We start from the raw sequence: 44,551 nt of genomic DNA on the forward strand, positions 1-44,551 counted from the left end.
CAACCCCGACCAACAACCCCAAGCCGAGACCCACCAACCACCAGCCCCGACCAAGCCGGACCACCAGGACCACCAGCACCAGGACGACAACCACCACCACGCAGGACCAAGACGACGACCACCCACAGCAGCACCACAACCAGACCCAGCACCACAACCACCCAGCACCACCCCACACACCCTCAGAACCCCACCCACAACCCCACCAACACCCACCCAGCCACCCCACCCACGCCCCAACCCCCACCACACCCACGCGGCCGCCACCAGGCGGACGCAGAGAAAAAGGCACAGCGCAGCGACCGGCCACACACCAACCAACGCCCCCAACCCCACCCCCACCCCACCAACCACCACCACAGGCAGCAGGGGGCACAGACAGGTAAGTCGGGGTGGTGAGAACGGCCCCGTACCCCTCCTGACCTTGGACTATCGCCCGTTCTCAGCCTTGGGGCCGGTTGCTGTATCGACCCACGGACCGAACCATGAACCGAAGCCCGAGCCGACCCGCGTGCCGAACCCCGTACCGAACCCGAGGTGAACCCAAACGGCATCGAGATGTGGTAGTGTTCTTTCTGTCGGAAGGGGTTGGCGCCCCACCCGGCCACTCGATCCATTCACTACCCGGAGGTGTCCCGTGGAGATCGCTCCCGAGCTTCTGATCGAGGCGTCCAACGCCGAGGCAGATTTCCAGTCCGCCCGCGCCGCGCTGGCCGACGCCCGCCGCAAGCGCGACCTCGTTCTGTACGCCATGTGGCGCGAGACCCACGACCCGCGCGGGATCGCATCCCTCCTCCCGACGTCGGTCCGCACCACCACCGTTACGGCGGCGGTCGCCAAGCTCGCCCCGCCCCAGGACTTCACCCAGCCGGAGCTGTTCGCCCTCCCGGCCACCCCCGCGCACGAGTTGGCTGCGTAGCACTACCAGGCCGGGCGGCGGTGGCCCGCCGCCCGGCTACTCGATCCCACCATTTCGAAATCCAGGAGAAGAGCAAATGATCGACGCCGCCGCCGAATTCCGATTCCTCTTTCCGGGCACCGCCCGTGCCGTTATCAAGGCCCTTGACACCGTGCAGCGCGGAGCGTCCGGACGGATTGGAATTCCTTTCGGCGAGGTGGTGTCCGAGCGCCCGGAGGATGTGCGGGCCGCCGTTGCCGAGTTCAACAGGGTTGCAGGTGATGTGCTCGGACGGGTGGCGACCGGGAGCTACGACGTCCGCAAGTTCCGGACGCGCGACGCGGTCAGGTGCCTTTCCAGCGCGATGGAGAGCGCAGCGATGGGGGACCTTGCCGAGGCCGTGAAGGCGACGCACAAGACGTTCAACGCGGTCAGCGCGGCCCGCCGACGGTAGCCGCCATGGCGGGGGCGGTCAGTGCGCCCGCCCCCGCCACAGGGCCCCGGCAAAGGCCGGCCTGTCAGTCCGCGCGCATCGAAAGAGCCTCGATGTGACTCGCACCACACTCCATCGCGGCATCGAGATGTGGTATAGTTCTTTCTGTCGGAAGGGGTTGGCGCCCCACCCGGCCACTCGATCCAGCAAGACCAACCGAGAGGAACCTCCCATGAAGGCCAGCGCCCGCACCGCCCGTCAGATCCTGCGCACCCGCTCGGCGGAGAGCCGCGCCACCGCCGCGAGCCGCCGACCGCTGGACGCGGCCAAGCTCGCCAAGTCCTGCCGTCGCCGCGCCCGCTCGCTCAACACCCACGCCCTGGCCGCCGGGGTCGACCGGAAGACCGCCGAGAGCGTCACCGAGACCCTGCGCAAGATCGCCAAGCGGAAGAACATCAAGCACACCGAGAAGGGCCGCACCCGCCAGACCATGGGGGGCCGGGGCCGCGTGGTCAAGACCGTCCGCCGCTACTCCCGCGCCAAGGTCGTCGAGCTGCTGACCGCCTACAACCCGCGCAGCGAGAAGAACCGCGAGGCCCGCCGCCTGATGCTCGCCGCCTGACCGGCACCCGGGTGGGGCGGAGACGCCGCCCCACCCGGGCCCCACGGTCCAACCGTCCAGCCCATGAGAGGAACAGCAGTGTTCAAGATCCGTACCGCCCTCCGGGCCGCCGCCCAACGTCTCCGCCGCCGTTACCAGGCCGCGACCGATGCACAGATCGTGTGGTGGGCGTACCGAGGAGTCGTCATCGGCCCCCGATGGACGGTCGTCCTCGACACGCCGGAGGACCCGCTGTACGGCCCGATCACGTCCTACCAGGTGGCGCGCACCGCCGGTCAGGCGGTGGACATGGCGATCAACGAGGTGACGCGCCAGCACCGCCACTACGTCACGCGGCTCCAGGGGCTCACGGACGAGGAGCTTTGCGACGCCGGTTTCGCCGACCACATCGTGACGTTCCGTGGCTGGCACCCGGTCGCCCCGGTCTACCGCCCGATGGATGCGTAGAGGCCCGCGCAGCGGGCCGCCCCCGGTGGCCGCGACTCACCCACCGGGGGCGCACCGGGCGGCCCGTCAGGGCCGCCGCCCAGGCCGCAGGCCCCGCCCCCAAATGAAGAGCGCTGCGCCCCGCGCGCAGCCCGCCAGAAGCACAAGGAGAGGCATCCATGCCAGGAGAGCAGGTCGAGTTCTTCCCGGTGGTCGTGACCGTCCCGGAGCGGGGGCGGCCGGTGGGCGAACCGGCGGCGGTGCGGGTCGCGCGAGCGAGCGAGGTTGCGGCCGGTGACCTTGTGATCGGCTACGCCCCGGCGACCAGGACGGCCGTCAGCCGGCCTTTGTGGCGGATGGGCTATCAGCAGCCGTTTAGGGCCGTCCCGCGCCCGTACAAGCCCGGCTGCGGGTGTTGCGAGGGATACCCGACCCCGCACGGTCCCCTTGCCGTTGTGCTCAGCGCGCCGGACGCGGAGGGGGTCGGCGACGAGTGCGAGTCGTACGCCGCAGCCGAGCCGGTGTTGATCATTCCGGGTGGCGGTCGGTAGGCAGCGCGACTTGGGGGTGGGGCTCACACCGCACCCCCAAGCGGCATCGCAATATGGTATAGTTCTTTCTGTCGGGAGGGGTTGGCGCCCCACCCGGCCACTCGATCCACCACCAGCCAGACGGAGAACCCGATGATCAAGCACATGAAGATCCGCTCCGCGTCCCGCACTGCCGGCCGCAAGGCGCCCCGAGGCCTCCAGCGCCCGGCCGGAACCGAAACCCTGGTCACCCGGTTCGACGGCGGGTGGGAGACCTTCGACCTTAAGCGGCACGGCCGGTCCACCAACGCGGAATGGGCCAAGGTGCCGAACCGGCGCGACGGCATCCGCCGGGCGCAGCACGCGGCGGGCGCGTTCGCCCCGGAGCGCGAGCTGGGTGAGCTCTGGACCACCGGATTCGTGGCCGAGGTCAAGGCCGGTCTCCGGTGGAGCCTGTACGCGGCCAAGAGCGGCACCTACGAGGTGGTCGGGGCGGGGCGGTGCGGTTGGGATGGCATGTTCTTCTGGCGGGCCGGGGTGCGCGGTCGGCGGGCGGCGGTGCGCTGCTTCCAGCACGTGATTAAGCGGGGCGAGATGGTGGGAGCGTTCGCGACCAGCGAGGAGGAGAGCTACTGAGGTGCCGCCGGTCCGCGCGGGAGCCCCGCGCGGACCGGCCCTGCCGACGGACCCACACCCCAGAGCGACCGAGAGGTACCAGCAGTGAAGACCAGCGCCGTCACCATCCGGAACGTCTGTGCCAGCAAGCGGGACCGCGCGGGCAACCTGACGATCACGTCACGGGGCGACGTCACCGTGACGCTCGACCCGATGACCGAGGCCGAGCTGAGCGACTGGCAGTGGCTGACCGAGACCCTGGGCGCGGAAGGTGTCGACCAGGAAGCGCAGCGCCTTACCGTCCGCGGCTGGAAGGTCAGCCACTCCGCGGCCGGAACCATCGGCCTGCTGTTCCAGAGGCACGGCACGCGGGTCCACATCGAGTGGTACGACCCCAAGGCCGGCGACTTCATGGCCGGTGGACAGCAGGCCCGGCTGCGCCACGCCGTCGCGCAGGTCGTCAACGCGCGACAGCAGCACGGGTTCCCACTGCCGGTCGACCCCGCCCCGGCAGTGGTCGACCAGGCCCCGGAGCCGACGCGGCGGGTCCGGTGCGCGGACGGGACGCTCGTGCGCTACAACGGTTCGGTCGAGAGGCTCAGGGGCGGGGTGTTCCGCGCGGAGGAGTGCGGTTGCCTGGAGTTCTGCGGGGGCTACGAGCTGTACCCCGACTTCCCCAGTTCGGAGATGCTGCGCCACGTCCGCCATGAGTCCGTCATGCCGCTCGTCGGCTGACCACGGCTGGGGCAGCTCCGGCGCCCCAAGCCGGCCGGGATGAGGGGCGCAGCACGGGAGCATGCGGCATCAAAATGTGGTATGCTTCTTTTGTCGGAAGGGGTTGGCGCCCCTCCCGGCCACTCGATCCGAACACCAGGGAGCAGGGACATGAGCACGCAGCAGGTGACCGACACGGACCCCCTCGTTCGTCTTCTCGCCCGCGCCGCCGCAGGCGACCGGGCCGCGCAGAAGTCGTTCCTCGCGGCCCGGGAGTCGCGCCAGCGGATGAACGAGCGCCTTGACCTCCGGGCGCGGGCCGCCGCGTGGCGGATGCTCGACCGGACGCGTGAGGACGCCCTCGACCTGGTCGGCTGACCGCCCGCCAGCTGCGCCGCCCGCGCGGCGCAGCTGGCGACGGCCGGGCGCGGACGTCGCGCCCGGCCGCCGCCCCGAACATCAGGCCGCAGCGCGGCCCGAGCAAGGAAGAGGTTCGTCATGGATGTCCGTTGCCGCCGTTGCTACATGCCCACCGGGGTGGGCGCGGATGGGGTCGCCGAGGTTCACGACTTCCCGTATGCGGTCGCGCACTACGGCCAGTGCCCTGGGAGTGGACTCCCTACCCTGCCCGGGGCCGGCTACCCGCCGCTTGTGTGGGGGGCGCAGGTGGGCCAGTCGTGGGTGGAGGTGGGGGCGCTGCCGTCGCCCATGCCGGAGGTGACGCGAGAGGGGTCGACGGTGACGCTCACGGGCGTTCGGTTCGTTCAGTCGGCCGACTGCGAGCGGTGCCGGTGCGTCGTGTACACCGTCCGGTCGGGCGGCTGGCTGCGCATCGGGTTCGATCGGCAGGGGGAGGTGTTCGAGCGGTCGCAGCCGGGGCCGCTGGCCGACTTCCGCGTGTTGTGCCCGGGTGGATGCGGGGGCGAGCTGTCGCGGTCGACGTGGGAGCGGTGTGCCCGGACGCCGGTTCCGGTCGTCGACGCCGAGTCGGTGAAGTGCCGGGAGTGGGAGCGGCTGCAGGCCGTGGCATTCGGTCCGGGCGCAGCGCCGGCGCGGCGGGCACTGGCGGGTGCGGGGTAGCCGACTGCGGCCGCCGCCGAGGCGGAGGAGGGGAATCCCGACGCCATGCGGCACTGAAATGTGGTATGCTTCTTTTGTCGAGAGGGGTTGGCGCCCCTCCCGGCCACTCGACTCAGACCGGAGGAACAAGCCATGGACCACCTGATCATCCCCGTCGTCGGCAGCCGCCAGGACGGCGACACCATCCACATCGACATGACCGACGTGAGCGAGATCTGCTTCTGCAAGCTGCTCGACCCCGAGGAGCGCCCGATCACCCCGTGCCCGCTCGACGAGGCGCAGCGCACCGAGGCCCTGGGGCGGGTGGCGGCCGGACTCCGCGCGCTCCAGGGCAAGCGGGCGGAGGAGCCGGAGGCCGAGCGCGAGACGCTGTGCGGGTGGGGCGCGGGTGACTACGTGTCGTGGGACGTGCCGCACGTCGGCGTGGCGACGGTGCGGATCACCGGCACAGGGAGCCGCTACAACCCGAGCCTGTCCTACGAGAGTTGGGACGGGGTGACGGAGTCGGTCGAGGGGTCCGCGTACATGTCGCTCGCGGACAAGGTCCGCCGCTGGCGGCGGGCGACCGCGCAGGAACGCGCCCGTTTCGACGACCTCGCCACCCCCGCGCCCGCCAACTGGTTCTGACGCACCGCCCGGGCGGGGAGAACTCGCCCCGCCCGGGCCACCCCGACCGCGACCGCACGACAGGAGTCCGACCATGAGCCGCCACCGCACTACCAGGCCCGCCGCATCCGATTCGCCCGACGCGCTGTTCGCAATGGAGGACACCCCCTGGCCCGCAGCGCACCGCGGGCAGGAGGGCCCCGCCGGGGCGCTGGCCGGCGCCGAGCTGTCCATGATCCTGGAGACGTACCGGAAGCCGGCGCATCACGCCGCCGCCAGCCGCCCGGACACCCCGGCGACGTGGACACAGGCGCAGCCCCACCAGTTCGGGAGCGAGACCGCGACGCAGCCGGTGCTGTTCATCCCGGGCGGGCCCGCCGCCCTGTTCGACTCCCCCGCACTGTCCTGACCGCAGGTCGGATCCGCCGGAAGACCCGGAGCGCCACAATCCAGGCCTGAATTGTGGTATACTTCTTTCTGTCGAGAGGGGTTGGCGCCCCACCCGACCACTCGATCCAGCCATCGAACCCGAGGGATGAGTCATGACGACGGCCCACACCACCACCGACAGCTCCGCCATCTTCGAGCGGGCGCGGGCGCGGCACGCAGATGCGATCGCCGCGGGCAGCCTGTTCACCCTGCTCGCCACCTACACCGTCGACGGGTCGACCCAGGTCCGGGCGCGCAAGGTGCGGGTCGGCGCTGACTACTCGACGCCCGAGGACACCCCCCGGATGCTCGCGATCGTCCACGGAGTCGCGGTCGAGTCGATCGCGCTGCGCGCTCTCATCTGATCGCTCCGTCCCGGTCCCGGGGGCCCACCCCGGGACCGGGGCGGCCGCACCGCCGGACGGGGGAAGGCCCCGCCCGGCCCCGACACCGAGGAGACCCACCATGCAGCTGTCCGCACCGTCCGCCACCGACCGCGCCGCCGCCGTCGAAGCCTTCCGGCCGTTCCCCGGGGCGCCCACGTGGGACGTGCGCGCCGTGGCCGGCGTCATGGCCAGGCTGTACCCGCCGCCGGCCCAGGAGGGCACCGACGGGTGGCGGGTGGCGCGCCACCGCGATGCCGTGGCGGTGGGACGGATCCTCCGGGGGCACGGCTCACGCCCCACCGAGCCGGGGCCGGACCAGCGGGAGTGGGACGCGTGGATCAGGACCGACCGCGAGCACCTCAGCGCGAGCGGCCTGGAGATCCTGCGGGCCGACGACGTCCGCACGGTCGTACGGGTACCCCTCCCCGCGGAGCCGCAGTGCACGGCGACCGTGCGCCGCATCGGTGCACCGTCGGCCCTGACGAGCCGCGTCGAGTTCCCGCAGTGGCCCGGGATCGGCGGGACCGTGCGCTACTTCCCGATTCCCGGCCGCCCGGAGCGCGGCCGGTTCGAAAAAACACACCCCAGGAATTCCGAACCCACCCCCGGAAAAACACCCCCACCACCCCGAACAACACCACCCGAAAACACCCCCGAAAAACCACCCCACACCCACCACCCACCACCCACCGGACCAACCACCACCCCCAAGCCGGCCGACCCGAGGTCGGCCACCACCACCCACCATGGACGACAACCCCGACCCCCGAACCCGGCCACCACCGCCGAGATCTACTCGCTCCACTGGATCGGCTGCCCGTGCGAAGCGTGCAAGCGCGGGGAGTCCCGTCCGCTCGACCAGGCGGGCGACAGGGAGTTCCTGCGGCTGATGACCGGCAAGCTCCAGGGCGGAACGCGCCAGCCCGTCCGGGTTCGGCTTGAGTTCGAGATCGGCCCGTACTCCAGGTCCCTGCGTGACAGCGAGCCCAGGAGCCTGACCGTCTGCGCGGTCGGGGAGGACTGGGAGGCGGTCGAACTGCCCTTCGGCAATCTCGACCCCGAGGACATCGCGCGAATCTTGGGACACCTTCCGCAGTCCTAACACTCCGCCGCCGTCGCGCCGGTGCCCTACCGCGCGCGACGGCGGCGCCAGCCGGAATCACACCCGGTGACGCTTTTCCGCCGGGAGGGGTTGGCGCCCCTCCCGGCCACTCGATCCCGCTCCCCACTGGGGAGCCCGGCCCCTGGAGGCTTTCATGACCCGCACCATCACCTGGCCGTCGCGTGCGCAGTGGCAGGCCAACGCCGGGCACGCCGAGCGGACCAGCTGCCACGCGTGGCAGCGCGTGTCCGGCGACCCGGCCGCCTGGATGAGCGCGGACGAGCTCGCCGAGGCCCGCGCGCTGGCCGCCAAGGTGGTCCGGGCGGGCCGGAAGGCCCTCAGTGACGCCGGGCGCGCCGACTACCGCCCCACGCTCAACGGCTACGGCCGCGAGGCCGCCGCCCCGGATGCCCAGGTGTCCGACCTCACGTGCGCGTGGACGTCGATCCTGCGCACCGTCGACGAGGCCGGGGTGAGCAGCCCGGACACCCAGCGCCTGGCCGTGTTGCGCGACCTCCTGACCCAGGCTCACCGGGCGGGGGCGGCGGCCGCCGAGGAGGCGGCCGTTCGGGCCGCCGTGGCCTACCGGGCGACCGATGAGGCCTGGGCGGAGGAGGTGCGCCGCCGGGCACGGGTGGAGCGCGGTCCGCAGCGCACCGTCATCACCGTCCACGAGGACGGGTCGACGACGTCCACCGGCCCCGAGCCGTACACCCCGCCCATGGCGCCGTTCGAGGCGCGCCGCGGCTGACCACCCAGGCCGGGAGGGCCCGCCGCCCTCCCGGCCCTACGAACCAATCCCCGGAAGGACTCCCCCATGCTGTCGTTCGACCAGGCCCGCACCATGGCGCGCGGCGCCGCGCCCGCCGGCTACCGCTTGCAGACCATCGCACCCATCCCCGGCGCCGGCCGGTACCGGACCCTGTACGTCGACGCCCGGTGGCGCAGCCGCCGCGGCGAGGTCGACGCCGGCGGGGCGAGCGTGCACCGCACCGTCTACGGACCCAAGTTCCGGCGCAGCGACGGCGAACGGCTGGCGCAGGTGGCCGCCCGCATCCGCGCCGACTACAAGCAGGCCAAGGACCGCGGGGTCATCCCCGCGACGCTGCGCGTCTCGGTCCGCACCGATCCGGGCTACGGGATCCTGGTGGACGTCGGCGGCCTGACGGACCGGTTCCTGTACGGCGAACGCGCGGCCGGCGCGCCGTACGGCCGCGAGGCGATGACGCTGCTCCAGGTCCTCGAGGAGATTCACGGCGCCTACCAGCGCGACGGGTCCGACAGCTTCCAGGACTGCTACCAGGTGCGCTACTCGGGGCGGGTGAAGCTGCTCAGCGAGGCGCAGCAGGCCGAGGCCAAGGAGGCTCGCGCGGCACGCCGACGGCCGGCCGCCCCGATCTCGTCCCGCCGGTAGGACGACACCCCCGATCCAAGAAGGAGGAACGGCACATGCCCGGTATGGATGGGTACCCGCTCGCGGACCAGGTCGAGCGACCCGACATCGAGGTCGCCCTGGTGACGCTGGCCGAACTGTGGGACCGGCACGGGGCTCAGCGGCTGGACCCTGACGGCATCCTGTCCGAACGGCAGGAGGAGGCGGTTGAGTTCGTGGTAGCCGCATGGCGGGAGACCCCGGACTACCAGCCCTAATGCCCGCATAGGGCGGCGGCAGTCCGCAGCGGGTCACCGCCGGGCTGCTGCCGGCCAGGCCCGGCACGACGCACCGCACCAGAGGCGGTGCCGGGCCGGGCCGGTCCCCACACCCATGCAGGGCGCAAATGTGGTATATTTCTTTCTGTCGAAAGGGGCTGGCGCCCCTCCCGGCCACTCGATCCCAAGACCCCTCAGGACGTGACTCCCGTGATCATCCACATCATCGAAGCCGATGCCATGCACCCCGCCCCCTCCCTCCGGGGCGTGACGCTGCGGACCGTACTGGCCCAGGCCTTCGCCTACGTGACCAGCCTGGCCAGCGACGCACCTGAGGGCGAGGAGGACCCGCTGGAGGGCGCGGACTTCAAGGCCGTACGCAAGCAGCTGCGCGGGCACAGCCCCCTGGTGCTGACGGACGAGCAGCTCAACATGGCGCGCGTGATCCTCGGAAGCGCGCGGAGCGCCATGTCCCCGCACGAGGCGAAGAGCGAGCGGTACGCCCTTGCCGCGCGCTACGGCGAGGCGCTGGCCGAGCAGCTCACCGACGAGGGGTCCCGCCACATCTGCCGCACCCGGGCCTGAACGGTCCTCTCGCCGCCGTGCCCGCCACCGGGCGGGCACGGCGCACCGCCCGGGACCGGCCCCGGCAACCACCCGCAAGCCACACCCAGGAGCCACGCCATGTCCAGCCACCCCGTCGAACCCGAGCCGGGCCTGTTCGAGGCGCCCCCCGTCAAGCTTCGCAAGAACCTTCTGACCGACAACAACAGCAACCTCAACCGCGATGGCCGGAAGACGTACACCTTCAGCACCACGGCGTTGAAGGGCACGCTTCCGAGCGGCCGAACGGTCGTCACATGCCCGGAGGCCGGGGTCTGCGCCAGGCTCTGCTACGCCCGCGACCCCCGCAGCTCATACCTCCGGTATCCCGGGGTCGCCAGGGCCCACCTGCTCAACTTGCAGATGGTGGAGGAGACCCCACGGGAGTGGGAGCAGTGGATGATCGCCGAGCTCAGGAAGCCGAAGTTCGTCGGCGCGGTCGTGCGCATCCACGATTCCGGCGACTTCCACACCGACTCCTACACCAAGGCATGGATGCGGATCTGCAAGTCCGCGCCGCGCACGACGTTCTACGCCTACACAAAGGCCGTCGACCGGATGCGGCGCATCGTCGACCCGGACAAGCCGGCCAACTTCGAGTACACGCTGAGCCTCGGAGGGAAGGAGGACCACCTGATCGACCTCACCCGGCAGCGCCATGCCGACGTCTTCCCGACCGTGGAGGCACTGGATGCGGCCGGGTACCGCGACCAGGCCGAGGATGACCGACTGGCCGTCGATCCCGACACGATCAGGGTCGGGATGGCCGCCAACCGGATCCCGAGGCTGCTCGAGCTCCAGGGCGACCGCTCGTTCGGCCAGCTTCAGCGCGACCGGCTGGCCCGCCGCGCCGCCCTCCGCGCGGCAGACAGCCCCGATGCCACCGAAGGGTGAACCACACACCCGGACGGCATTGTTATGTGGTATGCTTCTTTCTGTCGGCAGGGGTTGGCGCCCCTCCGGCCACTCGATCCCACCACCTCAGAAAGCGAGCCGACAATGAGCCCCACCGACGAAACCACGACCCCGCCGTACCTGACGCTCGGCGCCAACAACGCCGTGTGGCGGTGGCACATCGGACATCTCACCGTCGACGTCCACACGCATTCGCTCGGCGTGCTGGAGTGGACCGTCTGGATGAGCGACGGGGCCATCCACAGCGAGTTCGAGCACATCGAGCCCGGCATCGAGGCCGCGCAGGCCCACATCGACGCCTACCGGCGCACGGGCGTCGACATCCTTCGCGCCAACCGGGCGCTCGGCGCGAAGGGCTGGACGCGCGCCTTCCACACCGAGAACCCGAACTGCAACTGCGCGGACTGCCAGCCGTAAGCCCGCATCACCCGCACGAACCGCCGGGCGCCCAGCCGGACGGCCATCATGCCGCCGGGCGCCCGCCGGCCCCACCACCGGCCCGCCGCCGAGCAAGGCGCACGCGCGACGACCGATTCCACACGCTCACTCCCGGAGACACCGTGACCCCGCAGCAGACCGCCTCCCAGCCCAACCAGCCCCTCCCGGGCGCGCGCCTCACCGCCTTCGGGCCCATCGGATGGCGGAAGGGCACGCCCATGCCGGAGACGCACCGCCTACTGAGTGACTTGCCCATGGCCGCGAAGTACGCCGAGACGATCGCCACGGGCGACGGCGGATACAGCTCCCGGGGGCTCGGCTGGGGCGCAGCCGGCACCGGGGACGAGGTGCGCCGGTTTCTGGGCAGCTGCCTCACGCACCTGCCGTGCAGCGAGGCCAGCGTGCAGGAGGACGGCACGATCCACTACCGGCAGTCACGGCGCCATTCGGTGGTCACCTTCACGCCCGACACCGAGTCGGGGGTGATCATCACGGATCCGGCGAGCCAGGTGACCGCCGACGCCTACCGGGTCACCGGCCACGACCGGACCCCACAGGTGTGGTCGGCCGCCGGGGTCCGCCGCGCGGTGGCCGATGCGACGCGCCCCGGCCCGATCGACTGGCCCGACGGCTGGGCCCTGCTGATGCCCGATGCCACCATCCGGTTCGCGCCGCGCGGCTTCCCGTGGTCCGCCGCCCCGGTCTACGTCGGCGAGCCGGTGCCCGCCCCCGAGACGTGGGGGCCGTCGTGCGCGCAGTGCGGGCGGTTCGAGTCCGAGCACGATCCGAAGCGCGCGTGGGCGGGGTGCTGGACCTTCCAGCCGCCCGCCGACTGACCCGCCGGCCCGGCCGACGTCACCAAGCGTTGCCCCCTGGGGTGGCAATCCCACCCCAGAGGGCATTCCAATGTGGTATGCTTCTTTCTGTCGGAAGGGGTTGGCGCCCCATCCGCCCACTCGATCACCGAAAGCCCAGGAGGCCCCCGTGCCCACGACCACCTACACCGGTCCCACCGACCCGTACGGCAGCGCCACCAGCACCTTCCCCGGCCCCTATGTCCGCGCCGCCCGAATCCTCGCGGTCCGCACCGTCCAGGTCGGCCCGGCCGACGGCCCCCGGCGCAGTGCGACCCGGCTCGTGCTCGCCAACAACAGCCAGCGCGGCCCCCACGTCGTCGAGGCCACCGTGAACACCTCTGCCCAGGACTGGGCCGCCGACGGCGCGGCGCAGCGGCAGGCCAGCGGGGCCCGCGACGTCGTCGCCGCGCTGACCGCCGCCGGAATCCCGGCGCGGTTCGGCCGGTCCCGGCTCGGCGTGCCGGTCGCCGCCGTCCGCATTGCCACTCGAACGGGCACCAGGCTGCTGCGGATCGCCGCGCCCGAGAGCCTCACCTGGCAGCTGGAGGGCGCGAGCGGTGGCCGCTGGCCGGGAACGCGGCCCGCCGACGCCCCCGCGTACGTGAGCCGGTGGCTGCGCGTCGCCAAGGCGACCCCGGTCGGCTGACATCCCCTCGGGGGGCGCACCGCGCCCCCCGGCCTACGACGACACGTGAAGCAGCCGGCCGCCCCCGTCTGCAGGCCCCGTAGCGGCCCGGGGCTGCGCCGTGCCGCCCGGTTTCACGCACCGGGCTCAGCATCCGGACGCCCGACAGAAGTCCACCGACCAGTGAGGAGACTGAGATGAACACCGACCTTGGCCCACAGGCCCCGTCCACCCTCGGAATCGGAGACCGCTATCGCATCCGGCGGCCGGACGGCCCCTGGCATGAGGTAACCGTGCGCAGCGTGGGCAACAACGTCGACGGGTCTTTCACCGTCTACCACCAGGGCGCCGACGGCATCCGATGCGCGCGCTACACCTACGGGGCGGCCGCCGTCCGCGTCACGTACCGCGCTCCGCGCTGCCCGCACGCAATCGACTGGGAGAACTGCTGGCGCTGCGCCGATGCCGAGTGGCCCGACGAGATCCTCACCGCGTGCTTCGGCCAGGCCCCCGCCGTCGCGTGACCGCCCTGTGCGGCGCCACGGGCGCCGCGCCCTAGTTTCTTGGGACAAGACATGAGCATCCTTCAGGCCGAGGCCGGCCTGTTCGCGTTCGCGCTCGACCAGGGCCACCAGGGAGTGACCCGCCGCTCAAGCGTCGAGGCCCGCGCGGGGCACCCGTCGAACACCGCAGAGCGGCACGCGGACGGGTCGGTCACCGTGACGTTCCCCAACGGCAGCCGAGAGCACTACAGCCCGATCGGCCGGACCCAGGCCCGGGAGATCATGGCCGCCAACGAAGCCCGCACGCGGGCCGCCGAGGAACTGGGCGCCGAACTGCGGGTGGCACTGAACAACGCCGGGCCGCCGTTGGCCCGACGGTGGAGCGCGCAGGGTTCCGGCGTGGACGTCCACGTCGGCGGCATCTTCGTCAGCCTGTCCTGGTGGCAAGCCACCGAAGCGCTGCGCGCCCAGGCCGAGCGCTCCGGAGTCCATCCGTGGCACCACGTGCGCGACCAGGTCGCCCGCGCCGCTCACGCCGTCGCCCGGAAGCGGGGACTAACCGTGCGTGGCGAGGGAACGTCGTTGACGATCACCCTGCCATGACCCTCGATCACCGTGCCCGCCACCCGGTGGGCAACACCTCAGCCCCGACCGAGCACAGGAGCCTTCCGTGTCCCATCCCGCGTCGCGTGTCCGCAAGAACCTTCCCCAGGCCGATCCGGCGCCGGCCGGCCGCACCTCCCGGGTGCGGATCAACCTGCGCTCCGCCGCGCAGCCGGACGCCCCGGCGGCGATGCTCGCCACGGTCGGCGCCGAGCTTCGCCGCCTAGCCGACCGGGCGGAGGCCGGCGAACCGCCGAGCCCCGCCGTTCTGCGCGCTCTCGCCGCCGACATTGAGGAGGCCGGAAAGCGCGTCTGACCCGCCGTCGGACCACCCCGAACACCGATCCGGGAAGCCTTACGCCACCAATCGGCATCGCAATGTGGTATGCTTCTTTTGTCGGCAGGGGTTGGCGCCCCGCCCGACCACTTGATCCGAGCACACCGCGCAAGCCCTCAATAGGGCGCAGCGACAGAGGAGTTGACCCATGTCCGCTACGAGTTTCACCGCGACGGCGACCACGGAGGCGACCGGGGAGGTTTTCACCACCACGGTTGATCTGGTCCCCGCCACGGCCGTCACAGTGACCGCTGCCCCGGCCCGCCCGGTGGGCCGGGAGGCGACCGGGCCGGCGCGCTGCGTGGCCGTCACGGTGGCGGGTCGCACGACCGAGTTTGTGAGCCTGGTGGGCGGGAAGGTGGCCCGCCTGTGCACGGTCTGCCGCAATGCGAGCGGGTTCCGTCCGGAGTTCGCAGGGGTCCTGGGCGGCCAGTGCTTCCCCTGCCGCGGGGCCGGTCGCACCGGTCGCGCGCTGGGCCTGGACGAGGCGGCGAAGAAGGTGCTCCAGTGCGAGAATGCGCGGCGCCGGGCAGGGGCGCGCGCCCTGGTGAAGCGCCAGGCCGCCCGGGCCCAGGCGGACGCGGTACGGGCCGGATGGCTGGCCGACCGGCCCGACCTCGCGTCGTGGCTGGAGGGCGGCGACGAGGGGACGCTGGCCGCCGAGTTCGCCGCCATCGTGTCCGTACGCGGCGAGTTGACCACACGCCAGGAAGAGGAGGCACGGGCGGCGATGGCCGCCGACGCCGCCCGCGCGGCCAAGGCCGCGGCCTCCCGGCACCTGGGCGCCGAGGGGGCGAGCGCGCAGGTGACCGGGGTTGTCACCGTCGCCAAGCGGGTGGAGAGCGCGTGGGGGTCGACGCTGCTAGTGATCGTCGAAGGCGACGGGGCGGACAGTGGAGTGACGGTGAAGGCGTTCACCGCGGCGAAGTCGGCCAGGGAGCACGCGAAGCGGGGCGCCCGGGTGAGGATCGCCGGGACGGTGAAGCGCCACGGGGAGTACGAGGGCGTAGCCGAGACCGAGCTGACGCGGATCCAGGTCGAGCCCGCCGGTGATCCGGTCGAGCCCCGACCGCAGGCCTCCGCCGGCGCGCGCGGCGGGGGCCCCGACCCGGCTGCCGGAGTCCCGGCGGCGACCCGCAAGCGGAGCGCATCCCGTCGGCCCACCGCCGCACTGCGCCAGGCCGCCGAGGAAGGGGCGCGGATCGTGGAGTCGGTGACCGGGCACGCCGTGGCCTACCGGCCGCGGCACCCCACCGACGCGCGCCCGTGGGCATCGCTGATGCCCGACGGGGCCGTGTGGCTGCGCTACAGCGGCGGGGAGTGCCGCGCCGAGTCGGCGGCGGCGTAGCGCGGCCCTGCGGGTGGGGGCGAGCCAACCCACCACACGAGCTCGAAATGTGGTATGCTTCTATCTGTCAGGAGGGGTTGGCGCCCCGCCCGGCCACTCGATCCCGCCCCGCGACCAACCGCCCAGGAGGCTCCCGTGTCCATGTCCCTGTTCGCCCCGGTCCCGCCCGCCGACGGATGGCTTCGCGAGGGTGCCCGCCGCGCCCTCACCGAGGCGGAGCGCGGATTCTGGACCGCCCTTGAGCGGGCCGCTATCGCCCGCGCCCAGTGGTCCACCGCCCGTACCGTCGCCGCGATGGACCGGCCCGCGGGCATGTCGTTCATCGACGTCGACCGGGACCTGTCCGACGCCGAGCGCCACCGCATCGACCTCCGGCTCAGCCGCTTCCGGCAGGCCCTGCGACTCGCCGCCGAAGCGTGGTTCGCCTTCTACACGGAGGCCTACCCCGAACTTCCGACCACGTCGGTCGACCTGACCGACTATCACGACCGCCTGTTGATCGACCGTTCGACCGCGATCACGCAGGTCGTCACGGCCCGAATCTCCCGCGCCCGCCGTAACGCCCGCTGACCCAGGCCGGCAAGCCATCGTGCGGCGCGGCACCCGCCGCGCCGCACCCCACCCGACAGGAGAACGAACCCTCATGAACCGTGCCGACCGTATCGGCGCCGCCCGCCGTGGCGAACTCTCCAGCCGTCCCGCCCTCGCGTCCATCACCATCGGCTACCCCCTCACCGGGGAAGGCGCGACGCTGCGCCTGTTCACCGCCGGTGGCGCTGCCTGCTCCTCCTACGTCGCCCGCCTCACCGAGCGTGGCGCGGCCGGTCGACCGAACGACCCGGCCGGGATATTCCTCGGCGATCTCCCCGCCGGCGCGATGACCCCGGGCCTGCTGACCGCCGCCGGATGGCACCTCGACCGGTACGGCTTCGACTACGCCCCCGGCGCGCAATGGACCGCGGCCGGCATGTCCGACGCCGAGAAGGCGACACGCGCCGAGTGGTCGACGCTCATGCGCACCCCCGCTCCATACGTGTCCAAGGTGGCGATCGTCCCCACCCCGGCCTACCTCTCGTACGTCGATCGGATGTACGGGCCCGTTCCCGACCTGACCGGGCAGCTTCCCGACGGTGTGACCGCCGCCCCGACGTCCCGGGGATGGTGGGACGTCACCACCCCCGAAGGGTCCTACGTCCTCACGTGGTCGCCCGGGATGGGCGGCGACAAGTGGCGGATGTGGAAGGGAGCCCGCCGATCCGAGCTTGCCGCTACCGGCGACAGCCCCGCCGAGCTGTTCACCCGCTTGAACACCCCCCGGTAGCCCAGCCGTTGCGGGGGAGCAGCGGCACCGCTGATCCCCCGCCCCGCCGGACACCCAGCCCCGACCCGATCAGGAGAACCCGCCGTGATCAACGCCCAGGACACCGCCCGTCACCCCGCCGCCCGTTCCGCCGCCCGCGCGTCCGCGTACGCCAGGCAGGCGCACCGGGCCGCCGAGGAGGCACGTAACGCCTCTCGTGCCGCCCATCAGGCCGACCCGGACAGCGTGCACACCGAGATGTCCTCTGTTGCGGCCGACGCGGCCGGGCACGCTGCCGAACAGGCCCAGTCGTGCGCCGACCGGGCCAAGTCCGCCGCCGCCCACCGCGCCGCGCCGCCGCTCGTCCTCACCGCGTTCGTCATCGGCTACGCCGCCGACGCCACCAAGTGGGCCGCGGAGGCCGAGCGGCACGCGCACACCGCGCACGTCCACGCCTTCGCCGCCGCCAGCACGTAGCAGCCCCGCCGGGCGCGGAGCCGTGCCGCGCCCCGGCCGTCCGCGCTCCACACAGCACGCGAGAGAGCATGAAATGTGGTATACTTATTTCTGTCAGAGGGGTTGGCGCCCCTCCGGCCACTCGATCCCACCCATGCCCGCCCGGCACCAAACCGGGCGGGCTCCCTCCCCGAGGAGTCCCGCGTGCACACCGCGACCTACAGCGCCAACGACAGCCTTCGCGAGTCCCTGATCGGGGCGCTCAACGCGCGGGGCATCGATCACGACACCGACGGGCACGGCGTGCTCGAGTGGGTGTACATCGACCTTCCCGACGGCAGCCAGATCTGGATTGCGGACGTGAACTCCGAGTTGGACGGGACGCTGGCCGAGTACTCGGGGCTCGCTGCGGTGCACCGCAGTGGCGAGGAGTGGCAGCGCAACATCACGGTGTACGAGTCCCCCTCGATCGGCGACGTCCGGGACATGGCCGCGTGGAACCGCGAGCTCGCCGAACTGCTGGCCGCCGTCGAGAGCAGCATCCGGACCGTCACCGAGGTCTGGCGGGCCGCCGACCGCGTGGCCGCCACCCTAGGCCCCGGCTGGCAGGTCGACCGCGAGCACAGCGCGAACCCGCCGGGCCGGATCATCCGGCACCCCGACGGGCGCGCACTGCGGGTCTTCCCCCACGAGCACCGGGGACGGCGGCGCATCTCGGCCGTCGGCCACTACCCGGCCACACGCCGCCCGAGGGGACCCCAGGACGATCCGATGGTCACCGTCGCGGCGTGCCGCACCGCGAGCACACTGTCGTGGGAGGTCAAGCGCAGCCTTCTGCCGCGCTACCACCGCGTCCTGGCCGCGATCACCACGTTCAACGCCCGGGACGAACGTGAGCAGGAGCAGCGGCGCCAGCTGGCTGAGCGGCTCAGTGTGCGCCTCCCCGGGGTGACAGCGACGCCGGACCCAGCCCGGCCACTGGAGGCCGCGCGCCACCTGCACGGCGACGTGACGGGCGCCGGGGTGTGGTGCGAGGTCGCCATGGCCGACGACGCCAGCACCGTCAACGTCACGCTGCGGGACGTCCCGACGGAGTGGGCGGTCGGCTTGCTCTGCACGCTCGGCCACTTCCCCGCCGTGAGCGGCGTGCGCTGACCGACGCGGAAGCCCACCGGATCGAGCGCCCTGCACCAGAAGCCGTGGGTGCCCCGCTCCACCTGACGCGGCGGCGGCCGGGACACCCCCGGCCGCCGCCGTCCACCCGACCCTGATCCAAGGAGACCCAATGACCCCGCTCGCCCGCCCGCGCACCCCTTGGCCGGTTGTAGCCCTGATCAACCACGCGAGGCGGTACGGCTGGCTCGGCGAAGTCGATTGGGAGCCCGCCGGCCTCACCAACCTGGGCCCCCAGTTCATCGTCGAGCTGACCGGCGAACCGGTACGCGGCTGCGGCCGGCTGCGCCTGGTGTGGACGGACCGCGGGTGCGGCTACCGCTATCAGCCGTGGTTCGCCAGCGGTACCGTTCCCGGCGGCCGTGAGGTGTGCGCACCTCTGGAGCGGCGCGAGGCCGAAGCGGCCATCCGCAACAACCCCGTCCATCCGTGCGCAGCGGCAACAGTGGACGAGCCGCGCGACTGGCGCGCGGCCGACGTCGCGCCGCCGATGGTGGACGAGCTCACCGAAGCCATGCTGGCCCCGGTGCGCCGGGCCGCCGCGCTCTCCCGGCTTCCCCAGACGGTCTGGGCGTCGCGCTTCGTCGGTCGGCACTTCGTGGGCACGGACTGCCTCCTCACGTCGGCGGCGCCGGGCCTGCAACGCCCCAGTGACGCGCACCCCGACGCCGAGCCGATGCTCACCGTGCTGCCGCCCTGCTGACCGCCGCTCCGGAGCGCACCACGCCCATGCGGCCCCGACCTACACCGGCCCCGACCTACACCGGCCCAGCCCGAGACGAAGGACGACCATGACTCGTACCGCAGGAAACCACGACGCCCCGCAGCCCGACGCCCTGTTCGACATCGCCGCCCTTCCCCCGGCCGGTCCGATGGTCGCGGGATGCTGCTCGTGCGGCGCCGGCATCGAGCGCCCGCTGAACGGCCCGCGCCCTGCCTGCACCCACCCCGAACGAGTCGCCGCCGAACGCGCCGCCCGCGAGTTCGCCGGCCCCCGGCACACCGAGCGCATGGCGGCAAACTTCGCCCGGTGGTTCGTCGGCACCGGCCACAGGGAGGAGTCCGAGCACGAGGCGGCGTACGAGGAGTGGCGCAGCATCATGGGGTGGCGGATCGAGTTCTACGAGGCCCAGGACCACCAGGAGCCGCATGGCGGGTAGATCCACACCCACGGACGGCATCGACATGTGGTATCCTTCTTTATGTCGGAAGGGGTTGGCGCCCCTCCCGGCCACTCGATCCGACCATCCGCAAGAGGGGACTCCCATGCCCGCCACGAAGACCCGCCCGTCCAAGGCCGACTACCTCCAGGCCCTGATCGACCACCCCCGCACCTCCGCCGAGGAGCGCGACGCGGCCGAGCGGGCGCTGGCCCGCGTCCGGGCAGCGCAGGAGGCGAAGGGCGGCGGGACCGACGGGAGGCAGGGCGGCGAGCGGTCCGGGTGGATCGGGATCCCGATCCACTACGGGGAGAAGTACAACAGCCGACTGAGCACGACCGAGATCGCGGCGCTGATCCGCAAAGACGTGAAGATGCAGCAGAAGCTGGCCGAGCGCAGCGCTGAGGACGCACCAGGCACGGTCAAGGTGCCCAACGCGATCGGCGACGCACCGGCGGGGGTGAAGTTCTCGATCCGCCGCGAGTACTTCTCCGGCGGGAGCGCTATCCGGATGACCATCAAGAACGCCGCCCCCGAGTGGGCTTGGACGACCGGGATTGTGCACGGCTTCGAGCGGCAGGTGCCGACGGAGCAGCTCAAGGCCTTGGCCGACGAGCTCAAGGCGCTCGGCAACGCCTACAACTTCGACGGCAGCGACATCACAACAGACTACTTTCACGTGAACTACTACCTCACGCTCGACATCGAGACGACGGACGGGCGGTGCCGTTCGCTGTAGCCCCCACGTCGGGCGGCAGCAAAGGAAACCCGCCGCACCCACCACGACCACGCCCGACCCGCGCAGCCGGGCTGCGCCCCTCGGCGCAGCCCGGCCGACCCCGAAGGACCTGACCCACCCGCCGACATCACGGCCTGGCCGCCGCCGTTCCGCCGGGCGTGCTGTTCCACGGCACCGCGAAACACACCCTGCAGCCAATCCTGGCCGAGGGGCTACGCCCGATGGCACGCCAGGACGTGCACCATTCCGCCCCCATCGGCACGACGGCCCGAGTCGGCTCGCGGCACGGCCGGCCCGTGGTTCTGCAGGTGGACGCGGCCGCCCTCTCCACCGCTGGGCACGAGTTCCGGGCGTCCGCCAACGGCGCCTGGCTCAGCGGCCCGATCCCACCCCAACACCTGCACCGCATCCGCTGACGATCCGGCGGGCTCACGCCTTCGGCATCTATATGTGGTATACTTGTTCTTGTCGGAAGGGGTTGGCGCCTCTCCCGACCGCTCGATCCAGCTTCCGCACCCACCAAGGGGACCCTTCGTGACCACGACCACGCGCGCCCTCACCTCCGAGATGGGCGAGCACTTGCTCGCCGCTCTCACCGCCCAGAACCACCGGGTCGACGGCCACGCCGCGACTGTGAACGGGATCGTCTCCCGCAAGCTCGCCGAGCCAGTCACCAAGCAGATGGCCGCCGGACCGGTGACCACCGTGCATCTGAACCCCGCTGGTCGGCGCGCGGCCGCCGAGATGGCCCGCGACCTTCCCGCCGAACAGCGCGAACCGCTATGGCAGGCGGCGCTGGGCGAGGCTCGCCGACTGCTGCGGCTCGGCGACGACGAGCGGGTGCAGTCCGCCCGCTGGGTGATCACCGTCCGCGGGGACAGCCAGGAGCCCGCCGTGTACGGCCCCTTCGGGATCAGCCGGAGCCTGCGGCGCGCCGCAGAGGCGATCCTGGCCGGTACCGCCTTCCGCCGCCTGGACGAGGAAGGGCTTCGGGTCGAGGCGACCCACCTGTCCGGCGTCATCGACGTGTTCGTCGTCATCGACGACGCGTCGGTCACGGCCGCGCAGCTCGCCGAGAACAGCGTCAGCTGACCGCCCGTCCGGCACCCTCCGCCCGCCCCCCGGGGTGGGCGCCGCTTCACCGTCCGGGCCGGTCGGCACCGGCCCGGGACGCCACTCGATCCCGACACGCCAAGGACAGAACCATGAACACTCCCAGCGCGGACACCTGCACCGCCCTTCCGCCTCTCGGCCACCCGTTGAGCGAGGTCGGCCCCGACGTCATGACACCTGCCATGTCCCGGTTCGCCGACCAGGCCCGACGCTCCGGCTGGCTGGTCAGCACCTGGTCGGGCCTCGGAAAGCACGGCCCGCTCGCGGCCGTGGTCCTGACCGGCCGTGTCGCGACCATCACCGGCTCGGAGCCCGCCGAGGTCCGGTGCGTCTGGGAGACCGACAACAAGGGCCGGATCCGCTGGCGCGGCGCGTGCATTCACCGCTCCGGAACCGAGGAGACACACCGCATCGGGTGGCGTCTACTCTCGTCTCACCTGCACGGCCTGACTGCGTCCCTGGTCGACCGGGCCTCGGAGGCGGCGGGGCGCACCTGCCACGGCAGCGATGCGCAGCACTGGGCGTTTCTGGCCCGGGGTCAGGCGCACCAGGCGCGCGTCGCCGCGGCGTCCGGCCGGCAGTCGGTGGCGCAGACCGCACCAGCGAGCGTGCTGGCGAGACCGCTGCGCGCGGCTGCGGAGCGGACGGTTCGCCGGTTGGAGCGGCGTGCCGCCGTGGTCGGTGTGCTCGCCGCGAGGGCCGAGCGCGAGGCCTACCGGGTGGGAGACGCCCGGCGGGTGTTCGAACTGTCAGGGCGGGCCCGGCTGCTCGCCGCCTCCTGTGTGGACGATGCCCAGACCCTCGACCTGGGGGCGCTCGACCTCGAGGCCGAGGAGGTATGCACGCGCTACGTCGCCCGGGACGAGGCCGCGCTGGCGGCCGAAGAGACGCAGTGGCGCCGGGCAAACCCCGACGGCACGCCGGCCGACTTCGCCAAGGCGGTGCTTCACACCGTCGGCGGCGCCGAACGGGAGTTCGCCGCCTGGTGGGCGGACCACGGCCGGGAGTGCATGACGTTCCTCCAGGGTTGGGACCTCTGGCACGGCCGCGACGGGCACGCGACGGCGGCCGAGGTCAACGCCTCCCTGCGGCACGACCCCGAACAGGATCAGGCACTGTTCACGCTCGGAATCGCGGCCGCCGCCGTCCTCGCCCAGCAGGGCGACCAGGACCAGGTGCGGGAGTCCGTCCGGCTGGCCGAGGCCGCTGCGCAGGGTGCAGCACTGTTCGCGCCCGGCGCGGCACGAACCCACACCCGGGTGCAGCGACTGACGGCCGAGGTGTGGGCGCTGCTCGGCGGAAGCGAGTGGGGGCTGTCGCTGGACATGTCCAAGAACGTGCCGGCGGTGGAGGCGTGGCTGAACACGGCCGCAGGCCAGGAGGCCGCCGCTCTGCGGCACCTGATGCTGGTGCGCCACGGGCTCGACCTGCGAAACCGCGCCCACGACGCGGTGCGCGCGGCCACCCAGGCGGCCGAGCGGCAGCACGACCAGGCCGCCCGCGCGGTGTTCGAGGCCGCCCTGGACGCCGGGGAGTCATTCGAGTGTGCTCGGGAGGCCGGCGCCGACGCGCGCGCCCGCCTCGGTGCGGACGCCGAGGGAAGGCCCGACGACGGACGCGGTCGGCTGCTGCGTGGCATGCCGGTGTGGGTCGAGCCCGGCGACGCCGACCACGGGCCGCGCAGCGTCGCCCGCATCGCCTGCTACCGCGGGCACGGCACGTTCCGCGTCCGCCCCCTGGCCGGTGAGGGGTGGACCGAAGCCCCCGGAGACCGGCTCGCCCCCGCCACCGACGCGGAGACACAGGCCGACCGGGAACGGCAGCTCGCCGAGCACCGGGCGCAACAGGCCGAGGCGGACCGCGAGAAGGCGGCCGCGCAGGCACGTGCCGAGCAGCAGGCGGCCGCGCAGCGCGCCCAGGAACAGCGCCGCAGCGCCCGGGAGGAGGCGGTACGCCACTGGCCGGCGCCCGTCGCTGAGTCAGCGGTGTGGGAGCCGGCTTTCCCCGTCCCCGAGACGCTGGACACGCTGTGGCGGTGCGCAGCGCGCAACGGGTGGCTGATGACCCGCCGGACGCGCGGCAGCGGATTCGGTTCGTCGATCGCGGTGAACATCTGCGGGACGACGGATCAGGGCAGGTGGGTGTTCGACCTGGTGTGGACGGTCGCCTACGGCCGATACCGGTTCGACCGGCAGGCATCCGCAGCCGAGTGGGCAGACCGCCGGACGGGACCGCGCGGCGGCCAGGTGCGCCCGGGGGTGACGGCTGTTCTGGCCGTCATGGCCGTCGAGACGGCCGAGGGCGCCGCCGCGCCGCTCGGCTTCCTGGCCGGGGTCACGGCGGGCGACCCAGCCGGGCAGTCGGCGCCGTAGGCCGCGCCCGGCCCCGGGGGCCTCCCGGGGCCGGGTCGCGCTCGGTCTGGATCATGTCCGCGCGGGCCAGGCGGCACACCCGGTCATGGTCGGCGCAAGGCCCGGTGCAGCGTGCGGGCGAAGCACAGCCCGCAGGCCGCGCAGCCTTGAAATGTGGTATAGTTCTTTCTGTCGGAAGGGGTTGGCGCCCCTCCCGGCCACTCGATCCCCTCACCCATCCAGGAGTACACCCGTGCCCACGAACGACTTCTTCGCCGCCGCCCGCTCCTTCGCGCTCAGCGGCCCGACCCGGAGCCCGGAGGACGTGACCGTCTTCCAGTGCGAGTACGTCGCCGCATCCCCCAAGGGCGTGGCACCGGTCGCCTTCGGGTTCGTCTGCGAGCCGGGGTCCGACGACTGGCGCGAGACGATTCTGACCGCGAGCGACTGGGCGCGCGGCTGGGAGGACGTGACGCCCGACTCCCCCACGACGCCGGAGCGGCCTCACCGCCGCCCCCTGGGGGATGCGGAGGACGTCGCCATGGTGTTCGCCGACATGCTCGACGCGGCCGAACTGATCTGGCCCCAGACGTTGGTGATGTACCACGGCAACCTGCCCGACTACCGCGCCCTCTACTTCGCCGACGTGTGCGTGTGCCCGTCGTGCGCCAGCGAGAACCGGCAGGCGTACACGCTGCGCAGCCAGGACGGCATTCCGGTCCTCGACCACGTCGGCCGCGAGTCGATCACGCCCGCTCGCATTCTCTGAACACCGCCCGACCGCGCACACGGCGACGCCGCGGAAGCGCGCCGCCGGTGAGCACCGCCCAGGGGGCGCGCCCCCGACGCACCGAGCACCCACCACCCCCTTGAGGAGACGACCATGCCCAAGACCATCGACCTGTATTTCGACCTTAGTTCGGTGCGGCTCCACGCCGAGCACGCCGCCGCCGCCGACCGCCACGCGGTCTACGACGGCACGCCCCCCGTCCCCGCGCTGGCGTGGTGCAAGAGCGAGGGAACGTTCATCAAGTCCAACGGGCGCCCGTTCCCCGACCTGCCGGACGTGTTCGCCCACGGCTGGGGCCCCGGGCGTGACCGCCTGCTGTCGAAGACCCCCGTCGGCGGCGACGACTTCGTCCACATGATCCCGCTGCACGACACCTACCCGTTGTCGGACGGCAGTGCGCCGACCCTCCTGGAGTGGATCCGCCGCAGCGACAAGGACGGCGTGAACTGGTTCGTGCTGACCGTCGACGGCGGCGGGTTCGGCATCGCCATGGACAGCCGCACCCTCATTCCGTAGGCCGGGTGGGGCGGGGCGGGCCCGTCTCGGAGGCCGGCCCGCCCCAAATAGGCATTCAGATGTGGTATAGTTCTTTCTGTCGGAAGGGGTTGGCGCCCCTCCCGGCCACTCGATCCCAACCCCCTTGGAGGGCACACCCATGAACGCCGAGACCGCCAAGACCGAGCTGACCATCCGCCACACCTGGGACCAGGGAACCGTCCTGGAGGGCTCCAGCAAGGGAGACGGCGCGTACGAGATCGCCCGCAGGGCGGCGAACTTCCGGTGGATGCGCTCGGTCGGCATCATCGCCATCCAGCGCTCGCGCGACTCCCGGGCGAGCACCTGGGCCATCAACAACGCCAAGCGAGCCCTGGAGGCCACCGGCCGGTTCACGGTCACCGTAGAGATCGACAACGCCCAGACGCGCAGCTTCGCCGCGGCCGAGCAGGAGCGCTACGACCGCGCCCAGGAACGTGCCGACCGGCACGAGGAGCTCGCCGACAACGCCGCCTCCCGCTCGGATGCCGCCTGGCGCGCCTCCCACGCGATCGCCGACGGCATCCCCGCCGGGCAGCCGGTCCTTCGCGGCCACCACAGCGAGAAGCGCCACCGCCGCGACATCGCGCGCATGGACGCCGGCATGCGGCGCAGCATCGACGAGCGGGGCAAGGCCGAACACCACGCCGACCAGGCCCGGGCCGCCGCCGCCTTCGAGGAGCACCGCAAGAACCCCGCCCGCACCCTGCGCCGGATCGAGCGCCTGGAGGCGGACCTGCGGGCCAACGAGCGCGACCTGCAGGGCAAGGGCAGCTCCGGCTGGGAGCCGGAGAAGTACCCGCACCACCGCGAGGAGCTGGAGGCCCGCCGGGCCGAGATCACCGAGCAGCTGGAGCACTGGCGCGGCGTGGTCAGGGACGCGGAGGCGGCCGGGTTCAAAGTCTGGGGGCCGCAGGACTTCGTCAAGGGCGACTTCCTGAAGTACCGGGGCGAGTGGTTCGAGGTGCTGCAGGTGAACCCGAAGTCCCTCACCGGCCCGCACATCCACAATGACGGCCCGGTCGTCACCAAGGACGGCGCCCGCCTCGACTGGACGTGGACGTTCCCCTACAACGAGATCTCCGGGCGCATGAGCGCCGAGGAGATGGCCGCCCACCTGGTGAAGGAGCTGAGCAAGCACCTGGCCAAGACGGAGGAGGAGCTGGCCGCCGTCGATCCGCAGCGGCGGCCGCAGGAGCACGCGAAGCTGACGGCGCGCAAGGAGTCGGCCGCCGAGCGGCTGGCCTACTGGCGCGGCGCCCTGGACGAGGCCGAAGGCCTGCGCCGGAACTGGAGCAAGGACGACTTCACCAAGGGCGACTTCCTGCGGCGGCGGGGCCGCTGGTTCGAGGTGCTGCGAGTGAACGCGAAGTCCCTCACCGGCCCGCACGACGACAACGAAGGACCGGTGGTCACCAAGGACGGCGCCACGGCGGACAAGACGCGCGCCTACCCGTACGGCGAGATCTCCGGGCGCATGAGCGCCGAGGAGATGGCCGCCCACCTGGCCCAGCACACGGCGCCCGCCTCCGCCGAGGACACCGCGACCGACGCCAGCGCGGCGTAACCATCCACCACCCCGGGGCCCGGCCACCGCCGGGCCCCGGCACCGGTGAGCGGGGGCCGGACCATCGGCCCGTCCACGGGCGTCCTGCTGATGTACGGGTTCGAGCCGGGAGGCGAAAACGCGGCGGGTCACCGACCCGGACGAGGACGAAGCGCCGAGGGCCGCCTGGCCGGACCCGGACCGCCGGCCCGACGGGCCGTCCCGGGAATCCGCGGGGAACACGATCGCGGCGGGATTCGCCCCAGCGCGGCCGCGGAGAGCGGCGGCCGCCACGACCCTCCGCCATACGCTGCAGGCGCGCGCCGTGGAGATCGTCCCGCACGGGCCGGCCAGCGTGCCGCGCTATGTGCTGTCAGCCCAGACGATCACCGTCAACCACGGTGACAGTGCGCGAGTCAACTTCGCCGAGCCGAGGCCGGACCACCACGGAGGACGGGCCGGGTGGCTTGCGGGAGCGCTCGCCGACCCGTTTCGCTGACGTACTGTCCGGCCCGGGGTGGGCAAACCGCCCGCTCCAGGTCGACGCCAGTGGTTCCGGGCGCCGACCGGCTGCGAGGAGCCCCCTGCCAAGGCTCCACGGAAGGCGCCCCGGCTCGACAGCGGCATCGGCCCGCCGGATGGCCCGGCTGGCCGATGCTCAGAATGTCGGCCGGCCGCCGACGGGCTCCTTGCCCTCGCCGCTCACGCGCCACCGCTCCACCACGGAAACTCCCAGTTCCACACGGTCCCGGAGGCACAACACGCCCATGCGGCGTCGAAGTGTGGTATAGTTTTTTCTGTCGGAAGGGGTTGGCGCCCCTCCCGGCTACTCGATCCCATTTTCCGAAAGGACAGCACCACCATGACCGCGACCATGATCGAGGCCACCCCCGAGGCCCAGGACACCATCAGCCCGCAGGAGGCCGCCGACCAGGCCGCCGCCGAGGACGAGGGCCTGGCCCACGACGTCGGCACGCTGGAGTACCACTTCCCCGAGGACCTCGTCCTGGACGAGTACAACCACCGCAAGAAGCACCACACCGAGCCGGACGCGAAGCTCAAGGCATCGGTGCGTGACCTGGGGGTCCAGGACCCCGTGGGCGCCCGGCCGCAGGAGAACGGCAAGCTCGGAATCTACAAGGGCCAGCGCCGCTGGAAGGCCCAGCTCAGCGCGAACCGTGAGGCCGTCAAGCGAGGCCAGCCGCGCCGCAGGATCCCGGTCCTGGTGCGGCGCGACCTGGCCGGGGTGGACGACGACACGCTGGTTCTCAGCATGATCGAGAACACCCACCGCGAGCAGTCGTCGAAGCGCGACGTGACCGACGGCCTCACCCAGCTCGCACTGATGGACATGTCGGACGCCAAGCGCGCCAAGCAGGCTCGCCGGCTCGGCTACAAGCCCGCCGAGGTGGCCGCCGCCAACCGTGCCGCCCAGCTCGCCGACGAGGTTCTGGAGAAGCTGGGGACCGACGGGTGGGACATCCTGGAGCAGGCCGACTACGCCGAGGTCGAGAGCGCCAACGACGCGATGTGGGAACTCAACCGGGCGCGAAAGAACGACCTGCGCGAGGGCAACAAGAAGCGCGGCCACTGGGAGCAGGCGATGGCCAGGCTGCGCGCCCAGGTGGCCGAGGCCGAGAAGCGGGAGCAGGTCAAGGCCGAGCTGGAGGCGGCGGGCGTCCCCCTGATCACTCCCCAGTGGCGCTGGGACGGGCCTACCCGTCCGCTGTCCCACCTGCTCAACGCGGTCGGCAAGAAGATGACCCCGAAGGCGCATGCCGAGATCTGCCCCGACCACGCCGCCTACATCGACCGCGACAAGCCCCGGGCGGTCTACGTGTGCCGGAACTGGTCCGGCAACGGGCACAGCCTCACCCCGGAAGAGGCCGCCAAGGCCACGACCGAGACGGCCGAGGACAAGGAGGCCGCCAAGGCCGAGCGCAAGCGGGTCATCCAGGGCAACAAGGACTGGCGGGCCGCCCGCGAGGTGCGAAACGCCTTCCTGGTCCGCCTGATCAACCCCGGCAAGGACGACTCCAAGGAGGTCTCCGACGCCGCCTGGCAGTGGATCATGAAGGCGACCATGGGGGAGACCTACTGGTTCCCGCGCTTCTTCCACAGCACGGGTCATCTGGAGTTGGTCGCCAAGCTGCTCAAGGTCGAGGTGCCCAAGGGGGGTTGGAGCCATCGGGACGAGGAGCCGTTCGCGAAGGTGATCGCCCGACGTGGGCGGCCCGGCCGGGCGTTCATTCTCCTGGCCAAGGTCGCCGCCGCGTTCGAGCGCGAGAACATGCACGACGGCGCGTGGCGCAACCCGAACCGGGAGGTAGCCGCTTGGCTGGAGTTCCTGGCCGGTGAGGGCTACACCCTGGCCGACTGCGAGCGGCAGCTGATCGACACGATCAAGGCCGCCGACGAGGCCCGGCAGGAGGCGGCCCGCAAGAGCGACGCGGAGGCCGAGGAGGAGCTGGCGCTGGCGCTGGCCGAGGCCGAGGTGGAGGCCGGGCACGCCCCGGCGAACACCGGGGGAGAGGCCAGCGAGCAGCAGGACGAGCAGACCGAGGCCGGGGCTGCTACCGAGGCGCCCGACGACCAGAGCGACGGCGAGGCCACGGACGCCAGCGAAGTGACGGCGGAGGCCGGGAAGGAGGGGGAGAAGGTCGCGCTCGCGGCCTGACCGTAGTCGGGCGCGGTCCGCTCACGCGGGCCGCGCCTGCGCGTTCAGCGGAGATTCAACGAGCGGAGGGCCGCCCGCCCTCCCGAAAGAGGGACGGTCCCCGAGGGGAGTCTGGACTAGGTGCACGGCCCACCGCTCGCACTCGATCCAAGACCTACCGGGAGAGTCCGCAACAGCGGTCCACCTTCGAGCTCCAGGATGCACCCCGGATTCTAGCGGGCCCACGGCTGCGGCCAAAACACAGCCCCGGCGGCCGGCCGCACTCCGGAGCGACGTGCGCCACGACGGGCCGCCGCACACCTCACGCGGCCAAGGCCGGCACCAGCAAGGCACGACCAGCCCTCGCCCTCCGCCGCGCCGCGTGCGGGCATGCCATCGGGGACGCCGACTCAGGCCGGCTGCGGGGATAGGCGGGCCTGTTACACGGGGTGACAGCCGGCCTCACAGCCAGCGGCCGGCTGCCACACGAAGGGCGGAACACAACACCACACGAGTTGGAAATGTGGTATGCTTCTTCTTGTCGGGAGGGGTTGGCGCCCCTCCCGGCCACTCGATTCACGACCAGGCCCAGGAGAAACACCCATGGAGTTCCGTACCGCCATCCTCATCGAGGCGGCCGCCCTCGTCGACAAGATCGACCTGCCGGTCCACGAGCCGTTCGCCCTCACACCGCGCGCCGACGGGGTCGTCGTGCGCTACCGCGACAGCCTGACCCCGGAGCAGCGCGCCACCGCCAGCAGCGCCCTGACCGAGGCGTTCAAGGCGGCCGGGTGGGGCTACGGTCAGCGGCTCGCACGCGACAACAGGACCGTCGTGGCTACGCGGCTGACCCACCCGTCGCACCTGGCCATGGACGGCACCGGGTGGCGGGCGCCGCTGGGGCTGGGGCTGGCCTTGCTCGACTTCGCGGAGCAGTTCAGCAGCTTCGATCTCGCCTACGAGGTCGCCGGGTCCATGCAGTGCAGCGAGCTTGCCGCCGTGGCCGATGTGCTGGGCGCCCTGGGTCTCAGTGGTTCGGCGGCCAACTGGCAGGAGGCGCACGAGAGTACCGAGGGCGAGCACACCAAGGCGTGCCGGGCCCGCCGCGTCGCGGCCGCGCAGTTCGCCGGGAGCGTGCGGTGAACCTCCTCGCGCTGCGCAGTCTCGTCGTCCAGAGCCTGGAGAAGCATGCGGCCCGTCCCGGCGGCGAGGTCACCGGCGTGGAGATGTCCAACCCGCTGGGGTCCCACGGCCCGTGGGCGCTGGTTGTCCGCACGGACGACGGCCGGGACTTCCGCCTGACCTTCACCGAGATCTAGTCGCCACCGCACCCGGCGGACTCCGGCGGCCCGGCACCAAAGCCGGGCCGCCACCCGCCCGCGCGTGCATACGGCGCCGGCCCCTTCTCCAATCTCCCGAGAGAGACAACCGCTGTGAACACGAATCACCCTGCCGACCCGGCAGTACTGCATTGCCTGGCCCGCGAGGTCGCCACCCTTCTGGCCGAACGACACGGCCGGTGGCGCGTGCGCGGCGGCCCGCGCGACGAGAGCACCTCGATCGTCCTGCAGGACCGTCGCCGGAGCCTTCGGCTAACCGCAACCGCGGACGGGGTCGCGCTCCAGCGGCTCGCGGGCGCAGGCGAGCTCCTGGAGACCGTGGTGCCCCACCGGCATGCCGGCGCCCGCGCAGTCGCAGCCGCCATCGCGCGCAGCCACCTGCACCAGTCGTGCGAGCCGGGCGATCCGGGCGGGAGGACCGTCGCCGAACTGGCGACGGCGGCCGCTGTCGCCGAGGCCCTCGCCAAGCGCGTGGGCCAACGCGGCCAGGTGGCGGCATTCGTGCGGGACCGCTGGCACGTGGTGTCCTGGGAGCGAGGCCCCGTGCGGGGAGAGGTGCGGATCGACGGCCCCGGCCGAGTCCAGGTCGCTGCCGATGGAGTGCGCTTCCCGAAGCTGGTCCGGGCGTTCGAAGTCGCCCTCCCCCCGGCCGACGGCGAGCCGTCCGTGCTCGCGCGGCCGGATGCCGCCAGCACCCTGCTGAGGCGCTTCCCGGAGCTGCGCTACGATCCCCGCCCGGACGGCGACCTCCTGTTTCTCGGCCCCGGAACCGGGCCCGTGACGTGCTCGGTCCAGGTCCCCGACAGGGCCCGGCCCACGCGAGCGACCAGGGGCATGCTGACGGTGGAGTGCCCCGTCGATCTTGCTCTGATGATCCTCGAGGTCCTGACGTAGCCATTGGGGTCCGCGCTCCCCGGGGGTTGTCGGCTGGCGGCCGCCCCCGGGAGGGCGCGTCCCGTGCGGAAGGAAGACGGGTGAGCATCAAGCCGCACTCAACATTGAAATGTGGTATACTTCTTTTAGTCGGCCGGGTTGGCGCCCGGTCGGCTCACTCGGTCCAGCCAACCCCGGAGTCCCACGATGTCCAGCGCTCTCAGTGTTCTGGTTCTGCCTACGACCCGCCTACGCCCGGCGGCGCCCGACTGGCCGGCGCCGCCCACGCCGCAGGACCAGGTGCTGCTCAGCCTTGGCCTTGGGGCGGACTCCGCCTACGTCCTGTGGCGACTGATCACCGACCCCGTCCGCCACGGTCTGCGCCCGGACCTGTCCAACCTGACCGTCGTGACGGCGATGACGGGCGACGAATGGTCGGACACGATCGAGCTGGCGAACCGCTTCCTTCTGCCGCTGATGGCCGAGAACGGAGTGCGCTACGTCCAGCTGGCACGCGGCGGACGCCGGGACTCGGACGGGTACCTGGTGCTCTCCGACAGCCGGAACCCGCAGCGCGTCGAGCCGGCGGGCCCGTGGAAGCTCTCCGACGAGTTGCGGAGCTCCGGCACCCTGCCCCTGTTCAGCGCCGGCAAGCACCTCTGCTCGATCAAGTACAAGGGCTGGGTGATCGACCGGTGGGCCGCGGAGAACATGGCGCCGGGCTACCGTCACATCCTCGGCTACGACGCCGGGGAGCGGGAGGTGAAGCGCGCGGAGAAGGACCGCCGCTTCACCACGAACGGTCGCCGCCCGTGGTACCCGCTGATCTCCTGGCAGATGACGCGCCCCGACCTCCTGGCCGAGCTGCTGCGGATCTTCGGCGTCGACTGGCCAAAGTCGTATTGCGTGGAATGTCCCTTTCCGTCGGTCGCTGCCTCTCGTGACGCCCACCTGGAGCGCGCTCGCCGCCTGCCGCAGGAAGCGGCCATGGCGGCCTGCCTGGAGTGGACCGCGCACGCGCTCAACCCGCTGACGACGCTTTACTCCGGCACGTCGCTGGCGCATCTGCTCGCCGAGGACGGCAACGCGGCCGCGCTGGCGGCCGCCGAGGAGCAGCTGGAGGCGGTGAAGTGGTCGGTATTCAAGGTTCGGCGGCTGCTGACGGCCCGTCGTTCCGCATGGTGCGTGGACCGCCATGGGCCGCGGTGCGAGGCGTGCGCCAGCGAGGGGCGTGAGGTGCGGTGTGCGGACTGCCGGGCGCTGGCGAACCAGCGCTGCTCCCCGGCCGAGCGGACACCCCGGTGCGCTGACGCCACGCGCAAGGGCACGGTGTGGCGGTCACTGGAGCGCGTAGGCCTGCCGCGATCGCGGGCGGCGGCGTCGGGGATGCTGCACCGGGCCGCCGGCCGGCAGGGGCTGGCGGTGGAGGTGGAGGAGTCGGCCGGGGTTGAGCGGGTATGGCTGCTGCGGCGGGGGAGCGGTTACCCGGCGGCGGAGATGTTCTTCGTGGCCGTGCCGGACGTCGTCGAGGAGAAGGCCATGCCGGGTTTCGCGGCGCTATGGGAGGCACATATGGCGCGTCAGCGCCGGCTGGCCACCATCGCGCCGGCGCCTTTGCGCACCGGCCTGGGATGGCCGAGGGTTCGACGCGGGCCGGGCGGTGTCGCCTGCGCGCTGCGACACCGGCGCCGTCCGACCCGGCGGGCGGATTCCCACGCCGACGCACAGGGTTGAATTGTGGTATGCTTCTTTCTGTCGCCAGCATTCGGCTGGCCTTCCCACCGGGAGCGCCCCATGAGGATTCACAAGACGGCTGTCCACCCGCCGGGCTGCGGCTGCAACAACTGTCATCGCGATGACGGGTCAGTCCCACTGGACCAGGCCGACGCCCCGACCGTCGCACGGATGATGAGCGGCGCCATCCGGAATCTGACCGGGCGCGACCTGCGGGTCGTCGTCACGGCGAAGCTCGGTCGAGACAGCAGCGATGCGACCACCGATCGCGTCGAGGTGAGCGACGGCGCCCGGACATGGGACGTCACCGATCACCTGGGCGCCGCCCTCTCCTTCGACCCGCCGTTCTGACCCCGGGGACGCCGGCGACTCGCGGCGCCCCCGACCCCGGCCCGACCACCACTCCCCCGAAACCAGGAGCCATCCCCATGACCACCACCCCTTCGGGCGCCACCCGGCGCCCGGTCCGAGGCCTTCGCACCCCCCTCCACCTCCCCGTCCGCACCCCGGACCTCCGTACGGTGACCCAGGTCCTGAACTACAGCGGCTACGGCCACCTGGCCGCGCGCCCGCTGACGTGGCGCCGGGTCGGCCCGGTCGCGGTGAACTTTCCCGGCGGCCAGCTCCCCGGCCGCACCGAGCGACTCGAACTCCAGGCAACGCTCCTGCGCCACGGGTACGCGGGCCGCTGGATCGGACTGGGGCTGGTCCTCCTGGACCCGCACACCCGCCCTCGGGCGCAGCGCGTGGTGACCGTGGGCCATGACGGCAGGCACGGCGAAGATGCTGCCGTACTGGAGGCGGCTGCGGTGCTCACGGACGCCGGCCGGTCGCCTGCGCTGCTGTTTGGGGATGTGGTGCTGGCGGCGGGCTTTCGCGTAGTGCCGGGGGACGCCGTCGGCCGGGTGACCGTGGCGCCGGAGGCGTGGGCCGGCGCGGAGGGTGAGCGGGCGTGCGTCAAGGCCTTGGCGGCGGCCGGCTGGAGGGTGTGGGGCGAGCGCGACGGTATCGGCCTGCTGGATGCCGAGCGGGTGGCCTGAGTTCGCGTCAGGTGCGCCGCCACACCCCGGAATGGCATTGCATTGTGGTATACTTCTTTCTGTCGAAGGTTGGCGCCTCCGACATCACTCGATCCTGATCCGCAAGGAGGCCCCCGTGGCCAGCACCCCCGCGCCCCCTCATGGGCTGCACCCCGTCACCCTGACCGCCGAGGAGTGCGAGTTCACCGCCTTCGCCCTCGTGGAGTCCATGTCCCACAGGCAGGTGAGGGACTTCTTCGGCCCCACTGAGGGGCTGAGCGCCGTACTGCTGTTCGCCGAATCGCCGACGTCTCCTCCCATGCGCTTCGAGGTCTCCCGCTTGGTCGGCGAGATCCAGTGGCACGCGGACACCGTGCTCGGCGCGAACGGCTTCCCGCACCTGCGGCGCCCCTTCGGTTCCGGGCGCGGCCTGGTGGGCCCCCTGGGCGGCCCGGTCCTGACGCCGCCCGCCCTCCCGTTCGTCGCCGTCCTCCCGCAGCTGGCCGAGCTCCTGGACCGTGCGGCGGTGGCCGAGGGGCTGGTGGAGCAGACCGGCACCGGCGTCCCCATGTACCTGCGGAGCGCCGACCGGTGAGCTTCCACATCGACCCTCGCGACAGGACCCCGGCCCCGTCGGCACCGTTCGCGACCGCCGAGCTCGGCGACTTCGTGGCAAGCGAACACGACAGCACGCTCCCGGAGCGGCCCACGTGGCGCCGTTACCGGATCGTCCACGTGCCGACCGGCGCGGTGATCATGGACTACGCCATGGATCGGGTGCCACTCGCCGAACTGCTGGCCCGCACTCTGCGCGCCGTCGCCGAACACGACCCGCACACCTCGACCCAGTACACCTCCGACCACCCGGGGATGGCGAACGTCCGCCGTCTGGCCATCGCCCGGTACGAGTCCGCACGTCGGGCGCTCGGTTTGGCAGAACCGGCGCCCTGACATACCCGGTCAGCCCTCAGCCGACGGCTGACCAGCTGCGCCCCGGGCCGCCGCAGTGCGGCGGCCCGGGGCCACCCGAGGAGGAACACCCGTGATCAGCGAAGACACACCCCACCAGACCGCAGCCCGCGCCCGCTCCTACGCCAACGCCGCCCACAAGGCCGCCCACGATGCCCGCATCGCGGCCGACGCCGCCAAGGCGAACGACGCGGGCAGCATCCATGCCGAGATGTCCGCAGCCGCCGCGCGTTCCGAAGACGCCGCCGACCGGGCCACCGGCGCAGCCGATCGGGCCACGGCCGCGGCCGGCCACGGACACGCCGCCCCTGCCGTCCGGACCGTGCAAGTGATCGGCCATGCCACCGACGCCGCGCACTGGGCCGTCCAGGCCGAGAAGCACGCCGCTACGGCCCACGTCCACGCCGCCGCACTCTGACCCGGCATATCACCCAGGACGCGTGAGGCCAGACGCCTGCGCCCCCGATGAGGAGGAACTACCGTGCCCGCATTTCCCGCCGACCGGGTGGAGGACCTGGTCTCCTTGCTCGGTCCGCCGTGGCGCATCGCTACCGACCCCTACGAGGGGCACCAGGACTACCGCCGCTTCGTGGCGGACGGCCGGGGCCGGGGGTTCTTCCTGAGCTCCAGCAGCCGGAACCCGGGCGGCGGCCCGGCGCTGCGGATCGTAGCGCGCGGCCGTTACCCCGAGGTTCCCGGCTACTTCGAGGACGACGCCCGGCCGGCGATCGGGTTCAGTCTCGGCCGGCCCCTGGAGGATCTGGCCAGGGACATGCGCCGCCGCTTCCTGCCGGCCTACGACGCGGCATTCGGCCGGGCGGTGGAAGCGATCCACGCACGGGCGGTCGCCGGCGGCGGGCGCGAGGACCTGGCCCGGGAGCTGCTGGCCCGGTTCCCGCACCCCGACGGCCACTTCCATGACGACCCACGCGAAGGGCTGGCCGTCCACTTCCATCTGGGCCCTGGCGGCGCAGTCAGCGCGAGGGCCGAGACGCGGGGGACGATGGAGCGGGTCAGCCTCACCCTCGACCACCTGACGCTGCAACAGCTCCACCGGGTGCTCGACGCTCTGTCCGCCGACGACGGGCGGGGTACAACCACACTCCAAGTCGGCATGTAGATGTGGTATAATTCTTTTTGTCGGAAGGGGTTGGCGCCCCTCCCGTCCACTCGATCCGCCTCCGAGAGGGAGAGCACCTTGTCCAGTTCCGCCACCGTCCTTCACCCCGTCGCGATCACTGGCGACGACGAGACCGTCACGACCCTGCACGTCGGGATCGTGTCCGTGGAGATCCGTCGTGAGCCCGGGTTCTTCGGCGCCGAGCGCCACGGCCTGTACGCCCACGTCGAGGTCGCCACCCGCCCCGACGCCGGCCCCAACGAGCGCTCCACCAAGTTCCTCTCCCGGCTCGTCGGCGAGACCGACTGGGCCGTGGACGCCGCGTTCTCCGCCAACGGGTTCCCCCAGCACAGCAACGGCTTCGGCGCGCGCTACCTCCGGTACCGCACCCTGCGGCCCGAGGTCGCCGCGCTGGTCGACAGCGCCGCCGTCGAGCGCGGGGTCGTGACGGGCATCAGCGCCGACATCGCGCTGACCCTGCCGCCGCAGGCCTGACTTCCGACGCCCGCAAGAAGCCGCCCGCTCCCGCCCGCAGCGGGAGCGGGCACCACCCGAAGGGATTTCACATGGCGCTCTACAAGGTCATCGCCGAAGTGACTCGCCGTCACGAGGTGACCGTTGTCGCCGACACCCCGGAGCAGGCCGAACGCCTGGCACACACCCTGGCAAGCCTCATGGCGCAGCAGGGCGTGACCGAAACCGACTTCCCCGTCGAGGTGTCCGTCGGGCAGCCCAAGCTCGCCTCCTAGACCCTCCCCCGCCGACCCGGCCCGGAGGCCCCTCTCACGACCGCCGGGGCCAATCGAGCCGACCACCACCAAGGACGACACCGTGAACACCTCCCCCAGCCTGACCGCCACCCGCCTCCTGGCCGAGCAGCTGACCGCCGACGGCGTGGCCGTCTCCATCGGTACCGACGCCCTCACCTACGGGTGCGCCCGCATCGCCGTCGACACGGCAGGCCGACCGTGCATCCTGGCCGCCATCCACGACGGCGAGGAACTGTCCTGGACCGTCACCGACCCCTACGACCACTCGACCGTCGCCAGCGTCAGCCTGTTCGGCGTCGCCACGGCCGCCGAGGCCTGCGAGCACATTCACCGTGCTCTCGCCATGGCCGGCCAAGGGTCGCACTTCGGCCCCGAGGACAGGGTGGACGTGGCGGTACAGGCGGCCCTGACCAGCGCGGACATCCCCTTCGAGCTCTGGACCAACCCGTCGTCGCCAATCCGGTGGCTGAGCATCCCCACCGCCGACGGCGGGGAGATCGACATCTCCAGCGGCACCTGCCTGGCCGGCACGATCGCCGAATCCACCGGACTGCGCGCCGACTACTCCCCCGTCGCCGGCCAGGACGGCGGCGAGTTCGAGGCCCTGGTCTACCGATCCCCACAGTTCGGCCGGCGCGGAGGCGGCACAACGCGGTTCGCCGCCGAGCTCGCCGAGCTCGTCACCGCAGTCGCCGCCTGCCGCCGCCTGGCCGAGGCGCGGCACCGCTGGCTCGCCTGACCCACAGCCCGCCGGCCCATGTCGCCGACGGAGCCCCAGAAGCCGTGCCCCAGGAGCCCGGAGAGGCCTCGGTTCGGACGATGAGCCGAGCGGGGGATCTGTGACCGAACAGCACAGCCTGTGAGCCGGGCATCCAGGGCCCGCAGGCACGACGCTTCTGGACACAGCTTCCTGCGCGCCCCGGGACACTGAAATCTGCGAGGCGGAACCCCCGCCGGGACGTAGAGCTCCAGGTCCCACGGCCCCAACCTCCCAGTACGCCTCGGCTCGCAGGATCCGGTGTCCGTTCGCAAGGCGTGATGTCCAGTCACAGGATCTCGGACGTGGCACGGCGCCACCCGTCGGGAATCAATTGTGGTATGCTTCTTTTTGTCGGGAGGGGTTGGCGCCCCTCCCGGCCACTCGATCCCGACCCCAGGAGGCCCCATGCACGCCGTTCCCGCCACCGCGACCAACGCCCCCAGGGCCCCGATCCCCCGGCCCCGCGTGAGCCCGGAGGCCACCCCCCGGCTTCCGCAGCAGCCCACCCGCGACAGCTGAGCCCCGACACTCCAGGAAGCAGGACGAACCATGAGCGACCAGACCGACGAGCTGACGCCCTGGACCCTCAAAACCCTCCGGGACCTCGCCCGCCAGACCCGGCACCTGCCCGCTGACACCCTGATCGTGATGTCCACGGACCCCGAGGGCAACCACTTCAACCCGGTCCTCGAATACGACGCCGGTATGTTCGCCGACGACGATCTGTACCCGACGCAGGAGCAACGGGCACGGCTGATCAAGGACGGGGAGGCGCCGGACGCAATCCCGGCAACGCCGCCCGGCGCCAAGTTCGCCCTGTGCCTGTGGCCCATGCCGGTGTTCTGACCGGGTGCAGGGTGCCGCCCCGACAGCCAACAAGCCGTCCGGGCGGCACCCTGCCGACGTAGCCGGATGCCAACCTCGGCCGAGACCGACACACCCTCCCGGCCTTCGCCTCACCCCCGCGCCCGTACCGGGCCGCGCCCACCGACCCGTGCCAACTCACCCCGCACGGCCCGCCGGCCCCAGGCCGCCGGAGGTGGCGCCCCGAGCAGCCTGCTCATCCCCGCAGCACCGTCCCCCGACCACACCACCACCTTCGGAGGCTTCCATGCCCGCCGCACCCAGCGCCTTCCTCTCCGCCTTGTCCGATTGCCTGGCCCGGCACGTCACCACGGCGCAGCACCGCTCCAGAATCGCCCTCCCCGGCGGGTATGAGCTGGCACTGCTCACGCGGGACAGCACCGTGGGCGCACTCCAGGCCGCCCTGTTCGCCCCGTCCCCCACGGGTGCGGCCCGGATCGGCACCGCGCGGTTCTCCCCCGGCACCGCCCTGCCGGTCGCGACGCGTGTGCTGGCCTGCGTGGTCCGCAACGGGCCGGCGCTCCCCGATGCCCGCGGCACCCGGGTGGACCCGGCCGACGTCGCGCGGCACCTCGAGGTGGGGCTCCAGGAACAGCGGACCGACGACCCTGGGGTGTTCGTCGCCTTCGGTCACGCACACGCGTGGCTTCACGACAACCGTCTCGGCATCAACTTGGGCGGTGCCGGCAGCGGCGGGAGCATCACCTTCACCGGCCCGTGGGATGCCGTGGCGATCGCGGCAGTGACCGATCAGGCCCTGCGGGAGTTCACCGACGCTGGCGGGCTCGCCGCGGAGGTTTCGGCCCTCCTGCCGCCGCCGTGGAACCGGGTGCTGACCGACCAGTGGCACCCCGACGCGGCGGTCATCCTCCCCCGGCACGGCCCGGCGGCGGACGATCCGCTTGGCCGGCGCTTCTCGCGGGAGCTGCGCGCGGTCGGCGGGCAGCTGGTTGAGCAGCGCCCGGACCTCGACATGCAGCCGTTCTTCTCGATGGAGGGAGCCGCAGTCGCGCTTCGGGTCACCCGCCGCGAGCGGTCCGTGCCGCGTTTGGTGAAGTCCAGCCGGTACGTGCCGCCGCGCCCCGGCGGCCCGGCGGTGGTCGAGTACCGGTCCGAATACCTCCCGGAAGGCTTCCGGCGCCCGGCGGGGTGCTGAGCGCAGCGTGGGGACGACCACACCCCGCGACAGGATGGAAATGTGGTCATCTATTTCTGTCGGGGCGGGTTGGCGCCCGCCCCGACCACTCGACCCTCCAGGAGGACCAGCGATGCCCGACGACGAGCCCACGATCCCTGAGCACTGCACCGCTTGCGGCTCGACCGCGCCTGACGACTGCGAGTTCGACACCGGGTTCGACGGATACTCGGCCTGCTGCAACGAGCCCGTCTGCGCGCCGCTGCCGGTCGACTTCCGCAGCCCACTGCGCTATCCCGCCGAGCCCTGCTGCGACGCGGACCCCAGGTACGCACCCCGGATCGCCCAGGCCCTTGACGCCGCAGGGGTTGTGCACCACGGTCTGCGGGCGAGCAGGGACCGTTCCGGCTTCCGCTTCTTCCTCCCCGCCCAGGCCGGCGGTGCGGTTGTACGCCGGGCGCTGTCCGGGCTGCGCGGCGCCGGCTGGTGGTGCCGGCCGGAGTGGAGCGAGCCCGGCCTCACTGCCGTGCTGATCGACTTCTCGGCGTCACGGAGCAAGGGGCGTGAGGGCGTACTCGGCCGCCTGGACCGGGATCTGTGGCTCGCCGGGTTCACGCCGTACGACTTCCGCCTGGACGAGGGGTTCTGGGGCTACCGGGCGGCTCTGCCTGCCGGGGAACCGAAAGGGTCTCCTCACGTCAGCATGCATGGCCCCGTCGGCCTTGACCTGCGGGACGGCAGGGAGGAGTCCGCCCGGCAGGTCGAAGCGGCCAAGGCCGCGCTGCGGGCGGCCGGATGGGCCATCAGCACCGGCCTGGGCCACTCGTTTTACGCCACCGCGCCGGGCGCCTGAGCTGCCGCCGGCCCCTCAGGCCGGTTTCGCGGGCCCGCCTCCGAGCAGGCGGGCCCGCGAAGCCCACCTGCGAACGGCATTGATTTGTGGTAGGCTTCTTTTTGTCGGGACGGGTTGGCGCCCTCCTGACCACTCGATCTCACACCACCTACGGAGACTCCATGTCCTCGACCCAACCGCCGCAGGTCCCAACCAGCGACGACCTGCACGGCACGCTGATCCACCGCGTTCTGAGCGACGCCGGCATCGGGCACTGCGGCATCACGGCACTGCTCGGAGACCTGGTCTACGAGCTGACTTTCCCGGGCGACACCGACCCCGAGCGCATGCGACTGATCCTGGCCACGCTGCGCGGCAGCGACTGGGCCGCGACACCCGACCGCCTGGACGACCAGGGCCGCCCGGTCGCACGCATCGACCTGCGGCCACGACGCCTCCCCCGAGGCGGCGGCACGCTCGGCCACCTCCACCAGGCCCTGTGGCTGGCGGGCTTCACGCCCCACCGATTCGGCCCGGCCGAGGCCTTCTGGGGCTACGTCGCCAGCCACCTGTTCGACGACGTGACCAGCCCCCCGTATGTCGGCTTGCACGGGCCAGGCGGTCTCGCCTCCGCCGAAGCGCCCAGGCAGGCCCAGGCCGCCCAGGCCGCGCTGCGCGAGGCCGGATGGAGCACGCGATCGGCGCTGGACCACTCGTTCTACGCGAGCCCGCCGGCCGCCTGAGCCCCCCACCGCGGGGCTCGCGGGCCCGCCTCCGAGCAGGCGGGCCCGCGAAGCCCACCTGCGAACGGCATTGATTTGTGGTAGGCTTCTTTTTGTCGGGACGGGTTGGCGCCCTCCCGACCACTCGATCTCACACCACCTACGGAGACTCCATGTCCTCGACCCAACCGCCGCAGGTCCCGACCGGCGACGACCCGGCATGCGAACCGACCCTCCCTGGCGACACCGACCCTGAGCGCATCCGACAGGGAACCGCCGGAACCACCACGACCACCCCGGCGTACCGGATCGGGGAGCTGATCGGCGAGCACTGCTACCCCGTCTATGTCGGCCCCGAGCTCGCCACCCTCGCTGCCCTCGCCCTCCGTTGGGGCCGCGACTGGATCATCATCACCAGTCGGGGGGGAGCTGAATGTGGGCCGTCCGGAGAAGGGCGTCCCCGGCGTCCAGAAGGCGGCCACCCGCGTTGCGAACGAGTTCGCCGAGGGGAACATCACCGCGCTGCCGCCATCCGCCGCCGAGCCGAAGCCGGTCCTGCCGGTGGGCGAGGTGCCGCTCCTGCACCCGCGAGTCCCCCAGACTCCCCGCAACTTCAAGGCCGCCGAAGCGGCCGACGCCACGATGGCCAAGTACTTCTGGCGACGGCTCTCCGGCTTTCCCGGCTCGGACAACCCGATGGACGCCGAGTGCGAGCTGTGCGGCTGGGTCGGCTCCCGCTACTACAGCCACCTGCGCGGGCGCAACGGCAACCCGCCGAGCATCACCCGCCACCCCGGCGGCTGCGTCGGCGCGGACAAGATCCGCGAACTGATTCCCGGCTACACGCGGTAGCCCAGGCGCCCGCCAGTCCCGCACCCGGGACCGGCGGGCACCACCGTCACGACGCCGCCCGGGACACCTGGCGGCCAGCGGGGCGGCGGGGCTGGTGGACCGCTCCTTCTACGCGAGCCCACCGGCCGCCCGATCCTCTCTGCCCCGCCGTCGGGCCCGCGGGCCCGACGGCCCCTTTCCGCCGCCGATCGACCGTCGGCGCCCCATCGAGCCTGGAGTTCGCCATGCCCGTTTCGAACGCCCTTCGCGAGAAGTACCACCGCACCGCCCGCTTCTGGCCCGCCTACCGCGAGGAGGAGGGAAAGCTCTCCTGGCCCGCCCTGGAGGTGGCCGGCGCCCTCGTCTTCGTCTACGTCGACGGGAACACGCTGCGCGTCAGCGTGGACCTGGACACGGCGCACCGCGGGATCGTCGAGCGGCCCAGCACCAGCTCCACGGTCCCGCTACACATCACCGTGCAGGGGACGACGGTGTTCTACGCGCCGTCCGAACGCTCCGGCGACCGCGCGCTGCGCGTCGTCGCACCCGACGGCGACGTATGGCTATTCACGGGCGACCAGGAGCGCCAGGCGCTCGCTGCTGCGGACCGGATCGGCGGCCGTCTCCAGTTCCGCAGGGCGCAGGATCCGGGGTGGAGCCCCTCGTTCGTCCCGGGCGCGGCCAAGGCGGCGCCGTGGTGAAGGTGCTGTGCCGGTGGATTCGCCGTGCGGCGTCCACAGCTGCCCACGCACCCCTGGGCCGCATGTTCCGCAACATGGGCGCCGCCGTCCGGGGGCGGCTGCGGTGATGCGACCCGTCCAGGAGCAGTTGCCGTTCGAGGACCTGCCCGAGATTGCGACCTCGTCGCCGTGGTGTCAGCGGTGGGAGGGACGGCGGCACTCGTGGCGACACCTGAGCGAGGGAGGGTTTGACGCCCGGCAGTTCGAGGTCGCCCCGGTGGGGGAGGGCGAGGCGAAGGAGTTCGTGGTCAGGCACCACTACTCGGGTAGCTACCCGGCGGCGGTCCGCCGGTTTGGTCTCTTCGACGTCTCGGAGGGCGGGCGCAGCCTGTGCGGGGTGGCCGTGTTCGGTGTACCAGCCGGCCCCCGGGTGCTGACGCACGCTCTGCCCGAACTCCGCCCTTCTGCGCACTGGCTCAACGCATCGACTCACTCATACCGCTCACCGGCAGAGCGCTCAGTGAGTCGACCATGTCGGCCGCGAGTACACCGACTGGTTCGTGGAGGCAGACCCCGCCACAAATAGTCGCGATGGGGCGGATATCAGATAGATAGGTCTGATGTCCCAAAATTCTCCATTCTGCGGAGCTGATCCCGACAACGTGCGTAGAGTCCCAGCGTGGTCATGCTGGAGCCGATGCACGCGGAGATCGTGCGCGTCCCGGTGAGCGACGAGCTCGCCTACTGGACAGTCCTGGCTGGGCCCACCCTGGCCGTGGTCGGCGATATCGACGACCATCTTCGCCACCTGCGGTTCGGCCGGGCCCGCGAGGAGTCGACGACCAAGACCTACGCCGGCCACCTGAAGCGGCTTCACGTCTGGTGCGGTGAGCGCGGACTCTCCAGGAGCGAGGCCGCCTTCCGGCTGGCGACGTACGTGATGCACCTGCGGACTACACCCCGGGCGACCAGTGGCCGCGGGTACGGACGGCTGCCGGAGGATTCGACGCTCGCGCCGGCTCTGGCTGCGATCCACGGGTTCTACCTGCATCTGGCCGACCTCGGGCGTATCGAGGCCGCGGCCGTCGACGCGCTGTTCACGACGGTCCCGGCTCAGGGCGGCGGCGGGACCGTCGTGGTCAGGCCGCGCATCCGCGTCGACTCACGGCCGAGTCACGCCTCAGCGCGGCGGCCGGCAGCGACGCACGAGGAGTTCACCGCTGTTCTGCGGGCGGCAGAGACCGCCCGGGACCGGTGCATGGTGGCGGTTACTGACATTGGCGCTTCAGGGTGATGGCGGCGGGAGGTCGAGGGAGAGGCCGGTCCCGGCGAGGAATCCGTCGAGGATGTCGGGGCGGTACTGG

59 protein-coding genes are annotated in these 44,551 nt (G+C 72.2%); all 59 read left to right on the plus strand.

Annotation, left to right across the window (positions count from 1 at the left end; genetic code table 11):
• Positions 1-637 precede the first annotated feature (637 nt).
• Positions 638-919, plus strand: a complete 282-nt coding sequence (locus tag AB0Q99_RS32225) for a hypothetical protein (RefSeq protein ID WP_363577441.1) — start codon at positions 638-640, stop codon at positions 917-919.
• 76 nt (positions 920-995) lie between these two features.
• On the plus strand, positions 996-1,352 hold the full coding sequence (locus tag AB0Q99_RS32230; RefSeq protein WP_363577443.1) for a hypothetical protein: 357 nt from the start codon (positions 996-998) through the stop codon (positions 1,350-1,352).
• Between the two features lie 211 nt (positions 1,353-1,563).
• The gene (locus AB0Q99_RS32235; protein ID WP_363577445.1) at positions 1,564-1,953 is read left to right on the plus strand and encodes a hypothetical protein; all 390 of its coding nucleotides are present in this window, start codon (positions 1,564-1,566) and stop codon (positions 1,951-1,953) included.
• A 63-nt stretch (positions 1,954-2,016) separates the two neighbouring features.
• A complete protein-coding gene (locus AB0Q99_RS32240; protein WP_363577447.1) occupies positions 2,017-2,400 on the plus strand; it encodes a hypothetical protein in 384 nt (127 codons plus the stop codon).
• A gap of 158 nt (positions 2,401-2,558) precedes the next feature.
• A complete protein-coding gene (locus AB0Q99_RS32245) occupies positions 2,559-2,930 on the plus strand; it encodes a hypothetical protein (RefSeq protein WP_363577449.1) in 372 nt (123 codons plus the stop codon).
• Positions 2,931-3,062: 132 nt separating this feature from the next.
• Complete coding sequence (locus AB0Q99_RS32250) at positions 3,063-3,545, plus strand: hypothetical protein (protein WP_363577451.1); 483 nt, start codon at positions 3,063-3,065, stop codon at positions 3,543-3,545.
• 84 nt (positions 3,546-3,629) lie between these two features.
• The gene (locus AB0Q99_RS32255) at positions 3,630-4,259 is read left to right on the plus strand and encodes a hypothetical protein (RefSeq protein WP_363577453.1); all 630 of its coding nucleotides are present in this window, start codon (positions 3,630-3,632) and stop codon (positions 4,257-4,259) included.
• A 150-nt stretch (positions 4,260-4,409) separates the two neighbouring features.
• On the plus strand, positions 4,410-4,616 hold the full coding sequence (locus tag AB0Q99_RS32260; protein ID WP_363577454.1) for a hypothetical protein: 207 nt from the start codon (positions 4,410-4,412) through the stop codon (positions 4,614-4,616).
• A 120-nt stretch (positions 4,617-4,736) separates the two neighbouring features.
• Complete coding sequence (locus AB0Q99_RS32265; RefSeq protein ID WP_363577456.1) at positions 4,737-5,318, plus strand: hypothetical protein; 582 nt, start codon at positions 4,737-4,739, stop codon at positions 5,316-5,318.
• 132 nt (positions 5,319-5,450) lie between these two features.
• Positions 5,451-5,945, plus strand: a complete 495-nt coding sequence (locus tag AB0Q99_RS32270) for a hypothetical protein (RefSeq protein ID WP_363577458.1) — start codon at positions 5,451-5,453, stop codon at positions 5,943-5,945.
• Between the two features lie 73 nt (positions 5,946-6,018).
• A complete protein-coding gene (locus AB0Q99_RS32275) occupies positions 6,019-6,333 on the plus strand; it encodes a hypothetical protein (RefSeq protein ID WP_363577460.1) in 315 nt (104 codons plus the stop codon).
• A gap of 133 nt (positions 6,334-6,466) precedes the next feature.
• Positions 6,467-6,718, plus strand: a complete 252-nt coding sequence (locus AB0Q99_RS32280; protein WP_363577462.1) for a hypothetical protein — start codon at positions 6,467-6,469, stop codon at positions 6,716-6,718.
• Positions 6,719-6,818: 100 nt separating this feature from the next.
• Complete coding sequence (locus tag AB0Q99_RS32285; RefSeq protein ID WP_363577464.1) at positions 6,819-7,841, plus strand: hypothetical protein; 1,023 nt, start codon at positions 6,819-6,821, stop codon at positions 7,839-7,841.
• Between the two features lie 154 nt (positions 7,842-7,995).
• Positions 7,996-8,592, plus strand: coding sequence for a hypothetical protein (locus tag AB0Q99_RS32290; protein WP_363577466.1), 597 nt, complete (start codon positions 7,996-7,998; stop codon positions 8,590-8,592).
• A 66-nt stretch (positions 8,593-8,658) separates the two neighbouring features.
• On the plus strand, positions 8,659-9,255 hold the full coding sequence (locus tag AB0Q99_RS32295) for a hypothetical protein (protein ID WP_363577468.1): 597 nt from the start codon (positions 8,659-8,661) through the stop codon (positions 9,253-9,255).
• 35 nt (positions 9,256-9,290) lie between these two features.
• Positions 9,291-9,491, plus strand: a complete 201-nt coding sequence (locus tag AB0Q99_RS32300) for a hypothetical protein (RefSeq protein ID WP_363577470.1) — start codon at positions 9,291-9,293, stop codon at positions 9,489-9,491.
• A gap of 210 nt (positions 9,492-9,701) precedes the next feature.
• The gene (locus AB0Q99_RS32305; RefSeq protein WP_363577472.1) at positions 9,702-10,076 is read left to right on the plus strand and encodes a hypothetical protein; all 375 of its coding nucleotides are present in this window, start codon (positions 9,702-9,704) and stop codon (positions 10,074-10,076) included.
• 99 nt (positions 10,077-10,175) lie between these two features.
• Positions 10,176-10,988 (plus strand): hypothetical protein, encoded by an 813-nt coding sequence (locus AB0Q99_RS32310; RefSeq protein WP_363577474.1) that lies wholly within the window; start codon positions 10,176-10,178, stop codon positions 10,986-10,988.
• A gap of 105 nt (positions 10,989-11,093) precedes the next feature.
• Complete coding sequence (locus AB0Q99_RS32315; RefSeq protein ID WP_363577476.1) at positions 11,094-11,426, plus strand: hypothetical protein; 333 nt, start codon at positions 11,094-11,096, stop codon at positions 11,424-11,426.
• Positions 11,427-11,569: 143 nt separating this feature from the next.
• Positions 11,570-12,283: a hypothetical protein gene (locus tag AB0Q99_RS32320; protein ID WP_363577478.1), complete on the plus strand. Its 714-nt coding sequence runs from the start codon at positions 11,570-11,572 to the stop codon at positions 12,281-12,283.
• A gap of 148 nt (positions 12,284-12,431) precedes the next feature.
• Positions 12,432-12,950 carry a hypothetical protein gene (locus tag AB0Q99_RS32325; protein ID WP_363577480.1) on the plus strand — a complete coding sequence of 173 codons (519 nt, stop codon included), beginning with the start codon at positions 12,432-12,434 and terminating at the stop codon, positions 12,948-12,950.
• A 176-nt stretch (positions 12,951-13,126) separates the two neighbouring features.
• Positions 13,127-13,453 carry a hypothetical protein gene (locus tag AB0Q99_RS32330; RefSeq protein ID WP_363577482.1) on the plus strand — a complete coding sequence of 109 codons (327 nt, stop codon included), beginning with the start codon at positions 13,127-13,129 and terminating at the stop codon, positions 13,451-13,453.
• Between the two features lie 51 nt (positions 13,454-13,504).
• A complete protein-coding gene (locus tag AB0Q99_RS32335; protein ID WP_363577484.1) occupies positions 13,505-14,035 on the plus strand; it encodes a T-complex 10 C-terminal domain-containing protein in 531 nt (176 codons plus the stop codon).
• A gap of 67 nt (positions 14,036-14,102) precedes the next feature.
• On the plus strand, positions 14,103-14,351 hold the full coding sequence (locus tag AB0Q99_RS32340; RefSeq protein WP_363577486.1) for a hypothetical protein: 249 nt from the start codon (positions 14,103-14,105) through the stop codon (positions 14,349-14,351).
• 169 nt (positions 14,352-14,520) lie between these two features.
• A complete protein-coding gene (locus AB0Q99_RS32345) occupies positions 14,521-15,720 on the plus strand; it encodes a hypothetical protein (RefSeq protein WP_363577488.1) in 1,200 nt (399 codons plus the stop codon).
• Positions 15,721-15,855: 135 nt separating this feature from the next.
• A complete protein-coding gene (locus AB0Q99_RS32350) occupies positions 15,856-16,290 on the plus strand; it encodes a hypothetical protein (RefSeq protein ID WP_363577490.1) in 435 nt (144 codons plus the stop codon).
• Positions 16,291-16,363: 73 nt separating this feature from the next.
• Positions 16,364-17,041 (plus strand): hypothetical protein, encoded by a 678-nt coding sequence (locus tag AB0Q99_RS32355; RefSeq protein WP_363577492.1) that lies wholly within the window; start codon positions 16,364-16,366, stop codon positions 17,039-17,041.
• An 84-nt stretch (positions 17,042-17,125) separates the two neighbouring features.
• Positions 17,126-17,497 (plus strand): hypothetical protein, encoded by a 372-nt coding sequence (locus AB0Q99_RS32360; protein ID WP_363577494.1) that lies wholly within the window; start codon positions 17,126-17,128, stop codon positions 17,495-17,497.
• A gap of 183 nt (positions 17,498-17,680) precedes the next feature.
• Entirely contained in the window at positions 17,681-18,631 is a 951-nt protein-coding gene (locus AB0Q99_RS32365) for a hypothetical protein (protein ID WP_363577496.1), read from the plus strand.
• Between the two features lie 130 nt (positions 18,632-18,761).
• Positions 18,762-19,352: a hypothetical protein gene (locus AB0Q99_RS32370; protein WP_363577498.1), complete on the plus strand. Its 591-nt coding sequence runs from the start codon at positions 18,762-18,764 to the stop codon at positions 19,350-19,352.
• A gap of 88 nt (positions 19,353-19,440) precedes the next feature.
• A complete protein-coding gene (locus AB0Q99_RS32375; protein ID WP_363577500.1) occupies positions 19,441-19,809 on the plus strand; it encodes a hypothetical protein in 369 nt (122 codons plus the stop codon).
• A 106-nt stretch (positions 19,810-19,915) separates the two neighbouring features.
• Positions 19,916-20,548 (plus strand): hypothetical protein, encoded by a 633-nt coding sequence (locus AB0Q99_RS32380; protein ID WP_363577502.1) that lies wholly within the window; start codon positions 19,916-19,918, stop codon positions 20,546-20,548.
• A 158-nt stretch (positions 20,549-20,706) separates the two neighbouring features.
• Complete coding sequence (locus AB0Q99_RS32385; RefSeq protein ID WP_363577504.1) at positions 20,707-20,964, plus strand: RNA 2'-phosphotransferase; 258 nt, start codon at positions 20,707-20,709, stop codon at positions 20,962-20,964.
• Positions 20,965-21,082: 118 nt separating this feature from the next.
• Entirely contained in the window at positions 21,083-21,640 is a 558-nt protein-coding gene (locus AB0Q99_RS32390) for a hypothetical protein (RefSeq protein ID WP_363577506.1), read from the plus strand.
• 113 nt (positions 21,641-21,753) lie between these two features.
• Positions 21,754-24,033, plus strand: coding sequence for a hypothetical protein (locus AB0Q99_RS32395; RefSeq protein WP_363577508.1), 2,280 nt, complete (start codon positions 21,754-21,756; stop codon positions 24,031-24,033).
• A 232-nt stretch (positions 24,034-24,265) separates the two neighbouring features.
• A complete protein-coding gene (locus tag AB0Q99_RS32400) occupies positions 24,266-24,781 on the plus strand; it encodes a hypothetical protein (RefSeq protein WP_363577510.1) in 516 nt (171 codons plus the stop codon).
• A gap of 114 nt (positions 24,782-24,895) precedes the next feature.
• On the plus strand, positions 24,896-25,318 hold the full coding sequence (locus AB0Q99_RS32405; RefSeq protein ID WP_363577511.1) for a hypothetical protein: 423 nt from the start codon (positions 24,896-24,898) through the stop codon (positions 25,316-25,318).
• A gap of 139 nt (positions 25,319-25,457) precedes the next feature.
• Positions 25,458-26,903 carry a DUF3560 domain-containing protein gene (locus AB0Q99_RS32410; protein WP_363577513.1) on the plus strand — a complete coding sequence of 482 codons (1,446 nt, stop codon included), beginning with the start codon at positions 25,458-25,460 and terminating at the stop codon, positions 26,901-26,903.
• Between the two features lie 841 nt (positions 26,904-27,744).
• Complete coding sequence (locus tag AB0Q99_RS32415; protein WP_363577514.1) at positions 27,745-29,559, plus strand: ParB N-terminal domain-containing protein; 1,815 nt, start codon at positions 27,745-27,747, stop codon at positions 29,557-29,559.
• Between the two features lie 582 nt (positions 29,560-30,141).
• Positions 30,142-30,681, plus strand: a complete 540-nt coding sequence (locus AB0Q99_RS32420) for a hypothetical protein (RefSeq protein ID WP_363577516.1) — start codon at positions 30,142-30,144, stop codon at positions 30,679-30,681.
• Positions 30,678-30,857, plus strand: coding sequence for a hypothetical protein (locus AB0Q99_RS32425; protein WP_363577518.1), 180 nt, complete (start codon positions 30,678-30,680; stop codon positions 30,855-30,857). The genes AB0Q99_RS32420 and AB0Q99_RS32425 overlap by 4 nt, the downstream gene beginning before the upstream one ends.
• Positions 30,858-30,971: 114 nt before the next feature.
• Positions 30,972-31,772 carry a hypothetical protein gene (locus AB0Q99_RS32430; RefSeq protein WP_363577520.1) on the plus strand — a complete coding sequence of 267 codons (801 nt, stop codon included), beginning with the start codon at positions 30,972-30,974 and terminating at the stop codon, positions 31,770-31,772.
• A 186-nt stretch (positions 31,773-31,958) separates the two neighbouring features.
• Complete coding sequence (locus tag AB0Q99_RS32435) at positions 31,959-33,485, plus strand: hypothetical protein (protein ID WP_363577522.1); 1,527 nt, start codon at positions 31,959-31,961, stop codon at positions 33,483-33,485.
• Between the two features lie 60 nt (positions 33,486-33,545).
• Positions 33,546-33,836, plus strand: coding sequence for a hypothetical protein (locus tag AB0Q99_RS32440; RefSeq protein WP_363577524.1), 291 nt, complete (start codon positions 33,546-33,548; stop codon positions 33,834-33,836).
• Positions 33,837-33,913: 77 nt separating this feature from the next.
• The gene (locus AB0Q99_RS32445) at positions 33,914-34,525 is read left to right on the plus strand and encodes a hypothetical protein (protein WP_363577526.1); all 612 of its coding nucleotides are present in this window, start codon (positions 33,914-33,916) and stop codon (positions 34,523-34,525) included.
• A gap of 115 nt (positions 34,526-34,640) precedes the next feature.
• Entirely contained in the window at positions 34,641-35,099 is a 459-nt protein-coding gene (locus AB0Q99_RS32450; protein ID WP_363577528.1) for a hypothetical protein, read from the plus strand.
• Positions 35,096-35,455, plus strand: coding sequence for a hypothetical protein (locus AB0Q99_RS32455; RefSeq protein WP_363577529.1), 360 nt, complete (start codon positions 35,096-35,098; stop codon positions 35,453-35,455). Before AB0Q99_RS32450 ends, AB0Q99_RS32455 begins: the two co-directional genes overlap by 4 nt.
• 91 nt (positions 35,456-35,546) lie before the next feature.
• Entirely contained in the window at positions 35,547-35,891 is a 345-nt protein-coding gene (locus tag AB0Q99_RS32460) for a hypothetical protein (RefSeq protein ID WP_363577531.1), read from the plus strand.
• A gap of 63 nt (positions 35,892-35,954) precedes the next feature.
• Positions 35,955-36,593 carry a hypothetical protein gene (locus AB0Q99_RS32465; RefSeq protein ID WP_363577533.1) on the plus strand — a complete coding sequence of 213 codons (639 nt, stop codon included), beginning with the start codon at positions 35,955-35,957 and terminating at the stop codon, positions 36,591-36,593.
• Positions 36,594-36,671: 78 nt separating this feature from the next.
• The gene (locus AB0Q99_RS32470) at positions 36,672-37,088 is read left to right on the plus strand and encodes a hypothetical protein (protein ID WP_363577535.1); all 417 of its coding nucleotides are present in this window, start codon (positions 36,672-36,674) and stop codon (positions 37,086-37,088) included.
• 71 nt (positions 37,089-37,159) lie between these two features.
• On the plus strand, positions 37,160-37,342 hold the full coding sequence (locus AB0Q99_RS32475; RefSeq protein WP_363577537.1) for a hypothetical protein: 183 nt from the start codon (positions 37,160-37,162) through the stop codon (positions 37,340-37,342).
• 82 nt (positions 37,343-37,424) lie between these two features.
• Complete coding sequence (locus tag AB0Q99_RS32480; protein ID WP_363577539.1) at positions 37,425-38,102, plus strand: hypothetical protein; 678 nt, start codon at positions 37,425-37,427, stop codon at positions 38,100-38,102.
• Positions 38,103-38,672: 570 nt separating this feature from the next.
• A complete protein-coding gene (locus AB0Q99_RS32485) occupies positions 38,673-38,969 on the plus strand; it encodes a hypothetical protein (RefSeq protein ID WP_363577541.1) in 297 nt (98 codons plus the stop codon).
• 265 nt (positions 38,970-39,234) lie between these two features.
• A complete protein-coding gene (locus tag AB0Q99_RS32490; RefSeq protein WP_363577543.1) occupies positions 39,235-40,143 on the plus strand; it encodes a hypothetical protein in 909 nt (302 codons plus the stop codon).
• Between the two features lie 112 nt (positions 40,144-40,255).
• On the plus strand, positions 40,256-40,975 hold the full coding sequence (locus AB0Q99_RS32495; RefSeq protein WP_363577544.1) for a hypothetical protein: 720 nt from the start codon (positions 40,256-40,258) through the stop codon (positions 40,973-40,975).
• Positions 40,976-41,136: 161 nt separating this feature from the next.
• The gene (locus AB0Q99_RS32500; protein ID WP_363577546.1) at positions 41,137-41,697 is read left to right on the plus strand and encodes a hypothetical protein; all 561 of its coding nucleotides are present in this window, start codon (positions 41,137-41,139) and stop codon (positions 41,695-41,697) included.
• Between the two features lie 414 nt (positions 41,698-42,111).
• Entirely contained in the window at positions 42,112-42,528 is a 417-nt protein-coding gene (locus tag AB0Q99_RS32505; protein WP_363577548.1) for a hypothetical protein, read from the plus strand.
• A gap of 224 nt (positions 42,529-42,752) precedes the next feature.
• Positions 42,753-43,208 carry a hypothetical protein gene (locus AB0Q99_RS32510; protein ID WP_363577550.1) on the plus strand — a complete coding sequence of 152 codons (456 nt, stop codon included), beginning with the start codon at positions 42,753-42,755 and terminating at the stop codon, positions 43,206-43,208.
• A gap of 658 nt (positions 43,209-43,866) precedes the next feature.
• Positions 43,867-44,481 carry a hypothetical protein gene (locus AB0Q99_RS32515; RefSeq protein ID WP_363577551.1) on the plus strand — a complete coding sequence of 205 codons (615 nt, stop codon included), beginning with the start codon at positions 43,867-43,869 and terminating at the stop codon, positions 44,479-44,481.
• Positions 44,482-44,551 lie beyond the last annotated feature (70 nt).

The sequence above is a fragment of the Kitasatospora sp. NPDC086791 genome, assembly GCF_040685975.1.
Lineage (GTDB): Bacteria > Actinomycetota > Actinomycetes > Streptomycetales > Streptomycetaceae > Kitasatospora.

Excerpts from the sequence above, each read along its gene's own strand:
- AB0Q99_RS32230 (WP_363577443.1), top strand. The coding sequence starts at position 996 with ATGATCGACGCCGCCGCCGAATTCCGATTCCTCTTTCCGGGCACCGCC.
- AB0Q99_RS32235 (WP_363577445.1), top strand. The coding sequence starts at position 1,564 with ATGAAGGCCAGCGCCCGCACCGCCCGTCAGATCCTGCGCACCCGCTCG.
- AB0Q99_RS32240 (WP_363577447.1), top strand. The coding sequence starts at position 2,017 with ATGAGAGGAACAGCAGTGTTCAAGATCCGTACCGCCCTCCGGGCCGCC.
- AB0Q99_RS32245 (WP_363577449.1), top strand. The coding sequence starts at position 2,559 with ATGCCAGGAGAGCAGGTCGAGTTCTTCCCGGTGGTCGTGACCGTCCCG.
- AB0Q99_RS32250 (WP_363577451.1), top strand. The coding sequence starts at position 3,063 with ATGATCAAGCACATGAAGATCCGCTCCGCGTCCCGCACTGCCGGCCGC.
- AB0Q99_RS32260 (WP_363577454.1), top strand. The coding sequence starts at position 4,410 with ATGAGCACGCAGCAGGTGACCGACACGGACCCCCTCGTTCGTCTTCTC.
- AB0Q99_RS32265 (WP_363577456.1), top strand. The coding sequence starts at position 4,737 with ATGGATGTCCGTTGCCGCCGTTGCTACATGCCCACCGGGGTGGGCGCG.
- AB0Q99_RS32270 (WP_363577458.1), top strand. The coding sequence starts at position 5,451 with ATGGACCACCTGATCATCCCCGTCGTCGGCAGCCGCCAGGACGGCGAC.
- AB0Q99_RS32275 (WP_363577460.1), top strand. The coding sequence starts at position 6,019 with ATGAGCCGCCACCGCACTACCAGGCCCGCCGCATCCGATTCGCCCGAC.
- AB0Q99_RS32280 (WP_363577462.1), top strand. The coding sequence starts at position 6,467 with ATGACGACGGCCCACACCACCACCGACAGCTCCGCCATCTTCGAGCGG.
- AB0Q99_RS32285 (WP_363577464.1), top strand. The coding sequence starts at position 6,819 with ATGCAGCTGTCCGCACCGTCCGCCACCGACCGCGCCGCCGCCGTCGAA.
- AB0Q99_RS32290 (WP_363577466.1), top strand. The coding sequence starts at position 7,996 with ATGACCCGCACCATCACCTGGCCGTCGCGTGCGCAGTGGCAGGCCAAC.
- AB0Q99_RS32295 (WP_363577468.1), top strand. The coding sequence starts at position 8,659 with ATGCTGTCGTTCGACCAGGCCCGCACCATGGCGCGCGGCGCCGCGCCC.
- AB0Q99_RS32300 (WP_363577470.1), top strand. The coding sequence starts at position 9,291 with ATGCCCGGTATGGATGGGTACCCGCTCGCGGACCAGGTCGAGCGACCC.
- AB0Q99_RS32310 (WP_363577474.1), top strand. The coding sequence starts at position 10,176 with ATGTCCAGCCACCCCGTCGAACCCGAGCCGGGCCTGTTCGAGGCGCCC.
- AB0Q99_RS32315 (WP_363577476.1), top strand. The coding sequence starts at position 11,094 with ATGAGCCCCACCGACGAAACCACGACCCCGCCGTACCTGACGCTCGGC.
- AB0Q99_RS32330 (WP_363577482.1), top strand. The coding sequence starts at position 13,127 with ATGAACACCGACCTTGGCCCACAGGCCCCGTCCACCCTCGGAATCGGA.
- AB0Q99_RS32335 (WP_363577484.1), top strand. The coding sequence starts at position 13,505 with ATGAGCATCCTTCAGGCCGAGGCCGGCCTGTTCGCGTTCGCGCTCGAC.
- AB0Q99_RS32345 (WP_363577488.1), top strand. The coding sequence starts at position 14,521 with ATGTCCGCTACGAGTTTCACCGCGACGGCGACCACGGAGGCGACCGGG.
- AB0Q99_RS32355 (WP_363577492.1), top strand. The coding sequence starts at position 16,364 with ATGAACCGTGCCGACCGTATCGGCGCCGCCCGCCGTGGCGAACTCTCC.
- AB0Q99_RS32370 (WP_363577498.1), top strand. The coding sequence starts at position 18,762 with ATGACCCCGCTCGCCCGCCCGCGCACCCCTTGGCCGGTTGTAGCCCTG.
- AB0Q99_RS32375 (WP_363577500.1), top strand. The coding sequence starts at position 19,441 with ATGACTCGTACCGCAGGAAACCACGACGCCCCGCAGCCCGACGCCCTG.
- AB0Q99_RS32380 (WP_363577502.1), top strand. The coding sequence starts at position 19,916 with ATGCCCGCCACGAAGACCCGCCCGTCCAAGGCCGACTACCTCCAGGCC.
- AB0Q99_RS32395 (WP_363577508.1), top strand. The coding sequence starts at position 21,754 with ATGAACACTCCCAGCGCGGACACCTGCACCGCCCTTCCGCCTCTCGGC.
- AB0Q99_RS32405 (WP_363577511.1), top strand. The coding sequence starts at position 24,896 with ATGCCCAAGACCATCGACCTGTATTTCGACCTTAGTTCGGTGCGGCTC.
- AB0Q99_RS32410 (WP_363577513.1), top strand. The coding sequence starts at position 25,458 with ATGAACGCCGAGACCGCCAAGACCGAGCTGACCATCCGCCACACCTGG.
- AB0Q99_RS32415 (WP_363577514.1), top strand. The coding sequence starts at position 27,745 with ATGACCGCGACCATGATCGAGGCCACCCCCGAGGCCCAGGACACCATC.
- AB0Q99_RS32420 (WP_363577516.1), top strand. The coding sequence starts at position 30,142 with ATGGAGTTCCGTACCGCCATCCTCATCGAGGCGGCCGCCCTCGTCGAC.
- AB0Q99_RS32435 (WP_363577522.1), top strand. The coding sequence starts at position 31,959 with ATGTCCAGCGCTCTCAGTGTTCTGGTTCTGCCTACGACCCGCCTACGC.
- AB0Q99_RS32440 (WP_363577524.1), top strand. The coding sequence starts at position 33,546 with ATGAGGATTCACAAGACGGCTGTCCACCCGCCGGGCTGCGGCTGCAAC.
- AB0Q99_RS32445 (WP_363577526.1), top strand. The coding sequence starts at position 33,914 with ATGACCACCACCCCTTCGGGCGCCACCCGGCGCCCGGTCCGAGGCCTT.
- AB0Q99_RS32475 (WP_363577537.1), top strand. The coding sequence starts at position 37,160 with ATGGCGCTCTACAAGGTCATCGCCGAAGTGACTCGCCGTCACGAGGTG.
- AB0Q99_RS32485 (WP_363577541.1), top strand. The coding sequence starts at position 38,673 with ATGAGCGACCAGACCGACGAGCTGACGCCCTGGACCCTCAAAACCCTC.
- AB0Q99_RS32490 (WP_363577543.1), top strand. The coding sequence starts at position 39,235 with ATGCCCGCCGCACCCAGCGCCTTCCTCTCCGCCTTGTCCGATTGCCTG.
- AB0Q99_RS32495 (WP_363577544.1), top strand. The coding sequence starts at position 40,256 with ATGCCCGACGACGAGCCCACGATCCCTGAGCACTGCACCGCTTGCGGC.
- AB0Q99_RS32500 (WP_363577546.1), top strand. The coding sequence starts at position 41,137 with ATGTCCTCGACCCAACCGCCGCAGGTCCCAACCAGCGACGACCTGCAC.
- AB0Q99_RS32510 (WP_363577550.1), top strand. The coding sequence starts at position 42,753 with ATGCCCGTTTCGAACGCCCTTCGCGAGAAGTACCACCGCACCGCCCGC.